Below are 55,513 nucleotides of genomic sequence, written 5' to 3'. Positions count from 1 at the left end.
CAGGCGCTGACCCAGGTGGCGCAGCGCAGTGATACGCAAACGGGCGCAGCACCGCGCTTGGCAGGGCTGGGCCTGCGCACCAGCATGCGCAACCAGCTGCCCTGCCAGGTGCTGGCACTGCAGCGCGCCGGGCGCGCCATGCAAGTGCGCCTGGGCCTGAGCGACGGCACCACGCTGCTGTCTCACATCACGCGTGAAAGTGCCGAGCTGCTGGGCTTGGCGGTGGGCAGCGAGGTGCTGGCGCTGGCCAAGGCCACGGCGGTGGCCGTGGTGGCCGCACCCGCCAAGGCAGCGACCTTGCCCAACCAACTGCATGGCACGGTGGCACGGCTAGCGCGCTCTACCGCGGGGGACGAAGTGGTGCTGACGCTGGCCTGCGGCCTGCAGATGGTGGGCTTTGCCGCAGTAGGCCTGCAGCTCAAGGTAGGCCAGGCCGCCGTGGTGGTGTTTGACGATGCGGCCGTGGTGCTAGCCGTGGGCGGCTAGGCAAGACTGCTATTGTTTCAGGAGCTGCTCGCGCATGTTCCACGGGGGCTAGAGCCCTATTTTTCTTAAATTTTGGCTTCAACAGGCGATGCTGCTGATGCGGTTCAGGCTGTTGTGTTGGCGCCGACGTCAGATTGACCCAGGCTGCCGATATTCGGTGACCCAGCGTGAGGTCTCTGGAATTGTTGCAGGGCGAGGGATGGCGGCTTGCCATGGTGGGTCAGTCCAAAGTTGGTACGTGGGTCAAAACTGCGTCGGCGCTAACACGCCTGGCCAGGCTGCGGCCAAACGGGCACCGGCCAAGCGCGGCCCAGCTCCGAAGTGGCAGCAGCAGATGGAGCAGATTGCCACCCTGCCGCGTGCCAAGCAGCAAGTGGTGATGCAGATGCTTGACGGTCTGTTGGCCGCCGAGGCGCACTGAATGGCCGCGCCATTGCAGCCGCTGATTCAAAGCCGCATCCTGTCTTTGCGTAACCAGCGGGTCATGCTGGACGCCGATCTGGCCCAGCTCTACGGTGTAGAGACGCGGGCCGTGGTGCAGGCGGTCAAGCGCAATGCTGGGCGGTTTCCGGCCGATTTCATGTTCCAGCTCGATGCCGATGAGTGGGGTTCTTTGAGATCACAAACTGTGATCTCAAACGCGGCCGGTGTGGGCGTGGGCCGTGGTGGTCGGCGCACCGCGCCCTACGCCTTCACCGAGCAAGGGGTAGCCATGTTGTCCTCGGTGCTCAGCAGTGAGCGCGCCGTGGCGGTCAATATCGAGATCATGCGTACCTTTGTGCGCGTGCGCGAGTTGGCCACCACGCACCAGGACCTGGCCAAGCGGCTGGCCGAACTGGAGTTGAAGACCGAAGGGCTGGAGCTGACCCATGATGCCTTTAGCCGCAATACGCGCAATCAACTCAAGCAGGTGTTTGAAGCGATGCGTGAGCTGATGACACCACCGGAGCCGCCCAAGCGGCCCATTGGGTTTGTGACGCAGGAAGACAAGAAGGACAAGCCCACCAGTTCCAAGGCAAAGGCTACTGGCAAGAAGGCGTAGCACGCAACCGTTCAGCGGCTAAAAGAAGAAGCCACCCGTACCCCACAGCTTTAGCAGCTGGCAGGGGTGGCGGGTGGCTTTTTTTGTTTTATAGGTTCAACGGGTCTCGGGGCGAAGCCCTGAGTGGTCTGCGACGGGCGCGCAGCGACCTAGCAATCCAGACCATGGATGTGCGCCGTCAGGCACACATCTAGCATCCTGTCCTTGTGCATCGCATCGGGTTTGCCGCAAATTTGCGATGGATTTGCGACAAGTTTGCGATGAGCCTGTGGTGGACCTATGGCCAAACATCCATGGATTGGCGGGCAAGCCATGGCCAAGGTGCGGTAGTTCGTGGGTTGATTTGGGGTGGTTCTAGGGCGCACCACCCTGCAGCTAAAAAAGAAGCCACCCGGACCCACAGCCTTAGCTGGCTGGGGTACTGGGTGGCTTCTTTGCCTTGATTACGAGAGAAACAGGCCGCTAGCCCTTGTGGAACGTGCGCGAGTAGCTACTTATTTTGCAGCAAGAAGATTTACCCCAGTTTCTCACCACAACTTTTGCAGTTTGCTTCACTAAAGCTAGCAATGATTTCAGCTGCCGAGGAACCCGTTGGTGGAGCCAAGGCAGCGCCACATTTATGGCATTTGATGCTCTTCAATCTCCAGCTCCAAAAAAATATGTTGCCAAAGAACCCAATCAAGAACAATTCGTTTGCATAAAGACTCAATAGTGCAAATGCAAAACCAGTGGCTATAAAAGCGATTAACGCCATTCTGTATGTTTGAAGTGGTTTCATGAGCTACCTTTAACGACGCTTGCTAAGAACACGATCGAACAATCGCCCAAGAGCTTCACTGAGACTCCAGGCACCTGTATCGGAATAGGTCAGAGAACCACCAAGCTTTGAGCCGGCGCCGAACGTCATACCGAGCAAATTTCTATCGTCGTCTGTCATAGCCGTGCCACAAATCAAAGGGGCGGCGACGTTTAGGTTTTTTGTCACGCCGCGAATGGTGTTCACGTCACCTTTGACAACTCCTACTTGAGCAGATGCACCAGGGGACTGAGCCCCAATGGACATGCCGCCTTGCCAGTAAATGCCGACATCTAATCGCCCGTTGTATGCACTGATGTATGCCCCTACATTGCCTTCACCGCCAATTCCAGGGACATACGAACCGCCCCCTTGAACGACGATGCTCGCAAGCCCCATTGGATCAATCGCACCCAACGGGTTAGCCCCCACATATCCAAACTTTGACCATCCCCCACCCAATCCAGTCGGGTCGGGCTGCACGTACCCGCCCCTGATTCTCGCGTCATAACTCCGGAAGTAGTTGTAGCTGAGATTGCTCTCAGTATCAAAGTACTGATATGTTTTTCCCGACACGAATGCACCGTAAACACAGGCATTTTTCCTAGGCCTGGTGCGGGTTTGGCAGCGTTTTCTCTGGAGGGTTTGCACGGGTGGGGAGGAATTTTCCTAGAGGCCCACTCTGCCCCACACACATGCGAACGCACAGGCGCGCACGCGGACGTAGCGATGGTTTTCTACCTGCGCTTCGCCTCGGCCTGTAACGCTAATGCAGCTTCACGCTCATCTTCACTGATGTACTTAGATTTAGCCGCAACTGATAGGTACTGCATCGCGCGTTTAGCACTGGAACGCTGAGCGAAATATATTTTTCCAAGTTCATACGCGGCAGAACCATCGCCCAACGCATACGCCTTTTCAAACCAAAACTTCGACCGTCGTAGGTTTCCTGCATCACGAAACCACACACCCAGATTGAGATACCCGGCAAGATTGCCTCGCAATGCAGCGCGTCTATACCAAGCATATGCACTGGATGAATCCTTTGTAACGCCTATCCCATGGTCAAGGAAATAGCCAACACTGTTGAATGCGTCCACCTCACCATTGCCTGCTGCGGCCAAAAAAAGTTGAAATGCACGTTTTTTTTTGCCCGCATCCCAAGCTCGATTCGCCTCATCAAATAGGTTCGTTTGCTGGTTCTTAACAATCGTCATAGCCGCTCCTTTCAACGTACAGGCCAGTCAGCCGGTTTCTTCTTTTCAACAGTTTTACCCGTTTGATGATCTTTGCAAATGATCTTGTTGGGGTCGGTTGGATGGTCCCTGCAGTGCTTGTAAGGGTTGTTCGTTCCCGCCCCCGAGGTGCCGCCTGTCGCACCGCGTTCTCCTCGACTACGGTTTTCCATACACCAATCGATAATTTTGTCTACCCACTCATCAGGCAACAACTTTGGCCAAACGAATGTGGAATCTCCTTGTGGAGGGAGCCCAGGTTCAATGGATGGTGATGGCATGGACTGACAAACAAATACCAAGCCTACCCATTTACAACTAGTGTCATACAAACCTATCGGATCAATCGCACCCAACGGGTTAGCTCCCACATATCCAAACCGCGACCACCCTCCATTGAGTCCTATCAAATCCGGCTGGTCGTAGCGCCCCTGTGCAGCCCTGTACGACCGCCAGTAGTTGTAGCTCAGATTCGATTCCGAATCAAAGTATTGCCCCGGAAATCTCAGATTCATGGTCACTGCCGGCGGTGTCCCCTTCAACAGGTTGATGGTCTTGCCGTTGACCACCTTGGGGCTTGATTTCAATGGGCCCGAGGGCTTGTTGTCGCCAAACGCGCTGTAGGCCCATTGCCACACGATCTTAGCCCCATCGTCCACCACATAGCGAGGGGTTCCCAGGTGGTCGGTGTGTACGCCGTAGAACCTGTCGTTTTGGTACAGGCCCACCAATTCGGCAGCGCCGGTCTCTGTGGGTAGCCACAGGTATTCGGTGCGTCCAGGGCTGTTGCTGCTGCCGTTGCCGTATTCCCCCAGCAGGTTGTAGCTCTGCAGTCCGGCCTGTCCTGTGGCTGTCGAAGGGTCTGCATAAACATAGCTCTGACCCAAGGTGGCATCGGCCTGGGCCTGGGCGAACATCCACGCAAAGTTCTGCTGCAGCCACGCCACAAAGCCACTGCCCAGCGTGGTGGCACTGGGTGCTGTCTGGGCGATCTGGGGTTCGCTCTTGAAGACGCGCTGGCCCAGGGCGTTGTGCAGGTAGATGACTTTGCTGGCTTCGTCCCCTTGGCCTATTTGCACTTGGCTTAGCCGGTTGGCTGCGTCGTAGCTGAAGGTGCGCAGGCCGTCGCTGCTCAGGTTGCCTGCGGCGTCGAGTTGGTAGTTGACGGTGCTGGCGCTGCTGGAGCTGGTGGCGGTGCCGCTGTTGGGTGTTCTCTGCAGGACGCTGTTTTGGGTGAAGCCCAGCAGGCGGTTGCTTTGGGCATCGACCTGGGGGGCTTGGGTGACGGTTTGGGTGTAGCTGGTGGTTAACGTGTCGGTTTGTCCGAAGTCGCCATCAATGTCACTGTCGCTGCTGCTCAGTTTGACGCTGCTCAGGCGGTTGCTGTTTTTGTCATAGGTGAAGCTTTGTGTGGCTTTGTCACGGGCGAAGCTGGTGAGGCGGTCGCGGTTGTCATACCCGGCACTCCAGGCGAGCAAGGCGTAGCTGGGTGTCGCCGGTACCGCGGGTTGGGTGCCGTTGGCGGGCACTGCGTCTTGCACAGCGGCCAGCACTTGGTGCACCCCGGTGACGCGGGAAGCAGCGTCGTACAGGTACACGGTGAACCCGCTGCTAGTCATCCGGCCAAGGATGTCAAAGCTTCGTGATGTCTTGTCGCAACCGGCTTGGCCGCCGATGCAGTTCCATTCCCAATATTTCGGTTGGTTCAAGGCGGTGTACTGCAAGCCAGTGATCCATGGAATCACCGGGGTGTTGGTACCAGGCCTTTGCACATCCACCTGCACGATGCGGCCCACGTTGCTGCCCGTGCCCAGGCGGTAGAAGACTTTGAGGCCACTGGGGTAGCTCACCTGGGCCAGGGTGCCTCCGGGGTGGTAGGCGTAGGCGGTGGTAAAGGTGCTGGGGTTGGCCGGGTTGTCGTTGACGGTCTGGGTCTTGCTCAGTAGGCGGCTGAGCAGGTCGTACTGGTAGCTGGTGCTGCCGCTGGGATCGGTGATCTGGGCCAGATTGCCGGCTGGGGTGTAGGCCAGGGTCTGGGTCTTTCCATCACTCAGGGTGATGGTGGTGGGGCGGCCCAGGGCGTCGCGCTGGTAGCTGGTGGTTTTACCCAGGGCGTCGGTTTTACTGGTGATGTTGCCGGCGGCGTCTCGGGTGTAGTTTTGCGTTCCGCTGTCCGGGCTGGTTTCCGACAGGACTTCGCCCCAGGCGTTTCTTTGGTAGCTGGTGGTGATGCCTTTGGGGTCTTTGGCACTGGCAAGTTCGCCCAGTGCGGTCCAGGCCGTGCTGGTGCTGCTGTTGTCGGGCAGGGTGGAGGACACCGGGCGGCGCAGTGCGTCCAGGGTCTGGGTGGTGGTGTGGCTTAAGGGGTCGGTCTGGCTGGTGGCCTCTGCGTTGGCATCAAAGCCGAATTGGGTGCTTTGGCCCAGGGCGTTGGCGATGCTGCTTACGCGATTCAGGCTGTTGATGGTGCGGCTGGTGGCCCAGGCGATGCTGCCGCCTGCGTCTTTGAGTTCTTCTCGGACCCTGTTGCCCATGCCGTCCAGGGTGTAGCTGGTGCGGTTGCCACGGTTGTCGCTGGCAGCGCTCAGGCGCTGGGCGGCGTCGTAGGTGTAGCTGATGGCATAGCCATTGGGCAGGGTGACGCTGGCGATTTGACCGGCTGCGGTGTAGGTGTAGGCCGTGGACTCCATCGTGCCGGTGGCGCCACCCGCGCTGACTTGGGTGAGGCGGCCGCGCAGGTCGTAGGTGTAGCTGGTGACCAGGTTGGTTCCGTTTGCACCGGGCTCTGTTTGGCTGGCCAGGCGGCCTGCGGTGTCATAGGTGTAGCTGGTGGCTTGGCCCAGGGGGTTGGTGGCGCTGGTGCGTTGGCCTTGGGGGTTGTAGGCAAAGCTCCAGACTTTGCCCAAGGGGTCGGTTTGGGTGGCGACCAGGTTGTTGGCGGCACCACCCGTTGTCAGATAGGTCCAGGCCCAGGTACGGGCTTGGCCATTGCTGGCGCCACCGGTGGTGTCGGTGGTGGTTTCGCTCAAGGGGTTGCCTACTGTGTCGTAGCTGGTGGCGGTGGTGCGTCCGGGCTCGGTCACCAACACGGGCAGGCGCAGGGTGGCGTGCCATTGGGTGTTGGTGGTGATGGCCTCGGGGCGGCCTGCGGCTTGGGTGGTGCTTAAGGGGAGGCGGCGGGTGCTGTCCCAGGTGTACATGGTGAGTACGCCTGCGAAGTCGGTCTCGCTGTCGATGAGGCCGCTGGCGTTTTGCACACGGCTGGCGGCGTCTGCGCCTCCACTTCCGCTGGGTTTGTCGGCACCGGTGACGGTGAGTTTGCCCAGGGTGGTGCCGTAGCTGTAGTTGCGGGTGGTGCCCAGGGGGTCGGTGATTTGGGCGCTGGTCCAGGCGGTGGTGGCTGGGTAGGCAACCTTGTAGTAGTCGGCACCTCCGGCATACCCACTCTCGACCGCCCTGCCCTGCGCGTCATAAACGACGGTGGCCAGACGGATACCGCGTTCGTCAACGATGCCGGTCACAGACTGGGGCCAGCGGGTGTCTTCGTACAGATAGGTCTTGGACACATTGCCGGGGTAGCCCACGGTGATCAGGCGTGCGCTGCTATCAAAGCTGTAGCTGACCACTTGGCCGTCGGGCATGGTGGCGCTGGTCAGTTGGCCGGCGGCGTTGTAGGCGAAGTTGATGCTGCGGCCAAAGGCGTTGGTGACGCTGCCGAGTTGGCCGGCGCCATTGCCAGACGCGATGTAGCTGTAGGTGGTGGTCCAGCCGTTGCGTTCGGTCTTGGTGAGGAGCTTGCCGGCTGCGTCGAATTGCCAGCGGCTGTCGTCTTCTGCCAGTTTGAGGAGGTAGCCGGATACCGGGCTGGTGGTGGGGGTCAGGGTGCTGGTGCCAGTAGCCGCAGTCCAGGTGCTGGTGGAGGCGTTCCAGGTGAAGGCACTGGTGTTGCCATTGCCTTGGATGAGGGTGGCTGATGTGTTGGCGAGCACCTGCAGGGCGTCGTTGTGGTTGTGGGCCCAGCTTCTACCCAGGCCGGGGTTGGCTACAAAGCCCGCAGCGCCTGAGACGGACCAGCGGCTGCGGTAGCTGCGATTCAGGCTGAGGGCGTGGGGGCCGGTGTCGGTGTAGTCGCTGTGCGAGAAGGTTTCTTCGCCGGTGGCGGGGATGATGGGTTTGGCGGTGCACATCCCGGCTGGCGCTTCTTGGCCCACAGCCGTTTCTGCTTGCGCGGGGGTACTCACACACGCACTGCCTGACTGGGTATAGCCAGAGTTACAGGCGCACGTAGAGCCAGTTAATGCGGCATTGGAGGGGCAGGAATACTCTGGCTGAACTGGCTCAACAGTGCGCCCATCATGGGTAAGCCCTCCTGAAGTAGACCCATTGGAACTGACTACGTACACGACACAGCCATTGCCGTCGTTGATCATGGTCGAGTAAGAGTTTTGAGGAAAAGCCGCACTCATGGCGGCAATAGCGGACGTGCAAGCGGGGCCCCTATCAGCCGCCCACGCCCCCCAGACGTTGAAAGAGTTATCGCCGAACCGATGCTCAGCACAAGGCGCAGCAGTACATGCGGTAGGGTTGGTTAAGGTGGCGGGAAACGACGCGTAAGAAGTGGCAGGCACCCACACGGCAAACAGCATCAGGGCCGCGAAAACAAATCGGCGAATCATGGCCAAAACAGGATCAACCCGTCCAGAAAGAGAGACAACAACACGATTCATTCCCAGAGCCCACCCAAAAATTCAAAAACAACAAACTCATCTCTGCGGCAGCCGCCGCTTTGGGCACGGAGCATAAGGCCCTACGGTCGGAGGGGCCATCCCCCGTACGGGTGAATTTGCGCTGTTGTGGTGTTTGGCCGACAGTCAAAAGAAATTAGTAGCGCTCTTCTTTTGATAGCTGCTCGCGCAATAGGTACGGGGGCTAGAGGCAGATTTAATTCGAATCCGCCTCTCACTATTCCCAAGACACATCAAGAAGCCAGCTCCAGCGGCTTGCTGCGCCAAATCTTGTCTGCGTACTCCCCAATCGTCCGGTCCGATGAAAACGGGCCCATGGCTGCCACATCGACCTGCTCTTGGGCGGCGATGTCAAACGTGGCCCGCGCCGCCAGACCCACTATGAAAAAAGGAGCTGCTCCCGCATATTCCACGCGGGCTACAGCTCCTTTTAATGCCTAAACGCGGGCTCAGGCGGCTAACGCAGGCTTCTTCGCAAAGTGCTTGGCCACGCGCGGCAGCACCAGCACCGCCAGCACGATGATCAGCAGGATCAGCGACACGGGGCGCTGCAAGAAGATCAGGGCACTGCCCTCACCGATCGACATCGCGTTGCGCAGCTGGGCCTCGGCCAAGGGGCCCAGGATCATGCCCACGATGACGGGTGCGGTGGGGAAGCTGAAGCGACGCATCACCAAGCCCAACACGCCAATGCCGTACAGCAGGAACAGGTCAAACGCGCTTTGGCGCATGCCGTAGGTACCCACCGTGGCAAAGATCAGGATGCCGGCATAGAGCTGGGCCTTGGGCACCTTGAGCAGCTTGACCCACAGGCCCACCAGCGGCAGGTTCAACACCAGCAACATGACGTTGCCGATGTAGAGCGAGGCAATCAGTGCCCACACCAGCGCCGACGAGCTGCTGAACAACTGCGGGCCGGGCTGGATGCCGTAGTTTTGGAACGCCCCCAGCAGAATGGCCGTGGTGTTGGACACCGGAATGCCCAGCGTCAGCAGCGGGATCAGCGCGGTGGTTACCGTGGCGTTGTTGGCCGCCTCGGGGCCGGCCACGCCTTCGATAGCGCCCTTGCTACCGAACTCGGCCTGGTTCTCGCCTTTGGCCAGTTTCTTCTCGGTGGCGTAGCTCAAGAAGGTCGGGATCTCGGTACCGCCCGCGGGGATACAGCCAAACGGCGCCCCGATGGCCGTGCCACGCAACCAGGCCGGGATGGAGCGCTTCCAGTCGCTCTTGGTCATGGTGACGCGGCTCATCTTGTTCTCGGACTCGACCACCTTGCCTTCAAACAGCACGGCGTGCAGGGCCTCGGACACTGCAAACAGACCCACGGCCACCAACACGATTTCCACACCGTCCAGCAGCTCCGGCACATTGCCCGTGTAGCGCGCCTGACCCGTGATCTGGTCCATACCAATCAGGCCGGCCGCCAGGCCCACAAACAAGGCCGTCAGCCCGCGCACCGTGCTCTGGCCCAGCACTGCGCTCACCGTGGTGAAGGCCAGCAGCATCAGGCAAAAGTACTCTGGGGGGCCCAACTTGACCGCGTACTCCGCCACCACAGGCGCAAACAGCGTGACCACGATGGTGGCAATGGTGCCGGCCACAAACGAGCCGATGGCCGAGGTGGCCAGGGCCGCACCAGCGCGGCCGCTCTTGGCCATCTTGTTGCCCTCCATGGCCGTGACCATGCTGGCGGTCTCACCGGGCGTGTTCAGCAGGATGGAGGTGGTGGAGCCACCGTACATCGCGCCGTAGTAAATACCGGCGAAGAAGATCATCGAGGCGGTTGCGTCCACCTTGGTGGTGATGGGCAGCAACATGGCCACCGCGGTGGCCGGGCCAATGCCAGGCAGCACGCCCACAGCCGTGCCGAGTGCGCAGCCCACAAAGGCCCACAGCAGGTTCACCGGCGTACCCGCCGTGATGAAGCCCTGTAAAAGTTGGTTCCAGATATCCATCACAGCCATCCACTTTGAGTCAAGCCTGGCAAGTTAATGGCCAGGAACTTGGTAAACATCCAGTACACCGGGGCGGAGATCAGCAGCCCCACCACAGCGTCCAGCAGCCAGGGCCGCAGGCCACTGCCCGCCTTGCCCTGCGCCTGGCGCATGCCGCGCGACGCCAGCACAAAGCACAGCGCACAGCTGAAGACGAACCCGATGGTGGTGATCAGGGCCGCGTTAATCAGCAGCCCTGCCGACATCCAGACAAAGCCCATCCAGTAGGGTGGCTCGTCTCCGTCGGCGTCATCCATGTCGCGAAAGCCGCCCGTGGCGGCCTCCCAGACCAGAAAGCCGCCGCATACGAGCAGCGCTACCGACACCAGCCAGGGCAAAAAGTCGGGCCCGATACCGGCATAGCCGGCCTCCGAGGGGATGATCCAGGCGCCCACGGCCAGCCCAACGGCCAGCACCAGCACGCCCGCCCCCACCAGCATCTGCTGGCGCAGTTGGGTGGTTTGCAGCATCAGACCATTCCCGACAGGTGCATGATGCCGCGCAGGCTGGCGAATTCGTTGTCCACAAAGTCGTCAAAGGCCTTGCCGGTCAGCAGTGCGGGGGTCCAGCCGTTTTTCTCCAGCGACTCGGCCCAGGACTTGGACTTGGTGGCCTTCACCACCAGCTCGGTCAGCTCGGCACGTTGCTCAGGAGTGATGCCAGGCGCACCATAGACCGCACGCCAGTTGCCCAGCACCACGTCAAAGCCCTGCTCCTTCATGGTGGGCACATTGATGCCAGGCAGGCGTTTTTCCGATGTCACGCCAATCGCGCGCATCTTGCCGGCGGTGATGTACTCGGCAAATTCGCTGTAGCCGCTGCCGCCCACGGTGACGTTGCCGCCCAGAATGGCCGCAGTGGCTTCGCCACCGCCACGGAAGGCAACGTAGTTGACCTTCTTGGGGTCCACACCCACTTTGGTGGCCAGCATGGAAGCGCAGATGTGCTCAGTAGAGCCGCGCGAGCCACCGCCCCATTTCACGCTGCCGGGGTCTTTTTGCATCTGGGCGACCACGTCCTTCATGGTCTTCAGGGGGGAATCGGCTGGCACTACAAACACGTTGTACTCGCTGGTGATGCGGGCAATGGGTGTGGCCTTGTCCAGGGACACGGCGGGCTTGCCGGTGATGATGCCGCCCACCATCACCGCGCCGGTGATCATGATGGAGTTCACATCTCCCTTGCTGGCGTTGACAAACTGGGCCAGGCCGATCACGCCGGCGGCACCGCCCTTGTTCTCGTACTGCACGGTGTCGGCCACCTTGGCGTCGATCATGGCCTTGCCCAGGGCACGACCGGTTCCGTCCCAGCCACCACCGGGGTTGGCCGGAATCATCATTTTCAGATTGGCGGCCGCACGGGCGGTCAGGGGCAAGGCACCGGCAGCGGCCAGCACGGCCATGGATTTGAGGAAAGTATCGCGACGCATGGGAAGTCTCCTTTGTGTAATAACAGCACCTATGATGCGTGGCGAGCCTGTCAAACGGCTGTCCTTTTTTCTAGGTAAAAACCCCAGTTTCCGCCCGCCACCCCGCTGTCCTGCCATGCATTTGCTGCTGATTGAAGACGACGCTGCCCTGCACACCACACTCCAGCGCAGCCTGGTGCGTGCCCGGCTGCGGGTGGATGTGTGCAGCGATGGCGCGCAGGCCCTGGCCGCCTGGCAAACGCTGGAGCCTGACGTGGTGGTGCTGGACCTGAGCCTGCCGGGGCGCGACGGCCTGGACGTGCTCAAGGATGCGCGTGCGGCCGGCCTCAAGACGCCGGTACTCATATTGACCGCCCGCGGCACCGTGGGCGACAAGGTGCTGGGCCTGAACGCCGGCGCCGACGATTACCTGCCCAAACCCTTTGACCTGGATGAACTCGAAGCCCGCGTGCGCGCCCTGCACCGCCGCCATGGCGGTGCCATAGCAGCCGGGGGCGACGCCCAGGTGGGCAGCCTGCGACTGGACCGCGCCAGCGGCGCGATCTACCACCGCCATGAGGTGCTGGACCTGACCCCGCGCGAGCTGGCTCTGATGTCCGCCCTGATGGCCCGCCCCGGACACGCCGTGCCCAAGGAACGTCTGTTTGAAGTGGTGTTTCCAGGCGAAGCCGATGTGCAGTTTGAGGCGATTGAGGTGGTGGTCTACCGACTGCGCAAAAAGCTCAGTGCTACAGGCGTGCAACTCGTTACGCTGCGCGGCCTGGGCTACCTGCTGAAAGTGGCCGCCTGAGATGACAGGCCCCGCGACCAGCCTGTCGCTGCGCCGAAGCCTGCTGCTGGGCCTTTTGCTACCCATCCTGCTGTTCGTGGTGGTGGACACCATCAGCCTGTACCGCCAGGCACTGGGCGCCGTCAACACTGCGTACGACCGCACGCTGCTGGCATCGGCCAAGGCCATTGGCGAGCTGCTGGACATTGAAGGCGAAGGCAGCCAGGCCCGCCTGCGAGCGCTGGTGCCCTACTCCGCGCTGGAGGCCTTTGAAGCCGACAACCGCAGCCGCATGGTCTACCGCGTGTCCGACGCCAAGGGCGCTTGGGTGGACGGCGATGCCGACCTCGCCGCCTGGCGCGGCACCCTGCCCAACCAGGGGCCGTATGCGGCGCTGGTGGACTTTTACGACGACAGCTTCCGCGGCGACGCAGTGCGCGTGGCCGTGCTGCTGCAACCCGTGGCCAGCGGGCGCGAGCGCACCATGGCCATGGTGCAGGTGGCCGAAACCCTGGAGCTGCGCCGCACGCTGGCGCGGCAGATCCTGGTCGACACGCTGCAACGCCAGGCCATTCTGATCACCGTGATCACCGCGGTGGTGCTGATCGTGGTGCAGCGGGTCACACGCCCCGTGCGGCGCCTGAGCAGCAACCTGCAGCAGCGCTCGGAAGATGACCTGACGCTGCTGGAGGCGTCTGACCTGCCACGTGAGATTCGCCCACTGACCGACGCGACCAACCAAGTCATGCAACGCCTGCAGCACCTGCTGGACCATCAAAAGCGCTTTGTCCGCGACGCTGCGCACCAGCTGCGCACCCCGCTGGCGGTGCTCAAGGTGCAGGTGCAATCCGCCCTGCGGGGCGATGTAGGCCAGACCGAGGCCTTGCAGGAAATCCAGGTCACCGTGGACCGCGCCACCCAGCTGGCCAACCAGATGCTGTCGCTGGCCAAGGTGGAACAGGTCAAACAGCAGCAGGACTTTGCGCCTATGGACTGGTCGGACGCGGTGCGCGCCGTGGCGCTGGACGTGGCGCCCCTGATTGCCGAGAAAGACCTGGACTTTGACATCCACACCGTGCCCTGCCGGGTGCATGCCCACGAATGGATGCTGCGGGAAATGGCGCGCAACCTGCTGCACAACGCGGTGCGCCTGACGCCCCAGGGCGGCCGCCTGAGCGTGCAGATGGCGCTGACCGATGGAATGGCCGAGCTCACCATCCACGACAGCGGCCCCGGTATCTCGGACGAGCTGCGCATGCGGCTGTTCCAGCCCTTTGCGGCGGGTCACGCCCATTCGGGCTCGGGCCTGGGCCTGACCATCACGCGTGAAATGGTCCAAGCCCTGGGCGGCAGCATTCAGTTGGTTAACCGCTATGAGCAGGGGCAGATCACCGGGCTGGACGCCAGCGTGCGCCTGCCGCTGTACCGCCCCACGCCATTACACTGACGCTCACACCATGGAATCCATCCGCATCGACAAGTGGCTTTGGGCCGCCCGCTTCTTCAAAACCCGCTCGCTGGCCACCGATGAGGTCAACAAAGGCCATGTGCAGATGGCGCAGCATGACGTCAAACCCTCCAAGGAAATCCGGGCGGGTGACGTGGTGACCATCTGGCAGGCCAAGATCCCCCGCACCGTGGTGGTCAAGGGCGTGAGCGAGCAACGCGGCCCAGCCCCCGTGGCGCAGCAGTTGTACGAAGAAACGCCTGACAGCGTGACCAAGCGCATCGAGATGGCGGAGCGCAACCGCCTGGCCGCCGAACCGGCCCATGCCATCGAGCACGGCCGCCCCACCAAAAAGGACCGGCGCGAGCTGCAAAAGGGCTGGGATTCGCGCTGGAGCGCCTCCATAGACTCCTGACCCTACAGCGTCGCCAGCGGGTGGATTGCGGCGATAATTGCGTTCCGCCGAACCTGGCTTGGCCCAGCGTGCCGGCAGCACACACCATGAAAGCTGTTTTTCCATGACCGCCCTCTCCCCCGTCCCCATTTCCCCGGTTGAAGACATCGTCGCCGACATGCGCGCGGGTCGCATGGTGATCCTGGTGGACGAAGAGGACCGCGAAAACGAGGGCGATCTGGTCCTAGCGGCCGACCATGTGACGGCCGATGCCATTAACTTCATGGCCAAGTTTGGCCGTGGCCTGATCTGCCTGACCCTGACCCGCGAACGCTGCGAGCTGCTCAAGCTGCCCCCCATGGCCACGCGCAATGGCACCAAGCACAGCACCGCATTCACCGTGTCCATTGAAGCCGCCGAGGGCGTGACCACCGGCATCTCTGCCGCCGACCGCGCCCGCACCGTGCAGGCCGCCGTGGCCAAGGGTGCGGTGGCCAACGACCTGGTGCAGCCCGGCCACATCTTTCCGCTGCAGGCGGTGGACGGCGGCGTGCTCATGCGTGCGGGCCACACCGAAGCCGGTTGCGACCTGTCTGCCATGGCTGGCTGCACACCTGCCGCCGTGATCTGCGAGATCATGAAGGATGACGGCACCATGGCCCGCCTGCCAGACCTGCAGCTGTTTGCCGCCGAACATGGACTGAAGATCGGCACCATTGCCGACCTCATTGAACACCGCAGCCGCAACGAATCGCTGATCGAAAAGCTGGGCGTGCGCCCCATGCAAACCGCTTATGGTGAGTTCACCGCCCACGCCTTCCGCGACACCACGGGCCAGGGTGTGCACCTGGCGCTGGTCAAGGGCAGTTGGGACGCCGATACCGTGGTGCCGGCCCGTGTGCACGAGCCACTGTCGGTGCTGGATGCATTGGAAATCAACCGCTCCATGCACAGCTGGAGCCTGGACACCGCGCTGGCCCACATCGCCAAGGAAGGCAAGGGCGTGCTGGTGCTGCTGAACTGCGGCGAGACCGGCGAACAACTGCTGGCCCAGTTTGAAGGCACGGCCCGCGCATCGCAAGCGCCCGAGCGCGGCCGCATCGACCTGCGCACCTACGGCATCGGTGCGCAGATCCTGCTGCAATGCGGTGTGCACAAGGTACAACTGATGGGCAGCCCCCGCCGCATGCCCAGCGTGACGGGCTACGGCCTGGAAATCGTCGGCTATATCTGTAAATAAGGAAGACTCCACTATGTTTGGCGCAGACAAAGGCACCACTGCCGAAGACCGTTTGAACGGCAAAAAACTCTCCATCGGCATCGTGCAGGCACGTTTCAACGCCAGCGTGACCGATGCACTGGCGGCAGCCTGCAAGGCCGAGCTGGTCGCACTAGGCGTATCGGACAAAGACATTGACCACGTGACCGTACCCGGCGCGCTGGAAGTGCCCGTGGCCCTGCAGGCCCTGGCCGAAAAAGGCAAGTACGACGCGCTCATCGCACTGGGCTGCATCATCCGCGGCGAGACCTACCACTTTGAGCTGGTGGCCAACGAATCCGGCGCGGCCGTAACCCGACTGGCGCTGGACTACCAACTGCCCATCGCCAACGCGATTTTGACCACCGAAGACATGCCCCAAGCCATTGCCCGCCAAGATGAAAAAGGCCGCGATGCAGCCCGCGTGGCGGTCGAAATGGCGAACCTGCTGGAAAGCATTTAATGAGCGACACCCCCTCCTCCTCCACGGCCAAGCGCCCTCCCCGCCAGTCCCGCACCGGGCTGACGGCCACCGGCGCCCGCAAGGCCGCCGGCAAATCCAACCGCACCCGTGCGCGCGAATTTGCGCTGCAAGGCCTCTACCAAAGCCTGGTGGGCCGCAACACGGTGGAGGAGATTGATCCGTTCACGCGTGATCTGGCCGGCTTCAGCAAGGCCGACGCCGCCCACTTTGACGCGCTGCTGCACGGCTGCGTGGAGCAAGCCGAACAACTCGATGCACTGATTGTTCCGCTGCTGGACCGCCCCCTGGCCGAAATTTCGCCGGTGGAGCGCGCTGTACTGTGGATCGGTGTGTACGAATTCCAGCACTGCCTGGACGTGCCATGGCGCGTGGTACTGAATGAGTGCGTGGAGCTGGCTAAGGAATTTGGTGGCACCGACGGCCACAAGTACGTGAACGGCGTGCTCAACGGCCTGGCACCCAGCCTGCGGGCGTTGGAAGTAGAAGCCGACAAGGGCAAGAAATCTCGCAAGGCCTAGTGGGCACCACCACACCCATGCAGATATCGTCCCGCGCAAAAAACATTGAGCCGTTTTATGTGATGGAGGTGGCCAAGGCCGCTTCGGCCCTGGCCGCCCAGGTGGCGCACACCGATGCACCCATGGTGTTCCTCAACATCGGCGAACCCGACTTCACGGCCCCGCCGCTGGTGCAAGAGGCCGCACAGCGCGCGGTCCACAGCGGCCACTCCCAATACACCGCTGCCACCGGCCTGCCGCAGCTGCGTGAACGCATCAGCGCCTGGTACGCCAGCCGTTTTGGCGTGCAAGTGCCGGCCAGCCGCATTGTGGTCACCGCCGGCGCGTCTGCGGCGCTGCACTTGGCCTGTTTGGCGTTGATCGAGTCGGGCGACGAAATTCTGATGCCTGACCCCAGCTACCCCTGCAACCGCCACTTTGTGAGTGCGGCCGAGGGCAAAGCGGTCTTGATCCCCACCACCGCCGAGGAACGCTTCCAACTCAGCGCCGCCAAGGTGGAGGCGGCCTGGGGCCCGCGCACGCGCGGCGTGCTGCTGGCGTCGCCCTCCAACCCCACGGGTACCTCCATCCACCCGGATGAGCTGCGCCGCATCCACCAGGTGGTGCAGGCACGCGGCGGTGTTACGTTGGTGGACGAAATTTACCTGGCGCTAAGCCATGACGCGCAGTTCGGCCAGACAGCCCTGGCGCTGGACGACAACATCATCAGCATCAACAGCTTCAGCAAGTACTTCAACATGACCGGCTGGCGCCTGGGCTGGATGGTGGTGCCCGAAGCACTGGTGAGCGTGGTGGAGCGCCTGGCGCAAAACCTCTTCATCTGCCCCAGCACCATTGCGCAGCATGCCGCACTGGCCTGCTTCGAAGACGCCAGCCTGGCGCTGTACGAGCAGCGCCGCGCCGAGTTCAAAGTGCGGCGCGACTACTTCATCCCCCAGCTCAATGCGCTGGGGCTGACGGTACCAGTCATGCCCGATGGTGCGTTCTACGCCTGGGCGGATTGCTCGGAACTTTGCCGCAAGCTGGGGATCAAGGACAGCTGGGACTTTGCCTTTGAAGTGATGAACCGCGCCCATGTGGCCATCACCCCGGGGCGGGATTTCGGCACGGCGCAGACGGCCCAGTTTGTGCGCTTCTCGACCGCCAGTTCGATGCAACAATTGGAAACAGCGATTGCCCGCATCCGTGCGATGCTCTGACCCTTCACGCCGCGACCACTGATGAACCAAGACCTCTCCATCCTCCATTTGGTACTCAACGCCAGCATCGTGGTGCAAGCCGTCATGCTGCTACTGATGCTGGTGTCCATCACCAGCTGGGCCGCCATCTTCCGCAAGTTGTTTGCGCTGAACCGGGTGAAGGCCCAGAACGAAGCCTTTGAGCGCGACTTCTGGTCCGGCTCCAGCCTGAATGACCTGTTCACCACCGCCAGCAAAAATGCCGCGAACGGCGGCCCGATGGAGCGAATTTTTGCCAGCGGCATGCGCGAGTTCCAGAAACTGCGCGAACGCCGCATCACCGACGTGGGCACGCTGATGGACGGCGCCCGCCGCGCGATGCGCGCCAGCTTCCAGCGCGAGATGGACGAGGTGGAAAGCAACCTGTCCTTCCTCGCCTCCGTGGGTTCCGTCTCTCCGTATGTGGGCTTGTTTGGCACTGTGTGGGGCATCATGCATGCCTTCACCGGCTTGGCATCTCTGCAGCAAGTCACGCTGTCCACCGTGGCCCCCGGCATTGCCGAGGCGTTGGTGGCCACGGCCATTGGCCTGTTTGCGGCCATCCCCGCGGTGGTGGCGTACAACCGCTTTGCGCGCGACCTGGACCGCATCTCCATCCACCAGGAAACCTTCATCGAAGAGTTTTCTAACATCCTGCAGCGCAACGTCAGCGCCCAGGGCACCGCCCCCCGCTAACCCACGCCCAGGAGCACATCCCCATGCCCGCTGTAGCCGGTCGCGGCCGAGGCCGCCGCACCATCAACGAGATCAACATGGTGCCCTTCATCGACGTGATGCTGGTGCTGCTGATCATCTTCATGGTGACCGCCCCGCTGATCACGCCCAGCATGATTGACCTGCCCAGCGTGGGCAAGGCGTCGCGCCAGCCGGACCAGATCATTCAGATCGTCATTGGCAAGAACGACGGGCTGGAAATGAAGGTCAAAGAGCAGACTACCCCCCTGGTACTCAAGGACCTGGCCGCCGCCGTGAAGCGCGCCCAAGGTGCCAAAGACAGCGTGGCCGCCGCTGGCTCCGCCGTGGTCATCAGTGCCGACAAGACCGTAAAGTACGAGAGCGTGGTCCAGGTGATGGACACGCTGCAACGCGCGGGCATCCAGCGCGTGGGCCTGTCGGTGCAACTGGCCAACTAACGCAAGGCCCATGCAGCCCAGCCGCCAACATCTGGAATTTGCACCTCCGCACACGCCGGGTATGCTGCGCGCGTTCGCGCTAGCCATTCTGGCCCACATGGTGCTGGTGTTCATTCTGGCCGTGGGCGTGGCGTGGAAACGTGAAACCCCGCCCGCCACGGTAGAAGCCGAGCTGTGGGCCAACATTCCCGTAGAGGCCGCGCCACCACCACCCGAACCCCAGGCGGACCCGGATCCGGAACCCGCGCCCCCCCTGCCCGTGCCGCCAACACCCCGCACCGCGCCACCACCTGACGCACCCAGCCAGGCCGACATTGCCCTGGCCAAGGAAAAGGCGCGCGTGCAGAAAGAGAAGGAACAGCAGAAGCTGGAACTGGACCGCAAGCTGCAGGAGAAGCAGCAAAAGGAAAAGTTGGAAAAGGACAAACTGGAGAAAGACAAACTCCAGAAGGCCAAGGACGCGAAAGAGAAAGACGCCAAGGACAAACTGGCGCGCGACAAGGCCGAGAAAGAGAAGGCGGACAAAGCCAAGACCGCAGACGCCGCCAAGCAGAAGGCCGCCCAGGCCAAGGCGGAAGCACAGAAGCTGGAAGACCTGCGCCAGCAAAACCTCAAGCGCATGGCGGGGCTGGCTGGTAGTGGCGATGCCAATGCGGCGGGATCGGCGGCCAAGAGCGCAGGGCCATCTGCAAACTACTCTGGTCGAATCAAGGCCAAGATCAAGCCCAACATCACTTACATCGAAACTATTGTGGGCAACCCGACTGCCGAGGTCGAGGTCCGCACCTCCCCAGACGGCACCATTCTGAGCCGTCGCATCGTCAAAGGCAGTGGTAATAAATCCTGGGATGACGCAGCCCTTAACGCGATTGACAAGACCGGTGTGCTTCCGCGGGATGAAGATGGGCGAGTGCCATCACCCATGATCATCATCATGTCTCCGCAGACGATGATCGGAAACTAGGCTGCTAGCGGCCTGCTACAGTTTCAATAGCTGCCCGCGCATATTCCACGCGGGCTAGCAGCCAATTTCACTCTCAATCGTAGGCAATCACTGCCTTACCCTGGAACGCCTGGGCCCGCCAGCCCGCCAGCGCGGCGTCGCTGGGGAAGAACTTGGCGGCCTCGCCCAAATGCAGTTCGGCCAGCGAGCCGGGAATGTCTTCGCCATCGGCAGCCGCGCATTGCACCTGCAGGCGCACGGCCAGGCCGCGCACCAGCTCACCCTGCTCTGACATTTCGCGTTCGGCCGGAAACTCGCGCAGCATGGCCGGCACATCGGGTGCACGCTGCTGGCCATCCAGCTGCACGGCCACGCGCAAGTACTTGCCAAAGCGGCAGCGTGCCTGCTCCAGGCTCCAGACCTGCTGCACCACAAAGCGCGCCGCAAAGCCATTGCGCCCCTGCTGCAAACGGCCGCTGACGATAACCAGGGTGTCATCCTGCAACAGGCTGCGGTAGGTGGTCAGCATGGCTTCGTCGGCCGTGGCCTCGATAGCAGCAGACTTGTCGTCCAGCGAAAAGATGCCCACCTTGCCGCGGTTGCCGTTGATGACCCGAAAGCCGCTGATGATGCCGGCCAGGATCTGCGGTTCGCGGGTTTCCAGCACCTCCTCAATCGGCCGCTTGGCAAAGCGACGCACCTCCAAAGCCATCTCGTCAAACAGGTGACCAGAGAGGTAAAAACCCACCGCTGCTTTTTCCTGCGTCAGCTGCTCGCGCACGCCCCAGGGCATCACCTCCACCAGGTCGGGCTCTTGGGTGCTCGACCCATGGTCGTCTTCGCCACCCATATCGAACAGGCCGTGTTGGTTGGCATTGGCTGCGCTGGCGGCGGCAAAGTCAAAGGCGCGGTCAATGCTTTCCACCAAGGATGCGCGGTTGAGTTGCAGCGTGTCAAAGGCGCCGGCTTTGATGAGGGCTTCCACGCAGCGCTTGTTCAGGCGGCTGCGGTCCACGCGGCGTGCAAAGTCAAACAGGCTCTTGAACGGGCCGGACTCTTCGGTGGGGCCGCGGCCTTCGCGCGCCGCCACAATGGCTTCAATCGCCTGCTGACCCGTGCCCTTGATGGCGCCCAGGCCATAGCGAATTTCCTTGTTCGAGATGGGCTCGAAACGGTGAAAACCGCGGTTGATGTTGGGCGGCTCAAAGCTCAGGCCCATCTTCTCGGCGTCTTCGAACAGCACCTTGAGCTTGTCGGTGTCGTCCATTTCCACCGTCATGTTGGCGCAGAAGAACTCGGCCGTGTAGTGCACCTTGATCCAGGCCGTGTGGTAGGCCAGCAGCGAGTAGGCAGCGGCGTGCGACTTGTTGAAGCCGTAGCCCGCGAACTTCTCCATCAAGTCGAAGACCTCGTCGGCCTTCTCTTCGCTGATGTCGTTCTTCGCGGCACCGGCACGGAAGATGGTGCGGTGCTCGGCCATCTCCTCGGCCTTCTTCTTGCCCATGGCGCGGCGCAGCATGTCGGCGCCGCCCAGCGAGTAGCCGCCCAGGATCTGCGCGGTCTGCATCACCTGTTCCTGGTAGACCATGATGCCGTAGGTCTCGCTCAGCATCTCGGCCACCAGCGGGTGCGGGTACTCAATCACCTCTTTGCCGTGCTTGCGCGCCACAAAGCTGGGGATCAGGTCCATGGGGCCGGGACGGTACAGCGCGTTCAGCGCAATCAGGTCTTCCAGGCGGCTGGGCTTGGCGTCCACCAGCATGCGCTGCATGCCCACGCTTTCAAACTGGAACACGGCCTCGGTCTTGCCCTCGCTGAACAGGCGGTACACCCGCGCATCGTCCAGTGGCAGGTTCTCGTAGGCAAACTTCTCCTGGCCCGCGTGGCGCTTCATGATGAACTCGCGCGCGATCTCCAGAATCGTCAGCGTGGCCAGGCCCAAGAAGTCGAACTTCACCAGGCCAATGGCCTCCACGTCGTCCTTGTCGTACTGGCTCACGGCCGAGTCGCTACCGGGCTGCTGGTAGAGCGGGCAGAAGTCGGTCAGCTTGCCCGGCGCAATCAGCACACCCCCAGCGTGCATGCCGATGTTGCGGGTCATGCCTTCGAGCTTGCGCGCCATCTCCAGCAGCGTCTTGACGTCTTCTTCCTTAGCCTCGCGTTCGGCCAAAATGGGTTCCGCCTCGCTGGCGTAGATGTACTTGTCGCTCTTCTTGCCGTCGGTAGGAGGCAGTTGCAGCGTGACGTTGGTGCCCGGCTTGTTGGGGATGAGCTTGCTGATGCCGTCGCAAAACGTATAGGGCATATCCAGCACGCGGCCCACGTCGCGGATCACGCCACGCGCTGCCATGGTGCCGAAGGTGGCGATCTGGCTCACGGCGTCCTTGCCGTACTTGGCCTTCACATAGTCGATCACCAGGTTGCGGTTGGTCTGGCAAAAGTCGATGTCAAAGTCGGGCATGGAAACCCGCTCGGGGTTCAAGAAGCGCTCAAACAGCAAGTTGTACTGCAGCGGGTCCAGGTCGGTAATCTTGAGTGCGTACGCCACCAGAGACCCCGCGCCAGAACCCCGGCCAGGCCCCACCGGGCAGCCGTTGTTTTTGGCCCAGTTGATGAAGTCCCCCACGATCAAAAAGTAGCCGGGGAAGCCCATCTTCAGGATGGTGCCGATCTCAAACTCCAGGCGCGCCACATAGCGCGGCATCTCGGCCTCGCGCTTGGCCGCATCGGGGTACAGATGCGCCATGCGGTCCTTGAGCCCCTCAAACGATGCGTAGCGAAAATACTCCTCGGGCGTCATGCGCTCGCCGTTGACCAGGGGCGTCGGGAATTCGGGCAAGTAGTTTTTGCCAAGCACCAGCGTCAGGCTGCAACGCTTGGCAATCTCCACGGTGTTGGCAATGGCCGAGGGAATATCGGCAAACAACGCCTCCATCTGCGCCGCGCTCTTGAAGTACTGCTCGCGTGTGAATCGGCGCACCCGCTTGGGGTTGCTGAGGATCTCGCCATCAGCAATGCAGACGCGCGCCTCGTGGGCTTCAAAGTCGTCGGGCTCGGTGAACTGGATGGGGTGGGTCGCCACCACGGGCAGCATCATGCGCGCGGCCAGTTGCACGGCAGCCACCACATGGGTCTCATCGTCCGTGCGGCCCGCGCGCTGCAGCTCCAGGTAAAAGCGGTGTGGGAACAGGCTGGCCAGTTGCATGGCGGCCTCGTAGGCGCGGGCCGTGTCACCCTGCACCAACGCCTGGCCCACCGGACCGGCCTGCGCACCGGCCAGGCAAATCAGCCCTTCATGCAACTCCTTGAGCCAAGCCATCTTCACCACGGCCTGGTTCTTCACCACGTTCTGGGTAAAGGCGCGCGCGATCAGCTCCGAGATATTGAGGTAGCCCTGCTTGTTCTGCACCAGCAAAATGATGCGCGACACCGCGGCGGGGTCGGTCCCCAGGCCTTCCAGAATGACCTCGGCCCCGATCAGCGGCTTCACCCCCTTGCCACGCGCGCCCTTGTAAAACTTGATGGCACCGAACAGGTTGTTCAGGTCGGTGATGGCCAGGGCCGGCTGGTTGTCCTTGGCGGCCACCTTGACCACATCGTCGATGCGGTTGGTGGAGTCGACAACGGAAAACTCAGTGTGGAGGCGCAAGTGGATAAACATGGCTTCATTGTAGTTTTGGCGACGTACCCCCAGGGCGTGCGGGGGCCGGTTGCACCCATAATGCGGAACAGGAGACCTCAAATAAATGCGGACCGGAGCCGTTGTTTTCTGTTATCGGAGTTTGTGAATGGCCGCACCCCTTTTCAGGCCCCATGGATCCGCGCAGGTGGAATTGGACGGCGCCATCCTCTCCGTGCATATGCGCGGCCACTGGAACGCGGAAATGCGCAGCCAGACGGCCCAGGCCATGATGGAGCATGCGTCCACGCTGAATGCCGCCGGCCCCTGGGCCATCATCAATTTTCTGCACGATACGCTGGTCTACAGCGAAGAAATTTATACCAGCACGCGCCAGGCCTATTCTTCGCGTTCGCCAGAATCCAAGCTTGCAGCTATTGCCTTTGTGGTGGGGCCGGAAGTGGAAGGCGCCAACCTGATGCGCCCCAAACTGGAAAACTTGCTGGATGGCATCATCACCTCGCGCGTATTCACCGACCCGGCGGATGCCCGGCAGTGGCTGCTGGCTCAGTTGCAAGGCGACTGAACCCACCGCCGCACGCGGCATGGGCGGACAAACTTAAAATCAGGGGGTGAACACCATCCTGAACATCTCTAGCTACAAGTTTGTTTCCATCACCGATGCGCCCGCGTTGCGTGAAGTGCTGCTGGCGCGGGCCACGGCGCTCAAACTCAAGGGCACCATCCTGCTGGCCGAAGAAGGCATCAACCTGTTCCTGGCCGGCCCAGCCGACGACGTGCGCGGCTTTGTGACCCAGTTGCACTCCGATGCCCGCTTTGCCGACATCGCGCCCAAAGAAAGCTGGTCGGACACGCAACCGTTCAAGAAGATGCTGGTAAAGGTCAAGGGCGAGATCATCCGCATGAACCACCCGGCCATCCAGCCCGCCCAAGGCCGTGCACCGGCTGTGGCGCCCGCCACCGTGAAACGATGGCTGGACCAGGGCCATGACGACAACGGTCGCCCTGTCGTGACGCTGGACACCCGCAACGACTTTGAGGTGGACGAAGGCACCTTCGATGGCGCCATCGACTGGCGCATCACCAAGTTCACCGAGTTCCCCGACGCCCTGCGCAGCCACCTGGACGAGCTCAGAGGCAAGACCGTGGTGAGCTTTTGCACCGGCGGCATCCGCTGTGAAAAGGCCGCCATTCTGATGCGCGAAGAAGGGCTGGAGCACGTCTACCAACTGGAGGGCGGCATCCTCAAGTACTTCGAGGAAACCGATGGCAGCCACTACCACGGCGGCTGCTTTGTGTTTGACGAGCGCCGTGCGCTGGGTGCGGACCTGCAGACCGTGGGCCTGGCAGACAGCGCGCCCTGACCCTGCAAATACTTTTTACGGCCGATTGGCCACGAGCACTTCACCCAGCTTGCCGTTGAACAACGCGGGATCCTCGATCTGCGGGATGTGACCCACGCCCGACAGCATCAACAATTGAGACCCCGGCACCAGCTTGGCAATCGCTTCGGCTTGTGCTGGCGGCGTGATGGTGTCCAGCGCCCCCCAAACCAACGTCAGCGGCATCGCAAGCTGGCGGTAGCCCAGGGGTCGTTCACTCGCAAACGCGCCGTGCTCGGCGCCGAACTGCATAGCCCAGTCCCCCAGTGACGCGCTGAACCCCTTCAAAACAAAGGGTTCGCGATAGATAGCCGTCCGTTCTGGCGTGACCACTTCCTTACGCGCTACAAATTGTCGCAGCCAGAATTCGCTGAATAGTGGCTGGGTGCCGACGGTCGCGATGAACGCTGTGCGCAAAGGCCGCACACCCAACAGGGTACCGACGATGCCAGGTTCGGCCAACGGCGCAGGCTGCTCCTGCATACCGACCGCCGCATCCAAGAGAATCAGATGGCGGAAACGGTCGGGGTACAGCATGGCGGCCTCGGCGGCGGGCCCTCCGCCATACGAATGCCCCAACAAGGTCACGGGCCCGCGCCCCAGCGTGTCGACCAAGGCAGCGATGCGCCGCGCCTGAGCTGTGCGGCTGTAGTCACGTGAGGCAGGCCGCGTGCTAAAGCCGAACGGTGGCAGGTCGACCGCGATAACGCGGTAACCAGCGTGTGCCATGGCTTGCACATTCTGGTCCCAGGTGCCGCTCCAGGCGCCAGTGCCATGCGTCAGCACCAGGGGTGGCGCTTGCGGATCACCAAACTCCTGCACATACAGGTCGACATCTGCGGCATGCAGCCAGCGACCGCTCGCCGGTGCACCTTGTTTGGGATCTCGGTCCTCAACCCACCAGGCCCGCCCCCACGACAGCAACAGCACCCCGGCGACTACCAGGACCAAGATCGCCACCACCCGCAGCAAACGAACTTGCAGCGGGCCGCGGCGTTTCTGCGTACTGGAGCGCTGCGCTTCAGTAATCGAAGACATGCTCGACCTGCAGTTTCGCGCCCTTCCACTGCCGCAGCGACTGCGCCAGCGCATTCACCGGAACGGCCAGAAGCACGCGTTGCACGCCAGGCCGCGTGAGGATGGGTTGAACCAGTAGCTGCGAAAGCGATGCATCTGGCTTCCAGGTATCAGGCGCCAGCACGCTCACCAGGATGAAGGAGTCGTTGCCAGCAATCTCCGCAAAGTCCACGCCCTGGTCCGCTAATGCCTGGGAATACACCGTGAAGGCCTCATAGCGCGGCACCGTGACCAGCGCGGCGCCATCGGGTAACTCGGACACCAGCTGGAGATCCGGCAAGGCACCGTCGGACTTCGGCGCGGGCTTGGCCACCACAGCCGTCACCATCAGCGGCGCGTCGTAGATCGACTTCGTGCCCATCTTGATCAGCTTGGCGTAGCCCTGCTTGACGAGGTACTCGGACGTCAGCGCAAAGCGGCGTTCCCACTTGCGAAGCATGTCCGGCCCGCTGGCAGGCACGTCCCGCCACAGGCCGTTGAGCGCCTTGCCGAAGTCATACTCGTACCAGGGCAGTACCCGGATGAACTTCACATAGTCCTGCGCCACCGTCGCCGCGTACGCATCTTCCGGCGTGGGCTTGTTGGCGATGGAGGCGGAGAGCCGGCCAACCAATTGCTCGTAGGCCGATTTGATGGCGTACTCCACCGTGGTGCTGGTGCCAATCACCATGATCATCAGGTGGTAGCCGGGGTTGAGGTCTAAGCCTCGCCGCTGTGTCTCGTCAAACACCGCTTTGTAGCTCTGCCAGAACTGGCCGATATGGCCGTAGTAAGGGAAACGGCTGGGCTCGTTGGCGGCGATGAACTCTCCGTACTCGTGCGGGCTGAACACCAGGAACCATTCCGGGTAGGTCAGCAGCGTCTGCTCCACGCCGCGCACATGCTCTGGCCCGGCGACGGGTCTGCTGGGTGCGGCCACCGCGGTAACCAAGCAGCCGCAAGCCACAAGCAGGGCCAGTGAACGCCACAGGCTCTTGAAGACTGTCATGTGGTCAGCCCCCGGTTTTGGTGAAGGCCAGTAGCACGTTGTCCGAGGGATCGTGCGCCTGCAGCTCGCGCTGGCCGCGGTCGGTCAAGCCACGCTCGCCCAGGTAGGCCACCCACTGCGCGATAGGGCGGAAGAAGCGCAGCTCACGCTGGTTGGTTTCCCAGGTTTCATTGAGACCCGCATTGAAGACGGTGTGCACCAGCGACACAAAGGTGAACATTTCAGGCGTGGTCACGTCGTGGTCACGCAAAATGAAGGTGCCACCCGGGCGCAGCACGCGAACGATAGAGCGCACGAACGCATCCAGCTTGTCCAGCGGGCAGTGGTGTAGGCCGATGTAGCAGGTCACCAGGTCCATACTCGCATCGGGGATATCGGCAGATAGTGGGCCGTAGTCCAACAGCACGAATTTGCCGATCTTGGCCAAGCCACCGCGTTCGGCGATGTCCACCGGTGAGTTCGTAGCTTCAAACTCATTGACCAGGAACAGCGGGCCAGTCACCGTAATGCGCTTGCGCAGCTCACTGATGTAGCGGCCGGTAGAGCCAATCTCGGTATAGCCGTCGATGCGCCGCGCGCTGCCCAGCAGGCGCAATGTTTGGTCTGCCATCTCACGTTTCTGCTTGAACAACGAGGGCAGCGCGAGCCGCAGGTCGGCCAGGAAGGGCTTGATCTTGGGCAACTCCCGTTGCACGCGGCGGTAGATGGCCTCGTCATCGCCCAGCTCCTGCGATGTCTGCTTGATCAGCGTGTGGAAACGGTCCTCCGGATAAAGCCGGTAGATGTTCTGCAGGAACTTGTAGAAGCCGTCGTGCCAGTGCGTTTTGGTGAACACGGCCTGGAATTCGGATGCGGGCTTGGTATCGATCATGGCTGGGCCTCGAGGGTGGGAGCGTAATACTTGTCCCAGAGCACATTGCGGAAGCGGAAGTTGGGGTCGAGCCGGCGTTTGAGCGCGAACAGTTCTGCAGCACGCGGATAGGCGGCATGGAACTGCGCGTCTGTGGCGTGCGGCTGGTAAGGCAGGTAGTAGGCGCCACCGCAGGCAATGGCAGCGTCGATCAGTTCGCGCGTCCACACAGCCACGCGGTTGATGGCGCTGTCGCGTGTGCGCTGCTTGTAATACAGCACGAAGGCGAAGGTCTCGCCACGTGCCCAAGCCAGCAGGGTGCCCGGATCTTTTTGCGCGTGCCGCACTGAGACGTTCAGCGCATTGACACGGTGGCGCTGCAAGATCTCGGCCATCTTGGGCACGAATTCATCGAAACGCTCCACGGGAATGAAATACTCCTGCAGCACGTAGGTGGTGTGCTTGCGTGACGCAGGCTCCAGCTCGGCCACGTCGTAACCGGCCTCGAAATTGCGCCAGTGCACCTTGCGAAAAAGGTACAGCAACGGGTCAATCAGGTACTCGCGCCGCCACTTGCCCAACGGTGTTTCGGTTACTGCCCACACAAAGTAGCGGTTGACGGGGTAGTTTTCGCCGCCTTGTTGCAGACGGCGTGGCTCGGTGGTGGCCTCGTCGGTACGCGCCCAGGTCACCGATCGCACCTTGCGGTAGTGCGGTGGATACAGGTCGGCGTTATGAAAGACGGCATCCTGGAAATAGCGCACCTTGGACTTGAAGTGGCCGATGTACTCGGCCGCACTCATCTTGCGGGCCAGCCGCTTGACCTTCACGTTGTCCGCCAAGCTTAGCTCCGCCTCCACGATCACCGCGACGGCGTTGTAGCCGCCGATGACAGCATAGAACAGCTCGGCGTTGGACTCGGGCGACGCGTCCTCCATGCTGCCATCGGCCAGCACGACCTTGATGGCCCGGACCGACATCACCACCGCGCCCAGGCCCATGTAGCGCCCGTGGCAGTTCACACTGAGCGCACCGCCCACGGTGAAGTTGGCGTAGGTTTGCATGATCTTCACGGCCAGGCCATGGGGATCGACGAAGCGCTGGATGTCACACCAGCGAATGCCTGCCTGCACGCGGATTACCTTTTCGGCCGGGTAAAACGCAACCACTTGGTTGAGTTCACGCATATCCAGGTGCAGGGTGTTGGGGCTGGCGGTCTGCCCTCCCATGCTGAAGTGCCCCCCGCCCACCGAGATGGCGCCGTCCGTGCGGCGCACGGCCTCGACGACCTCCCCCACACTGCGCGGTTTGCTGATGGCCCAGACCGCCACAGGGTTCAGGCCGGTGACATCGTTCACGATCAAGCTGTTGTCTTGCATAGCACCCTTCATCGCACAACAAGGTAATCGCCACGGGCTTGCAGCGGGTCGGGGCCCCAGCGGTTGTCCTGGGCAATGCCGCTGCGCAGAGCCAATTGCCAGAGCAGCCAAAGCGCACCGGCCACCGGGATCAGTACGGCCAGCAGCCACCAGCCGTGGTAGTTGCGGTCATGCAGTCGCCGGATGCACAGCATCACCAAGGCGATCAGGATCACGCCGTTGACAAACCACACCACGACGCCCGTGGCCAGCGGCCCGAGCAAGGCAGACAGCGCGTACAGCACGCCCCAAAGGGCGACCGCCTGCAACCAGAACTGCCCGCGGGGCGCCCGCCCGCCCGGGCCAAAGAATCGAGCCAACGTCATACGCTTCCTCGTTGAAAAAGCCCTTCCACCGTACCGCGCAGCCCAGCGGGGCTCAGGCCCGCCGACGCGATGGCCGGCCCCACATTCAGCCCGACCCGGCTGAACATGCCACGGCGGAACGGCCGCACCATGGCGCCGCCCTTCTCCACCCGGCTGAAAAACGAACCCCAGAGGTTGGTCAACGCCATGGGTACCACCTGCACGGGCACACCAGCGGCATCCGTGCGCTCCAGAATCTTCATGATGCCGCCCTTGAACTCCTGCAGCGTGCCGTCGCGGGTGATGCCGCCTTCGGGGAAGATGCAGACCATGTCACCTTCGCCAAGCACCTTGGCGGCAGTTGCAAACGCGGCTTCATAGGCTTCGGAGTCTTGCGCGCGTGGGGCAATCGGAATGGCCTTGGCCAGCTTGAACAACCAGCCCAGCACTGGCACCTTGAAAATCTGGTGGTCCATCAGGAAGTAGATGGGCCGTGGGCTGGCCGCCATCAGCAGCACCGCGTCGATAAAGCTCACGTGGTTGCACACCAGAATGGCCGCACCGGTGCTGGGAATGTTGTCATCTCCCTGCACCTTGAAGCGGTAGATGAAGCGCGAGGCCACCCAGGCCACAAAGCGCAGCAAGTACTCGGGCACCAGCAGGAAGATGTAGGCGGCCACCACCGCATTGGCCAGACCGGTGAACAAAAATATCTGCGGGATGGTGAAACCGTTTTTCAGCAGTGCACCGGCAATCACCGAGCTGGCAATCATGAACAGTGCATTGAGGATGTTGTTGGCCGCAATGATGCGGGCGCGGTGCGTGGGCTGGCTGCGCATCTGGATCAGCGCATACATGGGCACGCTGTACAGGCCAGCAAACAGGCTGAGCAGCATCAGATCCATCAGCACGCGCCAGTTCGCACCGACATCAAGAAAAGCGCCCACGCCCATCGCCTCGCCAGCGGGCAAGCCGCGGGTAGCAAAGTACAGGTCGATGGAGAACACGCTCATGCCAATGGCGCCCAGCGGCACCAGGCCAATTTCCACATGGCGACGGCTCAGGATTTCACACAGCAATGAGCCGATGCCGATACCGATGGAGAACACCACCAGCAACAGGGAAGCCACATGCTCATCGCCATGCAGCACCTCCTTGGCCAGGCTGGGGAATTGGCTCAAAAACACCGCACCAAAGAACCACATCCAGCTGATGCCCAGCAGCGAGCGAAACACCACCACGTTCTCGTTGGCGAGCTTGAGGTTGCGCCAGGTCTCGGTCACCGGGTTCCAGTTGATCTTGAGCTGGGGATCGGTCGCGGGCGAGTCAGGAATCCAGTGCGAGACCAGGCGCCCCACCAGGGCCATGCCCACACAGGCAAAGCCTACGTGGTGTGCGCCGATCTCGGGCACGGCAATGATGAGCCCGCCCGCCACATTGCCCAGCAGGATGGCCACAAAGGTGCCCATTTCCACCATGCCGTTGCCGCCGGTCAGCTCCCGCTCGCTCAGCACCTGGGGCAGGTAGGCAAACTTGACTGGGCCAAACAATGTGGAGTGCACACCCATGAGGAAGGTACACAGCAACAACACCGGAATCTGGGCACTAAAAAAACCCCAGGCCGCCAGCGCCATGATGAAGATCTCCAGCCGCTTCACAAAAATGATGAGGATGCGCTTGTCGTACTTATCGGCCAGCTGGCCACTGGTGGCAGAAAACAGCAGAAAGGGCAGGATGAAGAGCGCGCCGATGACCAGACCGGCCATGGCCGGCGGCAGCCAGGCCACCTGCAACTGGTAGGTCACCATCACGGTGAAGGCGAACTTGAATAGATTGTCGTTGGCAGCGCCGGAAAACTGGGTCCAGAAAAAAGGCGCAAACCGGCGCTGTGACAGCAGCGCAAACTGATTCGGATGCTCGTTGTGACTCATCGGGTCTCCTGAGGTCTGTGGGTCATCGTGCTGGTTGGACGGCTTGGGGCATTACCCAGCCGTTCTTCTTTTGGGCGCCATTGTGCATGACGGCGAGCACCGGCCAGGCAGCCAGCGCTGCAGCCACGTGTTTGAGGCTGTGGCCCGATATCCAGCCCTGCGTAGCCGTGAACACGGTGTGGTCGCCCAGCTCCAGCACTTTGGCCAAGGCATACCAGCCGATCACCGCCCACAAAGGCAGACCCCAGCTCTTTGCCAGCGTGGGGCGCATAGCCATTGCAACCACCAACAGCATGCCGCCGCCCTGCAGCACGGACCAGGGCAACAGGTTGCCCGTGTGCCACCACACTGCCACGCTCAGCGGACCCAGCAGCAACACGACCAGCGCCACGGTCCAGCCCATGCGCACGCTCACCCGGTCGGCCACCGCCGCACCCAGCAGGCCTGCAAAGGCCAGCACCATGCCCGCGCGGTCCACGGCCAAGCCTGCGTTGTCGGGCTGCCAGTGGTAGTAGCCCGAGCACAGTGCGGTAAACACCAGCCCGACAAAGAACAACGCCAGGAGCGGTGCACGTACATCTCCCTGCAGCGTGCCGTCTTGCGTGCTGCGTTGCGACCAAAAGCAATGCAAGCCCAGCAGCCCCGCCAGCGCGAATGGCAGGTTGGACAGTACGTCCAGCGCGTGCGGCACGCCCAGCCAGGCACGCTGGTCGGCAAACGCGTGGTAATGGGTGTACTGCGCGACGAAGGGGCCGAATACGGCCACCGCCAAGGCTGCCAACAGGGCTCCGGCCAAGGTCGTTTCACTGCGGGTCAACAGGTGCACGGGGTTTCTCTCAGAAGTTCAGGTGAGCCGCAGTGTGTGGAAGATCCTGTGGCATGCACCTCAAAACTGCTCTCGTACTGCAAGGCGCCACAAAAAGTATCAATAATCGATACCCATGAGCACCACCGCCGACCTTGTGACCGCCCTGAAGAAGGAACTCAAATCCGCCCAGATGACCTACGCGGACCTGGCCGTTGCGCTGGATATGGCCGAGTCCAGTGTCAAGCGCATGCTGGCCAAGGGGGACATGCCGCTGTCGCGGATCGACACCATCTGCCACGCGCTGAGGCTGGACTTTGCCGACCTAGCACGGCGCGTGGCGGATAACCAGCCGTTGCTGGCCCAGCTAAGCCAGGCGCAGGAGAGCGCGGTGGTGGCGGACAAGAAGCTGCTGCTGGTCGCGATCTGCGTGCTCAGCCAATGGACACTGGAGCAGATCACCAGCAGCTACCGGCTGACCGAAGCGGAGTGCATCCAAACGCTGGCGCAGCTGGACCGCATTGGCATCATCGAGCTGCGCCCGCTGAACCGCTACCGGCTGAAGCTGGCCAAAACCTTTCGCTGGCGCCCGCACGGACCGGTGATGACCTATTTCCGCGAGCACGCGCTGCTGGACTATTTCTCGGGTGGTTTTGACGACGCCGGCGAAGGCCTGTTGATGGTGCACGGGTCGGTGAGCCGCAGCCTGGCACCCGCCTTTCTGGAACGCCTGCAGCGTGTGGCACAAGACTTTGCCCAGCAGCACTTGGCCGACCAGAAAGTGCCGGACCCCGAACGCGAGGGCTATACCCTACTGCTGGCCATGCGGCGCTGGGAGTTTGAAGCGTTCACCAATTTTCGCCGTTGATGCGATGAACGCGCACAAAAAAGCCCCAATGCCAAGGCATTGGGGCTGATAGTGAAGCGGGCGATTAGCCGCGCAGCTTGGCAGTCACTTCCGCCACGCGTTGGCCGTAGGCCTTGCCAGTGTCCAGGTCACCCTGGGGAATGTCTTCCGCAGGGCTGGTGGGGCCAACTTGGGCCATCAGGCCAGAGTTGGAACCGATGCGGTTGATGGTGCCGTCGTTCATGGAGGGCTGGCCCACCCAGATCATGCCTTGCTGCATGGCCAAGGTGATGAAGTACTGGATGGTGGACAGCTTGTCGCCACTGGGGCTGGCCGAGCAGGTGAAGCCGCCTGCCACTTTGTCTTTCCAGGCGCTGGTGAACCACTTTTTGCTGGTGGCATCGGCAAATTTCTTGAACTGCCAAGAGGCCATGCCCATGTACGTAGGAGAACCAAAAATCACGGCATCCGCTGCGTCCAACGTGGCCCATTGGGCGTCGGTCAGATTGCCGTCGGCGTCGATCGCCACGAGTTCCGCGCCCGCGCCCTCTGCCACGAACTGCGCCACGCGCTGGGTGTGACCGTAACCCGAATGAAATACCACTGCTACTTTTGCCATTCAAAAACTCCTGATTAAAAAGGAAAGACACAAGCCCGCAGCATGCGGGCCAAAGGGGGAAATATCAGCTGCCGCGCTTGGCGTCCAGGCTCAGCTTGCCGGGGCCAAAGGCCACCAGGGCCAGCAGCCCGCCGGCAATGGCGATGTTCTTCATGAACATGATCTGGGTCATCATCACCTGGTCAGCAGGCACAGACCAGTAGGGATGGAAGAACACGCCTGCAGCCAGGGTGAACACCGCCAGCACCAAGGCTGCGATGCGGGCCTGGAAGCCCAGCAGCAACGCAATGCCGCCGCCGGCTTCGGCCAGGATGGCCAGCACCGCGCCGACTGCCGGCAGTGGCAGGCCAACCGAGCCGATGTAGCCCACAGTGCCGGCAAAGCCTGCAATCTTGCTGATGCCAGCGGGCACAAACAGGGCAGCCAGCAAAATGCGCGCGGCCAGTGCCAGGGGGTTTTGGAATTTGTCAAACATGAGGATCTCCTTCGTTGGTTAAAAAACTAAAATCAGGCGTCCAGGTCAAACACCAAAACTTCGGCGTTGGCACCCTGGGCCAATGTAATGCGGCTTTCGCCCTCCAGCAGCGCCGCATCACCCGTGGTGAGTTTGGCACCGTTGACTTCTACCCCACCGCGCAGCACCTGCACATAGGCTTTGCGGGTGGGGTCCAGAGCCAGCTCGGCGCTCTCTGCGCCATCGAACAGGCCGCTGTACAGCTTGGCATCGGCATGGATCAGCACGCTGTTGTCCGCACCATCGGGCGACGCGACCAGCCGCAGCTTGCCCTGCTTTTCGGCTTGGTCAAAACTCTTTTGCTCATAGCTGGGCGGGATGCCACGCACATTGGGCTCAATCCAGATCTGGAAGAAGTGCGTGGTCTCGCCCTGGGCGTGGTTGAACTCGCTGTGCTGCACGCCGCTGCCGGCGCTCATGCGCTGCACATCACCAGGCGGAATGCCCTTGACGTTGCCCATGCTGTCCTTGTGCGCCAGGTTGCCCGACATCACGTAGCTGATGATTTCCATGTCGCGGTGGCCGTGGGTGCCAAAGCCGGTGCCGGGGGCAATGCGGTCTTCGTTGATGACGCGCAGGTTGCCCCAGCCCATGTGGGCGGGGTCGTAGTAGCCGGCGAACGAAAAGCTGTGGAAAGACTTCAACCAGCCGTGGTCGGCTTGGCCGCGGTCCTGGGATTTGCGTAAGGTCAACATAACGGTGTCCTTTCTCTGTGTGTCTTGCTAATGGGTTGAACTTTAGGCTTCGGCAGGCCCTTTTCCATCCATGCTGTTTGATGGCATCATTCAAACAAATTCAACTTAAAGGCATGTTTCATGCAAAACGCACGTGACTTCCTGACCCCAGATGCACTCTCGATGCTGCAGACCATTGCGGTGGCAGGCAGTTTTGCTGCCGCCGCGCGCGAGATGGGCATGGTGCCCAGCGCCCTGACCTACCGGGTGCGCCAGATTGAAGACGCGCTGGACGTGCTGCTGTACGACCGCAGCTCGCGCCAGGCCAAGCTCACCGAGGCTGGCGCCGAGCTGCTGCGCGAAGGCGCCCGCCTTCTCGAAGAGATTGATGCCGTGGCCAATCGCGTCAAACGCGTGGCCACCGGCTGGGAGCCGCAGCTCACCATCGCCATCGACACCGTGATCTCCAAGCCCACCATGATGGAACTGTGCGAGAGCTTTTTCAGCCAGTCCCCCCCCACGCGCATCCGCATCCGCGAAGAGACGCTGTCCGGCACGCTCGAAGCGCTGACCCGCGGCCAGGCTGATCTGGCCATTGGCGTGGGTGCCGACTCGGCACGCACCGCGGGCGTGCACAGCAAGCCGCTGGGCCACATCACCTTTGTATATGCCGTGGCCCCCCATCACCCGCTGGCCAGCGCCCCCGAGCCGCTGTCGGACGAAGTGATCCAGAAGCACCGCGCCGTGGCCGTGGCCGACTCCATCAGCCGGGGTTCGGGCCAGACCTTTGGTCTGCTCAGCGGGCAAGATGTATTCACCGTGCCCACCATGCACGCCAAGCTGGACGCACAGCTGCGCGGCCTGGGCGGCGGCAACCTGCCACGCTGCATGGCCGACAGCTACATCGACACCGGCCGCTTGGTCGTCAAACGCACCGAGCGCGCGCAGCGCCAGGTGCCACTGCACTACGCCTGGCGCCTGAGCAAAACCACCCAGCAGGGCAATGCCCTGCAGTGGTGGCTGAGCCAGCTGGAAAGTCCGGCCACACGCAACGCACTGCTGGAAGAACACCGCAACGCGTAAGCCGGCGGGGCCCGGCCAGCGTGTATAAAGAGACCACTACAACTATTGGAGATTGCGCCCATGACCACATCGCAACACATCGCTATCGTGGGCGCCGGCATGGCCGGTATCGCTTGCGCACGCACACTGGTGCAAGCAGGCCACCGGGTGACCGTGTTTGACAAGAGCCAGGGTTTGGGCGGACGCATGTCCACACGCAGCAGCGCATTTGGCACCTTTGACCATGGTGCGCAATATTTCACCGTGCGCGATGCGCGGTTCGAGCTGGCCCTGCAGACCACGCCCGGCCTGTGCCGCGCCTGGAGCGCCAACACCGTGCGCGTGCTGGACTCGCATGGCCGGGTGGCGGCTGCCGGCCTGCCAGCCCGTGAATCGCATTGGGTGCCCACCCCGGGCATGAATGCGCTGGTCAGCGCGTGGGCCAAGCCGCTCACCGTGGCCGGTAGCGTGGAGCTGCAAGCCAAGGTCACCGCCATCGAGCCCGACGCCCTGCACAAAAATCAGTGGCAGCTGCGCACCACCGGTGCCGACGACAGCAGCCATGTCTACAGCGGTTTTGACGCCGTGGTGTTGGCCATCCCCCACCCACAAGCCCAGGCCCTGCTGGCCACCACGCCCAAGGGCGAAACGCTGGCCAAAAAGACGGCCAAGGTGTCTGTCGCACCCTGCTGGACGCTGATGCTGGCCTTTCCCCAGGCCGTGCAGCCGGGGCTGACCACGCTGGGCCCGCAGTGGAACGCCGCGCGCAGCACACACCACCGCATTGCCTGGCTGGCGCGTGAATCCAGCAAGCCCGGCCGTGGCCGCGTGGAGCGCTGGACCGTGCAGGCCAGCGCCGCGTGGTCGCAGGAACATTTGCAGGACGACGCGCCCCGCGTGCAAGCCAAGCTGATCAAGGCCTTCTCCGAGATCACCGGCATCCGCGCCGAGCCGGCCCATGTGGATGTGCACCGCTGGATGTACGCAAAAACCGAAAAAGCCCTGGGCCAAAGCCATCTGTGGGACGCCAAGGCCGGCCTGGGCGTGTGTGGTGACTGGTGCATCGGGCACCGGGTGGAAGATGCCTTTGTCTCCGGCTTGGAGCTGGCACTCTCGATGGCGTGAGTCAGCGCGTGACCTACCGAGGGCGCTTTGCGCCCTCCCCCACGGGCCCGCTACATGCGGGCTCGCTTGTTGCTGCGCTGGCCAGTTGGTTGGACGCTCGGGCGCATGGGGGGCAGTGGCTGGTGCGCATCGAAGACGTGGATACGCCACGTTGTGTGCCAGGCGCTGACCAGACCATCCTGCAGCAGCTGGCCGCCTGCGGCCTGCACCCGGATGAGCCACCGGTATGGCAAAGCCAGCGCGGCACGTTGTACCAGCAGGCGCTGGACCCACTGGTAGCCGCCGGCCTGGCATACCCCTGTGCCTGCTCCCGCAAAGACATTGAACAAGCCCTGGCCATGCAAGGCAGCGGCAAGCCACGCCATGGTGAGCTGGTCTACCCCGGCACCTGCCGCCATGGCCTGCACGGCAAAGCGGGCCGCGCTTGGCGCATGCGGACCGGCCCGGTTCTGCACTGGACCGACCGCCGCCTGGGCCCGCAAAGCCAGGATGTGGCACATGAGGTAGGGGACTTTGTGCTCAAACGCGCCGATGGACTGTGGGCCTACCAGCTAGCCGTGGTGGTGGATGACGCGGCGCAGGGCATCAGCGATGTGGCGCGTGGCGAAGACCTGGCCGACAACACCGCGCGGCAGATTCTGCTGCAGCGCGCGCTGGGCCTGCCCACCCCGCGCTACCTGCACACCCCGCTGGTGCTGGGACCCAACGGCGAAAAACTCAGCAAACAAAACGGCGCCCAAGCACTGGACACCGCCACACCCCGGTCCGCCTTGCAGGCTCTGCACCACGCAGCCCGTGTGCTGGAACTCCCCCCGGTCTCGGCCTCTGCCAGCGCGGGGGATTGCCTGGCGCAATGGACCCAGGCTTGGCGTTCCGTCCAAGCCCCATGAGGGAATAGCTATAGCGGATGCGCAGCAGGCAGCCCGGTCGGGCCTGCCCGACGCGCGACCACGGCATCCGCCAGCGCCTGTAGCGCGGTCTGAATGGTGGTGGCCACTGCGGGCGTGGCCACCATGCCGTCTTCGTCCAGCCCCGCGCCCACCAACGGCAGCGTGATGGATGCCAGCTCCACAATCACCGCCGCCATGGTGGTCAGTACCTCGCGCAGCGCCGCATCGGCGTGGTGAGCGCGTGGCGAAGCGTTCAGCACCGCCACCTGCTTGTAGGCAAAGGGCTCAAAGCTCACCAGCCAGTCCAGCGCGTTCTTGATGGTGCCCGTCATGCCGTGCGCGTACTCGGGGCTGGCAATCAACAGCGCATCCGCCTGCGCCACGCGCGCGCGGAACTGTTGCACCGCCATAGGCGGATCGCCTTCCAGATCGGGGTTAAACAGCGGCAGCTCGCCCAGACCAGGGCACCACGGCACCTCCATCCCCACCGGCGCCAGCCGGGCTGCCGCACGCAGCAGCGCCGAGTTGATGGACACGGCCCGCAGGCTGCCCGACACCGCCAGGAAGCGCATTACCACTTGGGGAGAATGCGCTCGCCGGGCATCAGGTCGTACGGCGCCACCCATCCGGGCAGCGCCTTCATGCGCGCTACCCAGGCGCCCACATGCGGGTAGCGGGTGTGCAGGTCCAGTCCGTTTTCTTCCTCGGGGTAGAAGGCGTAGCCGCACATCGAAAAGTCTGCAATGGTGGGCGCGTCGCCCACCATGAACGGTGTCGTGGCGAGGTGTTTATTCACGATGTCATAGGCCACTTCCAGCCGCCCCTTGAGCCAGGCCATGACGGCCGGGTCCGGTGCTGCGGGGCCAAATGACTTGCTGAAGCGGTAGCTCGCGAAGTAGCTGGTGAACTTGTGGTTGTCGAACAGAATCCAGCGCAGCACCTCCAGCTTCTCCTCGGGCGTGGTACCGCCAAAGGCGCCGTGCTTGTCGGCCAGGTAGGTCAGGATGGCGCCGGACTGTGTGATGCGGCGTGCACCGTCCTCCAGGATGGGCGCCTCGCCCATCTCATTCGTGGACTCGCGCCAGGCCGGGTCGCGCGAGGCGCCGTTCATGAAGTCCAGAAACACGGGCTCGTAGGGCTGGCCCAACGCACGCAAAAAGAAAGCAACTTTGAAACTGTTGCCCGACTGGGCGAAGCAATGCAATTTGTACATGGGAGGGAGGTTTACCGGTTGAGGTTCAAGGGGTTTCTGGCGTACTCACAGAGAATGATTTTCCACTGAATGCTGGGGAGGCCGGGACGCTGTGGCTAGTGACCTTGTGCCAGGCCACCCACGACGCGTGCCGCTGCGTGGATCTCCGATTCATCGTAGCCCGCATACCCCAGCAACCAGCCCCTGCGCACCGACAGCATCGCGTAGCGCGACAGTGGCGCCAGCAGCACCCCGGCAGTAAGCGCCTGGCGGCTCAGGGTCTCGTCGTCGCTGCCCGGAGCGGACTCGTACAGCAGATGCATGCCCCGATCACTGGGCGCGAGCTGCAGGGCACCGCCGCTGTACTGGGCCAGTGCATCAATCAGCACCTGCTGACGCTCTTGGTACAGCTCGCGCATCTGGCGCAAGTGGCGCAGCAGGTGGCCTTCGGCAATAAAGCGTGCGAGCACCGCCTGGGTATCGCCGGGCGCATGCCGGTCAGTGATGGCGCGGGCCATGGCAAAGGCCTCCACCAACGCGGGCGGCACCACCACAAAGCCCAAGCGCAGCCCAGGGTGCAGTGTCTTGGAAAACGTGCCCACGTACAGCACCCGCTCTGACCCCGGCAGGCTGCACAACGCGGGCACCCGCTGGGCCGCGCTGCCGTACTGGAATTCGCCATCGTAGTCGTCCTCCACCACCCAGGCATCGTGCGTGCGCGCCCACAACAGCAGCGCTTGCCGCCGCGCCAGGTGCATGCACACGCCCGTAGGGAACTGGTGCGTGGGCGTGACCACGGCCATGCGCGCGCCGGGCCACTGCGCTGCGCCCTCGTCGATGCACATGCCCTGCGCATCCAGCGCCACGGGCCGCGCCACCACACCGTGGCCCAACAGGCTGGCACGGATGCCGGGGTAGCCCGGGTCTTCCACCAGCACCTCGTCGCCCACATCCAGCAGCAGCCGCGCGATGAGGTCGATGCCCTGCTGCGAGCCTGAGCACACCACCACCTGCGCCGCATCGCAGCGGATGCCGCGCGAGGCCCAGAGCCACAGCGCAATGGCCTGGCGCAGATCCGGGTCGCCGGCCGGGTCCAGGTACTGCGCGCGGGCGCTGCGCTGGCCAGGGCTGGCCCGGCGCGCCAGTCGGTCCCACAGTGCAAACGGAAACGTGTGCACCTCGGGTGCGCCGATGCGGAACGCCCGCGCTGCCACATGCGGCGGCCGCCAGCGCGCAGCCGTTTCGGCAATGAGCTGCCCGCGCCGCGAGAGCCCGCGCGGCGGCAGCGCCAGCCCGTGCGCGGGCGGTGCGCCTGCGGCCTGCGAGACATAGGTGCCGTCGCCCACGCGTGCTTCCACATAGCCTTCGGCCTGCAAGCGCTGCACGGCCCACAGCACGGTGTTGCGCGATACGCCCAGGCTGGCCGCATGCTCACGCGACGGCGGCAGGCGCGTGCCCGCGGGCAGGCGCCCCTGCTCGATGGCGCTGCGCAGTTGCTCGTACACCTGCTGGCGCAGCAGGCCGAGGCGTCCGTCCCTAGGGGCGGTGGTCTTCGGATTGGCTCTGGCAATTGGCATAAATTGGCCCCTTCGATATGGCTACACAGCCATAAACTGAAGAACCATTTTAGAAACCCGCAAGAAAGACACCCCATATGGCCGAGCACACCGCCACCATCACCTGGTCCCGTGGCAGCGACGACTTTCTGAACAAGCGCTACCACCGCGCGCACACCTGGCATTTCGATGGCGGCGCCGTGGTGGCCGCGTCGTCGTCACCCCATGTGGTGCCGTTGCCATATTCCGACGCGACTGCGGTGGACCCGGAGGAAGCCTATGTCGCAGCCCTGTCGAGCTGCCACATGTTGTGGTTCATGAACTTCGCCAGCCGCGCGGGCTTTCGGCTCGATAGCTACACCGACGCCGCCGTGGGCACCATGGCCAAAAACGAGCAGGGCCAGCTCGTCGTCACCCACGTGCAGCTGCGACCCGTCACGCGTTTCGATGCCGCGCACGCGCCGAGCAGCGAGGTGCTGGCCGACCTGCACCACCAGGCGCACGCGGCGTGCTTTCTGGCCAACTCAGTCAAGACGCAGATCGACTGCGCACCCGTGCTTAAAGTGGAGGAAAACTGACATGACCATTGCCAACCACCAGTTTCAAGTGACGGACCCGGCAGTACTGCATGGCTTGGTGAAGGCCCAGCCCCTGGCCACCCTGGTCGTATCGCACGAGGGCACGATGCACGTGAACCATGTGCCGCTGTACCTGGACCCCACGCGCGGCACGCTGGTGGGCCACATCGGGCGTGCCAATGGTGTCCTCCCACTGCTGCCGCAGACCGCCGTGGCGGTGTTCCACGGCCCGCAGGCCTATGTATCGCCCTCGTGGTATCCCTCCAAGGCCGTCGATGGCAAGGGGGTGCCCACTTGGAACTACGTCACCGTTCACGCGCACGGCAGTCTGCGCATGGTCGACGACTCTGCCCGGCTGCGCGAGATCCTGAACATGCTGACGGACGCGCATGAGGCGCACCGTCAGCAACCCTGGCGCGTGGAAGACTCGCCGCCAGACTACCTGGACAAAATGATGCGCGCCATCGTGGGCATCGAACTTGCGGTAGAGCGCTGGGAAGGCGTCTGGAAAATCAATCAAAACCGCTCCGCCTCAGACCGTGCAGGGGTGGTACAGGGCCTACTTGCCGAAGGCACGGCCCAGGCGCGGGCCATGGCGGAACTGGTTCAGTGACGCTTAGGTTTCGTCTACATAGCCGCGCTGGGCGGCCAGCGGTTGGTCCGCAAAGATCGCCATGGCAGTGCGCATGCGCCAGAAGCCAAATCGGCGGTAAAAAGGCTCTTTGCCAGGCACCGCGTACAGGATGATCTTCTTGTGCCCCCGCGACAACTCTACCAACCGCGCCACGATCTGCTGGCCCAGCCCCGTGCCCTGGTGGCTGGGAAGCAGTGCCACATCGCACAGGTAGGCGCAGTCCACGCCATCGGCCAGCACCCGCCCCACGCCCACCAGCGCCCCGCCGTCGTAGACAAAGCAACGGAACATGCTGTTGCCAAACGCCGTCTTCAAATCAGCGGGGTTCTTGTTCCCAAGCGGGGCGGCATGGTAGAGCGCTGCCAGCTCTTCCCAGTTGAAGTTGTCGATGGAATCAGACCAGACGAGTGACAAAGGTGGCTCCTATGGTTGGCGGGCGTAGCTGACGGTGAGGATTTCCCACTGGTGCCCATCGGGCTCGTTCCAGTAAATCATGCGCCCACCATAGGCAGTGCTGACCTGCCTATCCATGGGGCCACGCACCGTGCTGCGAAACGGAATACCCGCGGCCTTGATGCGTCCGAGGATGGCATCAAAGTCAGCGTCCCCCACGCGAAAGCAGAAATGGTAGATAGGAAAGTCTCCGTCGGTCTGGATGAAGTCCAGCGTCAACCCGTCGTTGACAAACACCGGCGAAAACGGCCCCACGCCCGTGGCGGACCAGGGTACATCCAGCAGTTCAGCCAGACGCCTGGCAGAGTTGACGGCGTCGTGCGAGGGCACGATGGTGTGGTCGAGTTCTATTGGCATGGCATGGTCCTGGCCGTTAACAAGAAGAAGCTACGCGATCATTACGCGTTGCGATCAACCTTCATACCAACCGGGTTGTCCCGCACTGATTGGCGCTTCGGTGACGCAGATTCCATGTCGGCACGGGACATTAACGATCCCACTTCAGATGCCGGATATACGACTGCAGGCGCTTCCCTCGCCAAAACATCGGTCAGTTTCTTGCGTTTGTGGGGGAGTCCATATAAGGGGTTAGGCGCCTGCGCGCGGTACCGACCAGGCATTGGCACCGGCCGATCGAGTTGGCTAGTGAACGGCTTTGCAGGCACCAAGGTGCATTGCGTGCCCATAGGTTGCGCTGCTAAAGCCAGGATTCCCCGCAATGTACTCGGCCCTCAGTGATTCGTACTGCTGACTCTTCCCCACAATTGCATCGCCAACGGCATAGTTGCTTGCGAGCAGCCTCTCCGTGCGGTCGATCCACTCTTGCATGGTCTCTCAAGGCTCTACCTCAAACACTTCGAAGGGATTGATTGGGTTCTGTTGCCTGTCGGCGGAGTGCTGACTGTTGTAGAAGACGACGGTGTAAACGCCATCCGCCAGAGCAAGCGCTTTGGCCTCGGTGACCGTCTTCTCTCTGTACCACTTCGCGGCTTCATCAGGCGATAGCGCCGGTGGCGGAGGAAGACTTGCGTGAGGGCGGCCGATGAACGACCGTAGTGCCGCCCATAGGTGCTTCACAAGAGCCTCAACGTTTGAGTTAGGCGACATGTTTACGAACAGTCCCAGCCCAGCAGGATGGCACCGCAGTGCAAGCATACGAATTTGTAAAACGACTGTGGCCCGCGAGGGCGATAGTCTTTGGTTGCTAGCAGCCAGTCTTCTTCGTCCAACCCAAACTCCTCTCGCCAGGCGGCTTTCGTGGTCTCGGTGGCGGTTACTACTTCCGCGACCGACGCGTCTCCGTGGAAAGCACACGCGTCGTTGCAATGGGCGTACCACTGCTCTTGCTGCCAGGAGCTAAAGGCGGGCGTGCGGAGGTTGATTTCTTCGATGATGTACTCTGCAAGGTTTGCCTTCCTCAACGGATGATCATCTGCGAAGCTCGCATCGAATTTGCGTGCAGCAGAACCATCTGAGATACACCAAGGGCACAGCAAGTCATGAAGATCATGCTCGCCGTAGACCGGGCCAACATAGATAAACCCGCGCTTCTTGTTGCAACAAGCACATTCGACCTCGCTTGGCTCAACGGCGCCACTGGCCAAGGGATTTGGGTGATACTGAAATGTAGGCAGGGATGTGTTCATGGCGCCTAACGAGGCTGTAAAAAAACCATCGCGGGCGTAGCGGCATCACGATTGCGGGGGTACTCGAACCCTTCCCTTACTTGAGATCGTGGCGTATACGCCGTTCTGATGCGTCGACTTTTGGTGTGATCCATAGGGAATTTCTCTGAAGAGGTTTTTTTACAACCTCAACGTTTGAATTCAGCGGGCACCAAAGGCGTCCGCTGTGATGAATGGCTAGAAGTCATTGCGTGAGCCCATACTTCTGACGCAAGTTTAGAAAGTGGTGCCCGAGAAGCTTTCTCTTTGCGACCTCAATGACGATCACCAAATATGCATCAGGTACATCGGTGCGGATAAGAACGTGCTGCCATGCATTCGAGCTATTCCGATAGACGTACGCGACATTCCAGTCTTGTGTGTCTCGCCCCGAAAATTCGCTGGACAGGACCGCTTCCGTGTACTCCCAAATGTCCACGATCTCTTCGGCGGACTTTGTGACGTCTTGCATTGGAGGAGAGAACGTTTCGAGGAACCGTTCTTCCGACAGTGGTCGGAGCTGGATTGCCATGACTTCTAACGAATGAAAGGGACTTCCCCGTCCCGAGCAAGCCACGACACTTGAGGGTTGCGGTTAACGGCAACTGAGTGCCACGATGGGAAGTGCAAACTTTTCATCAACTTGTCCGAGAGGGGAAATCATGGCAATCGTAACGGTTGGAATCGATCTGGCAAAGAACGTCTTTGCTGTGCATGGTGTTGATGCAACAGGCACCTTCCCTACAATGCAGGCCTGACTTCTTTCCTCGCCCACCATGACCTCCCCCGCTTCCGACCTCCCTGAATCTCCCGACACTGCCGCCACCCCAGTCGAACCAGCCAAGCCCTTCATGCGCACCATCAAGAGCTTTGTGAAGCGTGCGGGCCGCATGGGCAGCGGGCAGATCAAGGCGGTGGAGGAGTTGGGACCGAAATTTCTCTTTCCCTACCAGCCCTCTGCTATCGATTTCGAAGCAGCTTTCGCAGGTGCGGCGGTGGCTAGCGGCCCAAATGATGCCAAACTACCAGTGGTGCTGGAGATTGGCTTTGGCATGGGCGAGGCCACGGCCCAGATAGCGCTGACCCTGCCAGACACCAACTTTTTGTGCTGCGAAGTGCATGAGGCCGGTGTGGGCGCACTGCTCAAGCGCATTGGCGAAAACAACATCCCCAACATCCGCATCTGCAACCACGACGCGGTGGAGGTGATCGACCACATGCTGCCGCTGGGCAGCCTGGACGGTGTGCACATCTTCTTCCCTGACCCCTGGCACAAGACCAAGCACAACAAGCGCCGCCTGATCCAGAGCCCGCTGGTGGCCAAGCTGGCGGCGCGCCTCAAGCCCGGCGGCTACCTGCACGCCGCCACCGACTGGGAGCCTTATGCCCAGCAGATTCTGGAAGTGCTGAGCGCCGAGCCCAAGCTCAAAAACCGCGCGCTGGCTGCCAACCCCGAGCTGGCCGGCTACGCACCCAAGCCACACTACCGCCCGCTCACCAAGTTCGAGAACCGCGGCATCAAGCTGGGCCACGGCGTGTGGGACGTGGTGTTCGAGCGCATTTAACCCGGCTGGCATGGCGCACCCCCGCCCCAATGCCCCGCCCACGCGCAACGGGGTAGGCGCCAGCAGCGTGGTGTTGCCCGAGGGACCCTGGGCCACGGTGCTTGAGTTTCTGGTCCAGCGCTTCCCCGCCATCACGCACGCCCAATGGCTGCAACGCCTGCAAGATGGCGACGTGGTGGACGACCAGGGCCTGGTGCTGGCGCCGCACAGCCTCTACGCGCCCAAGCGCCGGCTCTACTACTACCGGGCGCTGGAGGCCGAGCCCCCCATTCCCTTTGACGAAGTGGTGCTGTGGCAGGACGCCCATCTGCTGGTGGTGGACAAGCCGCACTTCTTGCCCGTCATGCCCTCGGGCAAATACCTGCAGGAGACCGTGCTGGTGCGCCTGAAAAACCGGCTGGGCCTGCCCGACCTGACGCCCATCCACCGCATTGACCGCGACACCGCAGGGCTGGTGCTGTTCTCCATCAACCCCGCCACGCGCGACGCCTACCACGCGCTGTTTCGCGACCGGGTGGTGGCCAAGACCTACGAGTGCATTGCCCCCTGGAACGCGGCCCTGCCCTGGCCCATCCACCGCGAGAGCCGCATTGCCGTGTCGGCCCACTTCATGCAGCAAACCGAGGTAGACGGTCCCGTGAACGCCATCACCGACGTCACGCCGCTGGAGAACCACGGCGCCTGGGCCCGCTACCAGCTGCAGCCGCTAACCGGCCAGCGCCACCAGCTGCGTGTGCACATGGCAGCACTGGGCCTGCCCCTGCTGTTTGACGGCATGTACCCCACCCTCACCCCCGAAGACGCCACCGACTACGCCCGCCCGCTGCAGCTGCTGGCCCAGCGCATCGCCTTTACCGACCCGCTGAGCGGCGAGGCGCGCAGCTTTGCCAGCCAACGTACGCTGCTGCCATTAGAAAATATAGAAGAAATGGGCCTCTAGCCCACGTGGAATATGCGCGAGCAGCTCCTAAAACAATAGCAGATCTCAGCCATCGACGGCCAATCAACTCCCTTTGGCGGGCTTGGGCGCTTTCCCTTTCGCTTTTGCGTTCTTCAAGGCGTCTTCAATGGCCTGGGGGTCGCCGCTGCGCAGTTCCTGCGACAGGGCCCGTGCCGCCTCGGCCCGCTGCGCGGCATAGGCCTGCAAGGCTTCCAATGCCTTGGCCGAAGGCGCTGCACCACCCGGTGTGGCGGCGGCCAGCTCGTCAAAGCTGCGCTGGTAGCCCGCAGCCACTTCCGCATCGATGCGGCCCGCCAACTGCTCAAAGGACTGGCCGCTCTCCAGCAAGCTGCCCCAACGCTGGCTGATGCGCTGGTCTTCCTGCAAAAACTCGGCAATCGATTCGCGCGCCTTGAGCTCTTCCCCCAACAGGTAGGCGGGCGCCGGCAGCTTCCACACCAGCCCGGCCACGACCAGCACCAAGGTCAGGCCGGCGGCCCACTGCAGCCGTAGCGTGGATGGACTTTGCGCGGTCCACGGCCGCGCCAGCAGGCTACCGATCAGCGCGCCCGCTGCAAACCCACCCGCATGGGCCGCGTTGTTGATGCTGGGTATCACCTGCCCCAAGCCCAGCATCAGCCCAGAAAATGCCAGGGCGCCCCCAAACAGCCATTTGAATTCACCCGCCTCCACCTGTCGGCGCTCGCACCACAAGAAGGCAAGCAAGGCGCCATACAGGCTGAACACGGCGCCAGACGCACCGCCCGACACGGCCTGGTTGCCCTGCACCACCAGCGGCAGCAGGTTGCCCACAATGCCACTGCCCAGGTACAACAGCAGCAGGCGCCAAGGGCCCATCAGGCGCTCCACCAGGCGGCCGGCATCCCACAGCGCCCACATGTTGACCGCCAAGTGCACCACCCCTCGGTGCACAAACATGGCCGTGACCATGCGCCACCACTGCCCATCCTGCGTCGCCGGCCCAAAGTTGGCGCCCCAGGCCAATTGCACGTCGTTGGGCGAATGCCACCAACCCGCCCCCGCCAACACCATGGCCAGAAACACCAGCACGTTGACAGCCACCAGGGTGGTCACCATAGGCACCGTACGTGCAGGGCTGCGCATCAGGTCGGTCAGGGCCGGTGGACGGGCAGAGGCAGGCTTGGTCATCAATACGGGCCCATCATCGCCCAAACGGGGCCGCCAGCGGCTCGCCCACAAACACACCCTGGGCAGGCCAGGCCACACTGCGCCAATAGGCTTCCAGCGCACTGGCGCCCTGCGCGTAGTGCGCCAGCAGCAAGCCGGGGTGGGGAAACTTCTGCAGGTGATTGCAAGGCTCACTCACCGTGCCATAGCTGGCCGTGGCGCCGGCCTCCAGCCAGTCGAGCACACTCATCTGGCCCTGCGCCTGGAGCAGCTGCCCGCCAAACGACGTGAGGTGGTCCGCCAGCGCGCCCGGCAGCCAGGCGATGCGCGCCATGTGCTCCTCGCGCACACTGCCGGTTTGGTAGAGGATCACACGGGGCAAGGGTTCGACCTGGCTGCTGTCCACACGGTCAATCTGCAAACCCGCGGCAGGCACCACCGCAGCGGCGGGAAACAGGGGCGCACGTACATTGCGCGCCTTGTCCGGGGTGGATACAAACACGGCGTGGGCCAGTGGCACCCCGCGCTTGCCCAGTTGCTGGTCCGCGGCCAGGCCACGGTCTATCAGCGCCTTGGCACTCTCCACGCTGCGGGCCGCCAGCAGCATGGAAGGCCGCAGACCGTCTTCCGTCTGCGCGGAGGTGAGCGCCCGGTTGAACAGCGGCGAGGGCTTGCTGGGGGCGCAGGTGTTTTTGCAGACCTTGGGGTCAAAGCCCAGGGTGACGGCGGCGGTGATGCCATTGCACTCCACGGCATAGGGCTGGGCCCAGGCCAGCACCAAGGCACGGGCCTTGCCACCAAAGGCGGTCTTCAGTTGCGCTTGCAGCGGTTCGAACTCGGCCGCGCTGAGCACCGGCTTCACAGGCAGGTCCACAACCACCACCTGGCTAGCGTCCAGGCCCCGCTGGCGCGCGTAGTAGTCGCCTACCGCCACCGAATACGGGTCGGCCTGGTTGATCACCAGCCCCAGGTCGGCAGACACCAAGCGCTTGTGCGCCTGGCCCACCGCCTGTGCGCATACGCCGGCACCGATCAGCAGCAGTAACAGCGCGCAAAGCGCCTTACGGGGCCACCAACACAGCATCCAGCCACCCTCGCAAACTGTTGACAAAGGCCAGGCCTTGCGCACGCTGCAAGTCCTCCACCTGCACCACGGCCTCAGTCAAACGGCCGCTTTGCAGATGCACGGCCCGGCCAATGCCGGGCAACAGCCCGCTGGCTAGCGGCGGGGTGACCCAGCGGCCATCCAGCAGCACCGCGATGTTGCCGCGCGTGCACTCGGTCACCTCGCCCTGGGCGTTGAACAGCAGGGTGTCAAACACGCTGGCATCGGCAGGCGTGAAGGCATCGTAGTGGGCGCGGCGTGTGGTCTTGTGGCGCACGAATTCGCTGTGGGCCTCTGCCAAGGGTACGCTGGCCAATTGCAGACGCACGGGCTGCGGCGTGTCCGCCAGCGCAAACGCCTGGGCCTGGAAATGTCCGTTGGCCGGTAGCAGCAGGCGCACGCGATACACGCCTTTGGGATGCGTGGCGGCCAGGGTCTGCAGCGCCTGCTGGGCCCGGTATCGGTGCCACGGCGTGCCAAAGTGCTGGGCCGCACCGGCCAGGCGGTCCAGGTGCAAATCGACGTGGTGCAGCACACCATCGCGCAGCGCCAGCGTTTCCAGCAATTCAAACGGCTGGCTGGCGCGCTCCAGAAACATGCGCTTGCTGCGCCACTCCATCCACTCGCCCTCGGCCTGTGCGTCGAAAGTAATGCCGCTGCCAATGCCGCAGCGCGCGGTGTCGCCCTGCACGGTGACGGTACGGATTGCCACGTTGAAAGTAGCGTGGCCACCGGGCCGCACCACGCCTACGGCACCGCAGTACACACCACGCGACTCAGGCTCCAGAGTTTTGATCATGCGCATAGCTTGCACCTTGGGGGCACCGGTGATGGAGCCGCAAGGAAACAGCGCCGTGAACACATCCAGCAGCGTGGTGCCGGGGCGCGTCTTCGCTTCCACATCCGAGGTCATTTGCCACACGGTGGGCAGTGCCTCCAGGTGGAAGAGGCGCGGCACCTGCACGCTGTGCGGCTGCGCGATGCGCGAGAGGTCGTTGCGGATCAGGTCCACGATCATCACGTTCTCGGCCCGCTCTTTGGGGGTGTTGCGCAGCTGCGTGGCGTTGGCGGCGTCGTCCACGGGCGTGGCACCGCGCGCTGCAGTGCCCTTCATGGGGCGGCTGAGGATGCGCTCGCCATCCCAGTCAAAAAATAACTCCGGTGAAACCGACAGCACCTGCTCAGAGCCCGCGTTGATGAAAGCGCTGTACGCACGCGGCTGGGCACGGCGAAGTGCCGCAAAGTAGGCCAGCGGGCTCCCGGCAAACTGCGCTTGCAGTGGCGCGGTGTAGTTGACCTGGTACAGCTCGCCAGCCCCAATGGCACGGTGAATCTCGGCCATGTTGCGGTCAAACACGTCGCGCGCCACGCCAGCGTCCCACACGACCATGGGCTCTGCCGGGCTGTCTGCGGGGGCTCCGGCCAAAGGCTGGGTGTGCACGCCAAACCAGGCCAGCGGACCATCGGCTGCGTGCACCTGCAGCGCGGCATCAAAGGCAGGCGCCGCCTCGTAGCGCACATAGCCCACACACCAGTGGCCCTGGCGGCTCAGCGCGTCCACCTGGGCCAGCACCGCGGCCACCTCGTCCACCGCATGCGCCACCAGCACCTGATCGGGTTCACCAAACGCCAGCCGCAGGGGTTCTGCGCCGGGGTTGTTCGGATCTATGAAATCAATCAGGGCACGCGGATGGGGCATAGGCAGAGTTGGAGACGCTATTCAGGCCATTCAGGCCGCGATTTCCTTGGCGCTGATCTGGTACTTGAAGTCATCCGGTGCGTAAGAGTCCAGGCGGCCCGCCGCAATCTCGGCCGCGGGGTACATGAAAAAGCCGAGCTTGGGGCCCTTGGACTGGGGCAGCACCACGTCGTGCGCCACGTTGTAGGCCATCCAGTTGCCTTCCCAGCCGCCAAACAGGCCCTTGTTCACCGGGGCGACCAACGGGTTCTTGGCAGTCTTGATCCACTCAGGGCTTTCCTGGCGCATCACCTTGGCCACATCGGCCGGGTCCATGCCCACCCAGCCGTGGCCCTTGAGGTAGACCTCGGCGCGGCAGTGCTGCGCACCCTTGAGGCTGGCGGAGTTGCCGCCCAGCTCGCGGTAGCCAAAGGCGCTGGGCGCCACGCGCAAGCCGTACACATCGCGCGCAGGAATGCCCACGGCGCGGCACAGGCCCACAAACAGCGCGTTCAGGTCGGCGCACTTGCCGCCCAGGTTGTTGGTCTCCAGCATGGTCTTGATGTCGCCTTCGCCACAGCCGCGCACCTTGGGTTCGCGGTAGGTGTTGGTGACGATCCAGTCGAACAACATCTGCGCCTTCTCCACATCGGTCTTGGCGCCGCGCGTCGCTTCCACCGCAGTGGTGCGCACGATGCCGTCAGTGGGCAACAGGTCGGTGGGTTGGGTCCAGTATTTCAGCGTGGCAGCGTCTTCGGCGGCCGCCACCTTGCGGCTCCAGTCCTGCTTGCGGTTTTGCGTCTGAATACGGCTGGTCAGTTCCACATAGGGCTTGGCCTCGTTCTCGGAAAATTCCACATAGAGCATGCGTGCACCGGTGGTGTTGTCGTCTTCGATGCGAGCGGTGCCATTGCTGCTGTAACTGCTTTCCAGCGATTTTTGCCAGTCGCTATTGACCGACGGAATCGGCAACCACAGGCGCGTGCCGCCCTGGGGCTTGGCAATGTCCACCCGGGTGGTGACTTCAAAGGTGCGCCAGGCGCCCGGGATGGGGCTGAACTGGCGCTCAGCCGTGCTGGCCGATTGTGCAAAATTGATAGCAGGTAGCGCAGTACCGACAAGGGCTACAGCCGAATTGGCCATAAATTTTCGGCGAGAAGCTTTGGCGCTGTCCATAAGGACAGAAGAAGTGACGGGGGTCATACAGAGATCTCCGGGTGGATGGACAGGCGGCGCGTACGGCGTAACAGAAAGTACCCCGGGGTGGCGCAGCGCTGATTATCCCTGCTGCCTGTATATTCAGCCCTCCCCCGCGCTGAAGGTCCTCCCCGTTGTCTGACTTTTCCTCCCTGCCGCCTGCCAGCGCCGCCATGGCCCAGCACGCCCTGCACGCCTTTGAGCAAGTGGTGGGCAGCACGTCCGGCTTTCGCCGCCGCCCCGGCCAGCACCAGATGGCCGAGACCGTGGCCGCCACCCTGGCGCAGGCCGACATTGGCGAACACCCCAATCCGACCAAGGCCATCGCCGTCATCCAGGCCGGCACCGGCGTGGGCAAGAGTGCGGCCTATGCATCCACGGCCATCGCCATGGCGCTGGAGCGCAAAACCCGCGTGATCATCAGCACCGCCACCGTGGCGCTGCAAGAGCAGCTGATGACCAAGGACCTGCCGGCCCTGGCGCGCAGCATGGACCTGCCCTTTGCCTACGCACTGGCCAAGGGCCGCGGGCGCTACGTCTGCAAGGTGAAGCTGGAGCGCCTGGTGGGCAGTGGCGCAGCTGAGGACGACATGTTTGACGACGACCGGCCGCAGCCCAAGGTATCGGCCCTGTCGCAAGAGGCCATCGAAGAACGCCGCCAGTCGCTCTACGAGAGCATGGCCCACAAACTGGCCGTGGTGAGCTGGGACGGTGACCGCGACACCCTGCCCGACACACCCGACCCGCGCGACTGGTCGGCAGTAGCCGCTGAGCGTCACACCTGCACCGCGCGCCACTGCCCGCGCTACAAGGAGTGCAGCTACTACAACGCCCGCACCAAGCTGGCCGAGGCCAATGTCATCGTGGCCAACCACGACCTGGTGCTGGCCAGCCTGGGCATGAAAACCCTGCCCGACCTGGACAACTGCCTAGTAGTGTTTGACGAAGGCCACCACCTGCCCGCCGTGGCGCTGGACCAGTTCTCCAACGCCATGGACCTGTCCAACCTGCGTTGGCTGGACAAGCTGCCCAAGACCATGAACGAGGTCGCCGGCAAGCTGGCCCTGCATATCGGCGAAGACGTGCAAACCGTGACCAGTCAGCTCAAGGGTGCGCTGACCACGCTGGCACGCCTAGCCATGGACCTGGTGTGGGCCCACACCGGCCAGAACGCGCGCGGCGAAGGCAACGACGGCACCCTGCGCTTTGCCAATGGCGTGTTGCCCGATGCGCTGCATGAGCCAGTGACGCAGATCCATGCGCAGGCCAATGGCCTGTCCAAGGCGCTGGAGGCTCTGGGGGTGGATGTAAAAGCCATCGCCAAGGACGATCCTTCGCAAGCTGTGTTGTGCGCCCAACTCTATGCCCAGCTGGGCGGCCTGGCGCCCCGCCTGGGCAGCCTGGTAAGCACCGCGCAGCTGCTGCTGGAGCATGGCGAGCAACCCTTGGCCAAATGGCTGCAGGCCGAGAGCGAAAACGGCTACCTGACGATGACAGCGCACGCCTGCCCCATCGTGCCGGGTGACCTGCTGCGCCAGTTTTTGTGGAGCCAGGTGCGCGGCGCCATTGTCACCAGCGCATCGCTCACCAGTTGCGGCAGTTTTGACTACTTCCTCAAGGAAGCGGGCCTCTCCAACAAGGATTACGTGACCGCGCTGGAAGTGGCCAGCCCCTTCAACTACAGCGCCCAGGGCAGCCTGACCGTGGTGCACACCCAGGCCGACCCCAAGCAAGCCGACGCCTACACGGCGGAGATGGTGCGCGCGCTGATGGAGGACATTGAACAGGTGAAGCGCGGCGCGCTGGTGCTGTTTACCAGCCGCGTCCAGATGCGCGCCGCCACCGACGCCCTGCCCGGCCACTTGATGGACATGGTGCTGGTGCAGGGCACGCAGTCGCGCACACGCCTGCTAGCCGCACACACCGAGCGCGTGGAAGGCGGCATGCCCTCGGTGCTGTTTGGCCTGCAGAGCTTTGGCGAAGGCCTGGACCTGCCTGGCGCGCTGTGCGAAACGGTGTTCATTGCCAAGCTGCCCTTCGCGCCGCCCAGCGACCCAGTGGATGAAGCGCGCGCCGAGTGGCTGCGCAGCGTGGGGCGTGATCCGTTCAACGAGCTGGTGATTCCCGCCACTGGCGTGAAGCTGCTGCAGTGGACCGGCCGCGCCATCCGCACCGAAGAAGACCGCGCGCAGGTGATTTGCTATGACAAGCGGCTGACGCAAACCGCTTATGGCAAGCGCATGTTGGCGGGACTACCGGCCTACAAATTGGGCGCGCGGCAGGCGGGCGTCAGCTAGCACGCTCCGCGCCGAAGTGCTCCAGCACAAAGTCCAAAAAACTACGGAGCTTGGGTGTCATACGCCGGTCCGGGGCGTAGAGCACATGGAAGGCGCGTGACGGCACGGGAAAGGCTTCCAAGACTGGCACCAGCATACCCGCCGCCAAATCGGCCTGCACCAGTTCCCACGACTGCATGAGCAGGCCCATGCCCGCGCGTGCAGCCATCAGCAGCGACTCCCCGTTATCGACCCGCAGCTTGCCCGCGATGGGCACGGTGATCGGCCCCTGCGGGCCTTCGAAGGTCCAACGCGCATGCAGGTCGCTGTGGGAGAAGCCCAGGCATTCGTGTTGCGTCAGGTCTTGAGGATGGGTGATGGCCGGACGACTAGCCAGATAGACAGGCGCGGCGGTCAGGCATAGCCGGTATGGCGACAGCGCGCGGGCAATGAGGCCGCTGTCCGCCAACTCGCCTACCCGAAACACGATATCGAAGCCCTCGTCGATCAGGTCCACGTAGCGGTTGGACAGTGCCATGTCGATGGTCACATCGGGGTACCTGCGCAAGTAATCAGGCAGGCGTTGCGACAGGGCATGGATGCCAAACGTGACCGGGGCGTTGACGCGCAATCGCCCGCGGGGCGTGGCCCCGCTGATGGCCGCTACGCCTTCGGCCGCCTCCACTTCCGCCAGGATGATCTTCACCCGCTCGTAAAAAGCGGCGCCCGCTTCCGTCAGGTGCTGTCGGCGCGTGGTGCGCTGTAGCAGGCGCACGCCCAGGTGCTGCTCCAGCGTTTGCACATGCTTGCCCACCAGCTGGGACGACATGCGCAAGGCATCCCCGGCGGCGGAAAACGATCCCGCCTCCACGGCCTTGGCAAAAACACCCATGCTTAAAAAGCGATCCATTACAAACAATTCATTTCAAGTAATGACTATTTTTCACCATTTATCTAAATTCATTTCAATTCTACAGTTCAGGCTCCACTTCACAAGGAGCTACACATGAAAGTTGCAATCATCGGAACAGGGAATATGGCCACCGGCCTGGCATCGGCATGGGCCACAGCAGGGCACACCGTCAGCATTGGGGCCCGCGACCCGGCCAAGGCCGCCGCGTTGGCAGACAAGGTCGGGCACGGGGCCGTCGGCGGTGGCGTGGCTGCGGCTGCCCAACTGGCAGACATCGTGGTGCTGGCCGTGCCCTATGGAGCCGCCGCAGACGCAATCCAACAGGCGGGCGGTCTGGCAGGCAAGGTGGTGGTGGACATCATCAACCCCATCAGCGCCGACTACAAAGAGTTGGTGGTGGGCCACACCACGTCGGCCGCCGAAGAAATCCAGAAGCTGGCGCCCCAGGCCCATGTGGTGAAGGCCTTCAACACCATCTTTGCCGGTCTGTTGGCACCCGACGCGCGCAAGGGCAAGACCCTGCAGGTGTTTGTGGCTGGTAACAACGCAGCGGCCAATGCCACAGTGTCTGAGCT

56 protein-coding genes (2 of these 56 only partly in view) are annotated in these 55,513 nt (G+C 63.0%); 25 read left to right on the top strand and 31 right to left on the bottom strand.

The window, feature by feature from the left end:
* From AC1DZ5_RS06690 to AC1DZ5_RS06680, 3 genes are all read left to right on the top strand, one after another.
* Window positions 1–486, top strand: partial view of a TOBE domain-containing protein gene (locus AC1DZ5_RS06690; RefSeq protein ID WP_477887351.1) — the 3' portion only. Its footprint begins 300 nt before the window's first position; 486 of the gene's 786 nt are visible here — the last part of the coding sequence; its start codon lies beyond the left edge, outside the window; its stop codon occupies window positions 484–486.
* A gap of 238 nt (window positions 487–724) precedes the next feature.
* Window positions 725–907 (top strand): hypothetical protein, encoded by a 183-nt coding sequence (locus AC1DZ5_RS06685; protein WP_477887349.1) that lies wholly within the window; start codon window positions 725–727, stop codon window positions 905–907.
* Window positions 908–1,528, top strand: coding sequence for an ORF6N domain-containing protein (locus AC1DZ5_RS06680; RefSeq protein WP_477887347.1), 621 nt, complete (start codon window positions 908–910; stop codon window positions 1,526–1,528).
* Between the two features lie 514 nt (window positions 1,529–2,042).
* Here the strand turns inward: AC1DZ5_RS06680 and AC1DZ5_RS06675 are convergent.
* The 8 genes from AC1DZ5_RS06675 to AC1DZ5_RS06640 form a co-directional block, all read right to left on the bottom strand.
* A complete protein-coding gene (locus AC1DZ5_RS06675) occupies window positions 2,043–2,306 on the bottom strand; it encodes a hypothetical protein (RefSeq protein ID WP_477887345.1) in 264 nt (87 codons plus the stop codon).
* A gap of 9 nt (window positions 2,307–2,315) precedes the next feature.
* A complete protein-coding gene (locus AC1DZ5_RS06670; RefSeq protein ID WP_477887343.1) occupies window positions 2,316–2,975 on the bottom strand; it encodes an RHS repeat-associated core domain-containing protein in 660 nt (219 codons plus the stop codon).
* An 86-nt stretch (window positions 2,976–3,061) separates the two neighbouring features.
* A complete protein-coding gene (locus AC1DZ5_RS06665) occupies window positions 3,062–3,541 on the bottom strand; it encodes a tetratricopeptide repeat protein (protein ID WP_477887341.1) in 480 nt (159 codons plus the stop codon).
* 11 nt (window positions 3,542–3,552) lie between these two features.
* On the bottom strand, window positions 3,553–7,800 hold the full coding sequence (locus tag AC1DZ5_RS06660; RefSeq protein WP_477887339.1) for an RHS repeat-associated core domain-containing protein: 4,248 nt from the start codon (window positions 7,798–7,800) through the stop codon (window positions 3,553–3,555).
* Window positions 7,801–8,537: 737 nt separating this feature from the next.
* Entirely contained in the window at window positions 8,538–8,717 is a 180-nt protein-coding gene (locus AC1DZ5_RS06655; RefSeq protein ID WP_477887337.1) for a hypothetical protein, read from the bottom strand.
* Window positions 8,718–8,753: 36 nt separating this feature from the next.
* Window positions 8,754–10,259: a tripartite tricarboxylate transporter permease gene (locus AC1DZ5_RS06650; protein WP_477887335.1), complete on the bottom strand. Its 1,506-nt coding sequence runs from the start codon at window positions 10,257–10,259 to the stop codon at window positions 8,754–8,756.
* Window positions 10,259–10,768, bottom strand: a complete 510-nt coding sequence (locus tag AC1DZ5_RS06645; protein ID WP_477887333.1) for a tripartite tricarboxylate transporter TctB family protein — start codon at window positions 10,766–10,768, stop codon at window positions 10,259–10,261. The genes AC1DZ5_RS06650 and AC1DZ5_RS06645 overlap by 1 nt, the downstream gene beginning before the upstream one ends.
* Window positions 10,768–11,727, bottom strand: coding sequence for a Bug family tripartite tricarboxylate transporter substrate binding protein (locus AC1DZ5_RS06640; protein ID WP_477887331.1), 960 nt, complete (start codon window positions 11,725–11,727; stop codon window positions 10,768–10,770). Before AC1DZ5_RS06640 ends, AC1DZ5_RS06645 begins: the two co-directional genes overlap by 1 nt.
* A 115-nt stretch (window positions 11,728–11,842) precedes the next feature.
* Here AC1DZ5_RS06640 and AC1DZ5_RS06635 point away from each other — a divergent pair, with 115 nt between their 5' ends.
* The 10 genes from AC1DZ5_RS06635 to tolA all read left to right on the top strand — a co-directional run bounded on the left by AC1DZ5_RS06635 (window position 11,843) and on the right by tolA (window position 19,932).
* On the top strand, window positions 11,843–12,517 hold the full coding sequence (locus AC1DZ5_RS06635; RefSeq protein ID WP_310338520.1) for a response regulator transcription factor: 675 nt from the start codon (window positions 11,843–11,845) through the stop codon (window positions 12,515–12,517).
* A 1-nt stretch (window position 12,518) separates the two neighbouring features.
* Complete coding sequence (locus tag AC1DZ5_RS06630) at window positions 12,519–13,943, top strand: sensor histidine kinase (protein WP_477887328.1); 1,425 nt, start codon at window positions 12,519–12,521, stop codon at window positions 13,941–13,943.
* Window positions 13,944–13,953: 10 nt separating this feature from the next.
* Window positions 13,954–14,358 (top strand): RNA-binding S4 domain-containing protein, encoded by a 405-nt coding sequence (locus tag AC1DZ5_RS06625; RefSeq protein WP_477887326.1) that lies wholly within the window; start codon window positions 13,954–13,956, stop codon window positions 14,356–14,358.
* Window positions 14,359–14,461: 103 nt separating this feature from the next.
* A complete protein-coding gene (gene ribBA, locus AC1DZ5_RS06620) occupies window positions 14,462–15,577 on the top strand; it encodes a bifunctional 3,4-dihydroxy-2-butanone-4-phosphate synthase/GTP cyclohydrolase II (RefSeq protein WP_477887324.1) in 1,116 nt (371 codons plus the stop codon).
* Window positions 15,578–15,590: 13 nt separating this feature from the next.
* Window positions 15,591–16,058 carry a 6,7-dimethyl-8-ribityllumazine synthase gene (gene ribH, locus AC1DZ5_RS06615; protein WP_477887322.1) on the top strand — a complete coding sequence of 156 codons (468 nt, stop codon included), beginning with the start codon at window positions 15,591–15,593 and terminating at the stop codon, window positions 16,056–16,058.
* Window positions 16,058–16,597, top strand: a complete 540-nt coding sequence (gene nusB / locus AC1DZ5_RS06610) for a transcription antitermination factor NusB (protein ID WP_477887320.1) — start codon at window positions 16,058–16,060, stop codon at window positions 16,595–16,597. Before ribH ends, nusB begins: the two co-directional genes overlap by 1 nt.
* 17 nt (window positions 16,598–16,614) lie before the next feature.
* Window positions 16,615–17,796, top strand: coding sequence for a pyridoxal phosphate-dependent aminotransferase (locus AC1DZ5_RS06605; protein WP_477887318.1), 1,182 nt, complete (start codon window positions 16,615–16,617; stop codon window positions 17,794–17,796).
* 18 nt (window positions 17,797–17,814) lie between these two features.
* Window positions 17,815–18,510: a protein TolQ gene (tolQ, locus tag AC1DZ5_RS06600; RefSeq protein WP_477887731.1), complete on the top strand. Its 696-nt coding sequence runs from the start codon at window positions 17,815–17,817 to the stop codon at window positions 18,508–18,510.
* A 23-nt stretch (window positions 18,511–18,533) separates the two neighbouring features.
* Window positions 18,534–18,968, top strand: a complete 435-nt coding sequence (locus tag AC1DZ5_RS06595) for an ExbD/TolR family protein (protein WP_477887316.1) — start codon at window positions 18,534–18,536, stop codon at window positions 18,966–18,968.
* A gap of 61 nt (window positions 18,969–19,029) precedes the next feature.
* Window positions 19,030–19,932, top strand: a complete 903-nt coding sequence (gene tolA / locus AC1DZ5_RS06590; RefSeq protein WP_477887314.1) for a cell envelope integrity protein TolA — start codon at window positions 19,030–19,032, stop codon at window positions 19,930–19,932.
* A gap of 73 nt (window positions 19,933–20,005) precedes the next feature.
* Here tolA and dnaE read toward each other — a convergent pair whose 3' ends face one another.
* On the bottom strand, window positions 20,006–23,572 hold the full coding sequence (dnaE, locus tag AC1DZ5_RS06585) for a DNA polymerase III subunit alpha (RefSeq protein ID WP_477887312.1): 3,567 nt from the start codon (window positions 23,570–23,572) through the stop codon (window positions 20,006–20,008).
* A 127-nt stretch (window positions 23,573–23,699) separates the two neighbouring features.
* On the opposite strand from dnaE, the gene AC1DZ5_RS06580 reads away from it, so the two are divergent.
* On the top strand, window positions 23,700–24,116 hold the full coding sequence (locus AC1DZ5_RS06580; protein ID WP_477887310.1) for a hypothetical protein: 417 nt from the start codon (window positions 23,700–23,702) through the stop codon (window positions 24,114–24,116).
* A gap of 46 nt (window positions 24,117–24,162) precedes the next feature.
* Entirely contained in the window at window positions 24,163–24,915 is a 753-nt protein-coding gene (locus AC1DZ5_RS06575; protein ID WP_477887308.1) for a sulfurtransferase, read from the top strand.
* 15 nt (window positions 24,916–24,930) lie between these two features.
* Here the strand turns inward: AC1DZ5_RS06575 and AC1DZ5_RS06570 are convergent, their stop codons facing one another.
* The 7 genes from AC1DZ5_RS06570 to AC1DZ5_RS06540 are packed head-to-tail and all read right to left on the bottom strand — an operon-like array spanning window position 24,931 to window position 32,328.
* The gene (locus AC1DZ5_RS06570) at window positions 24,931–25,971 is read right to left on the bottom strand and encodes an alpha/beta fold hydrolase (protein WP_477887306.1); all 1,041 of its coding nucleotides are present in this window, start codon (window positions 25,969–25,971) and stop codon (window positions 24,931–24,933) included.
* On the bottom strand, window positions 25,955–26,998 hold the full coding sequence (locus tag AC1DZ5_RS06565) for a hypothetical protein (protein ID WP_477887304.1): 1,044 nt from the start codon (window positions 26,996–26,998) through the stop codon (window positions 25,955–25,957). Before AC1DZ5_RS06565 ends, AC1DZ5_RS06570 begins: the two co-directional genes overlap by 17 nt.
* A gap of 4 nt (window positions 26,999–27,002) precedes the next feature.
* Window positions 27,003–27,869, bottom strand: coding sequence for a class I SAM-dependent methyltransferase (locus AC1DZ5_RS06560; RefSeq protein WP_477887302.1), 867 nt, complete (start codon window positions 27,867–27,869; stop codon window positions 27,003–27,005).
* A complete protein-coding gene (locus tag AC1DZ5_RS06555; RefSeq protein WP_477887300.1) occupies window positions 27,866–29,227 on the bottom strand; it encodes an FAD-binding oxidoreductase in 1,362 nt (453 codons plus the stop codon). Before AC1DZ5_RS06555 ends, AC1DZ5_RS06560 begins: the two co-directional genes overlap by 4 nt.
* A gap of 8 nt (window positions 29,228–29,235) precedes the next feature.
* Complete coding sequence (locus AC1DZ5_RS06550; RefSeq protein WP_477887298.1) at window positions 29,236–29,592, bottom strand: DUF805 domain-containing protein; 357 nt, start codon at window positions 29,590–29,592, stop codon at window positions 29,236–29,238.
* Window positions 29,589–31,502 carry an MFS transporter gene (locus tag AC1DZ5_RS06545; protein ID WP_477887296.1) on the bottom strand — a complete coding sequence of 638 codons (1,914 nt, stop codon included), beginning with the start codon at window positions 31,500–31,502 and terminating at the stop codon, window positions 29,589–29,591. The genes AC1DZ5_RS06550 and AC1DZ5_RS06545 overlap by 4 nt, the downstream gene beginning before the upstream one ends.
* Before the next feature lie 22 nt (window positions 31,503–31,524).
* Window positions 31,525–32,328 carry a hypothetical protein gene (locus AC1DZ5_RS06540; protein ID WP_477887294.1) on the bottom strand — a complete coding sequence of 268 codons (804 nt, stop codon included), beginning with the start codon at window positions 32,326–32,328 and terminating at the stop codon, window positions 31,525–31,527.
* A gap of 115 nt (window positions 32,329–32,443) precedes the next feature.
* Here AC1DZ5_RS06540 and AC1DZ5_RS06535 point away from each other — a divergent pair, with 115 nt between their 5' ends.
* Window positions 32,444–33,175, top strand: a complete 732-nt coding sequence (locus tag AC1DZ5_RS06535) for a helix-turn-helix domain-containing protein (protein WP_477887292.1) — start codon at window positions 32,444–32,446, stop codon at window positions 33,173–33,175.
* 64 nt (window positions 33,176–33,239) lie between these two features.
* Here AC1DZ5_RS06535 and AC1DZ5_RS06530 read toward each other — a convergent pair whose 3' ends face one another.
* From AC1DZ5_RS06530 to AC1DZ5_RS06520, 3 genes are all read right to left on the bottom strand, one after another.
* Entirely contained in the window at window positions 33,240–33,773 is a 534-nt protein-coding gene (locus AC1DZ5_RS06530; RefSeq protein ID WP_477887290.1) for a flavodoxin family protein, read from the bottom strand.
* Between the two features lie 64 nt (window positions 33,774–33,837).
* The gene (locus AC1DZ5_RS06525; RefSeq protein WP_477887288.1) at window positions 33,838–34,248 is read right to left on the bottom strand and encodes a DoxX family protein; all 411 of its coding nucleotides are present in this window, start codon (window positions 34,246–34,248) and stop codon (window positions 33,838–33,840) included.
* A gap of 32 nt (window positions 34,249–34,280) precedes the next feature.
* Window positions 34,281–34,982 (bottom strand): pirin family protein, encoded by a 702-nt coding sequence (locus tag AC1DZ5_RS06520; protein WP_310338474.1) that lies wholly within the window; start codon window positions 34,980–34,982, stop codon window positions 34,281–34,283.
* Window positions 34,983–35,102: 120 nt separating this feature from the next.
* On the opposite strand from AC1DZ5_RS06520, the gene AC1DZ5_RS06515 reads away from it, so the two are divergent.
* Genes AC1DZ5_RS06515 through gluQRS form a run of 3 tightly spaced genes read left to right on the top strand, consistent with a single transcriptional unit; the run spans window position 35,103 to window position 38,038 of the window.
* Window positions 35,103–36,044 (top strand): LysR family transcriptional regulator, encoded by a 942-nt coding sequence (locus AC1DZ5_RS06515; protein WP_477887285.1) that lies wholly within the window; start codon window positions 35,103–35,105, stop codon window positions 36,042–36,044.
* 60 nt (window positions 36,045–36,104) lie between these two features.
* Window positions 36,105–37,148: an NAD(P)/FAD-dependent oxidoreductase gene (locus tag AC1DZ5_RS06510; RefSeq protein WP_477887283.1), complete on the top strand. Its 1,044-nt coding sequence runs from the start codon at window positions 36,105–36,107 to the stop codon at window positions 37,146–37,148.
* An 8-nt stretch (window positions 37,149–37,156) separates the two neighbouring features.
* Window positions 37,157–38,038 (top strand): tRNA glutamyl-Q(34) synthetase GluQRS, encoded by an 882-nt coding sequence (gluQRS, locus tag AC1DZ5_RS06505; protein ID WP_477887281.1) that lies wholly within the window; start codon window positions 37,157–37,159, stop codon window positions 38,036–38,038.
* An 8-nt stretch (window positions 38,039–38,046) separates the two neighbouring features.
* Here the strand turns inward: gluQRS and AC1DZ5_RS06500 are convergent, their stop codons facing one another.
* The 3 genes from AC1DZ5_RS06500 to pdxR all read right to left on the bottom strand — a co-directional run bounded on the left by AC1DZ5_RS06500 (window position 38,047) and on the right by pdxR (window position 40,807).
* Window positions 38,047–38,610 (bottom strand): NADPH-dependent FMN reductase, encoded by a 564-nt coding sequence (locus AC1DZ5_RS06500; RefSeq protein ID WP_477887279.1) that lies wholly within the window; start codon window positions 38,608–38,610, stop codon window positions 38,047–38,049.
* Window positions 38,610–39,251, bottom strand: coding sequence for a glutathione S-transferase family protein (locus AC1DZ5_RS06495; RefSeq protein WP_477887277.1), 642 nt, complete (start codon window positions 39,249–39,251; stop codon window positions 38,610–38,612). Before AC1DZ5_RS06495 ends, AC1DZ5_RS06500 begins: the two co-directional genes overlap by 1 nt.
* A gap of 95 nt (window positions 39,252–39,346) precedes the next feature.
* Window positions 39,347–40,807 (bottom strand): MocR-like pyridoxine biosynthesis transcription factor PdxR, encoded by a 1,461-nt coding sequence (gene pdxR / locus AC1DZ5_RS06490; protein WP_477887275.1) that lies wholly within the window; start codon window positions 40,805–40,807, stop codon window positions 39,347–39,349.
* A 77-nt stretch (window positions 40,808–40,884) separates the two neighbouring features.
* Here pdxR and AC1DZ5_RS06485 point away from each other — a divergent pair, with 77 nt between their 5' ends.
* Both AC1DZ5_RS06485 and AC1DZ5_RS06480 read left to right on the top strand, forming a co-directional pair.
* Entirely contained in the window at window positions 40,885–41,364 is a 480-nt protein-coding gene (locus tag AC1DZ5_RS06485) for an OsmC family protein (protein WP_477887273.1), read from the top strand.
* Between the two features lies 1 nt (window position 41,365).
* Window positions 41,366–41,977, top strand: a complete 612-nt coding sequence (locus AC1DZ5_RS06480) for an FMN-binding negative transcriptional regulator (protein WP_477887271.1) — start codon at window positions 41,366–41,368, stop codon at window positions 41,975–41,977.
* 3 nt (window positions 41,978–41,980) lie between these two features.
* Here AC1DZ5_RS06480 and AC1DZ5_RS06475 read toward each other — a convergent pair whose 3' ends face one another.
* The 4 genes from AC1DZ5_RS06475 to AC1DZ5_RS06460 all read right to left on the bottom strand — a co-directional run bounded on the left by AC1DZ5_RS06475 (window position 41,981) and on the right by AC1DZ5_RS06460 (window position 44,647).
* A complete protein-coding gene (locus AC1DZ5_RS06475; RefSeq protein ID WP_477887269.1) occupies window positions 41,981–42,412 on the bottom strand; it encodes a GNAT family N-acetyltransferase in 432 nt (143 codons plus the stop codon).
* A 9-nt stretch (window positions 42,413–42,421) separates the two neighbouring features.
* The gene (locus AC1DZ5_RS06470) at window positions 42,422–42,808 is read right to left on the bottom strand and encodes a VOC family protein (protein ID WP_477887267.1); all 387 of its coding nucleotides are present in this window, start codon (window positions 42,806–42,808) and stop codon (window positions 42,422–42,424) included.
* A 752-nt stretch (window positions 42,809–43,560) separates the two neighbouring features.
* Window positions 43,561–44,097: a CbrC family protein gene (locus tag AC1DZ5_RS06465; protein WP_477887265.1), complete on the bottom strand. Its 537-nt coding sequence runs from the start codon at window positions 44,095–44,097 to the stop codon at window positions 43,561–43,563.
* 223 nt (window positions 44,098–44,320) lie between these two features.
* Window positions 44,321–44,647, bottom strand: a complete 327-nt coding sequence (locus tag AC1DZ5_RS06460; RefSeq protein ID WP_477887263.1) for a hypothetical protein — start codon at window positions 44,645–44,647, stop codon at window positions 44,321–44,323.
* A gap of 244 nt (window positions 44,648–44,891) precedes the next feature.
* On the opposite strand from AC1DZ5_RS06460, the gene trmB reads away from it, so the two are divergent.
* Window positions 44,892–45,680, top strand: coding sequence for a tRNA (guanosine(46)-N7)-methyltransferase TrmB (gene trmB / locus AC1DZ5_RS06455; RefSeq protein ID WP_477887261.1), 789 nt, complete (start codon window positions 44,892–44,894; stop codon window positions 45,678–45,680).
* Window positions 45,681–45,690: 10 nt separating this feature from the next.
* Window positions 45,691–46,620 carry a pseudouridine synthase gene (locus AC1DZ5_RS06450; protein WP_477887259.1) on the top strand — a complete coding sequence of 310 codons (930 nt, stop codon included), beginning with the start codon at window positions 45,691–45,693 and terminating at the stop codon, window positions 46,618–46,620.
* Window positions 46,621–46,683: 63 nt separating this feature from the next.
* Here the strand turns inward: AC1DZ5_RS06450 and AC1DZ5_RS06445 are convergent, their stop codons facing one another.
* The 4 genes from AC1DZ5_RS06445 to AC1DZ5_RS06430 are packed head-to-tail and all read right to left on the bottom strand — an operon-like array spanning window position 46,684 to window position 51,695.
* Complete coding sequence (locus AC1DZ5_RS06445) at window positions 46,684–47,790, bottom strand: rhomboid family intramembrane serine protease (RefSeq protein ID WP_477887257.1); 1,107 nt, start codon at window positions 47,788–47,790, stop codon at window positions 46,684–46,686.
* Between the two features lie 13 nt (window positions 47,791–47,803).
* Window positions 47,804–48,853, bottom strand: a complete 1,050-nt coding sequence (locus AC1DZ5_RS06440; protein ID WP_477887255.1) for a TIGR03790 family protein — start codon at window positions 48,851–48,853, stop codon at window positions 47,804–47,806.
* Complete coding sequence (gene pabB / locus AC1DZ5_RS06435; RefSeq protein WP_477887253.1) at window positions 48,831–50,573, bottom strand: aminodeoxychorismate synthase component I; 1,743 nt, start codon at window positions 50,571–50,573, stop codon at window positions 48,831–48,833. Before pabB ends, AC1DZ5_RS06440 begins: the two co-directional genes overlap by 23 nt.
* A gap of 30 nt (window positions 50,574–50,603) precedes the next feature.
* Window positions 50,604–51,695 carry a transglutaminase-like domain-containing protein gene (locus tag AC1DZ5_RS06430; RefSeq protein WP_477887251.1) on the bottom strand — a complete coding sequence of 364 codons (1,092 nt, stop codon included), beginning with the start codon at window positions 51,693–51,695 and terminating at the stop codon, window positions 50,604–50,606.
* Window positions 51,696–51,883: 188 nt separating this feature from the next.
* Between AC1DZ5_RS06430 and dinG the strand changes: the two genes are divergently transcribed.
* A complete protein-coding gene (dinG, locus tag AC1DZ5_RS06425; protein ID WP_477887249.1) occupies window positions 51,884–54,046 on the top strand; it encodes an ATP-dependent DNA helicase DinG in 2,163 nt (720 codons plus the stop codon).
* Here dinG and AC1DZ5_RS06420 read toward each other — a convergent pair.
* Window positions 54,039–54,935 (bottom strand): LysR family transcriptional regulator, encoded by an 897-nt coding sequence (locus tag AC1DZ5_RS06420; protein ID WP_477887247.1) that lies wholly within the window; start codon window positions 54,933–54,935, stop codon window positions 54,039–54,041. The two genes, dinG and AC1DZ5_RS06420, sit on opposite strands and share 8 nt — an antisense overlap.
* Window positions 54,936–55,031: 96 nt before the next feature.
* On the opposite strand from AC1DZ5_RS06420, the gene AC1DZ5_RS06415 reads away from it, so the two are divergent.
* Window positions 55,032–55,513, top strand: partial view of an NADPH-dependent F420 reductase gene (locus tag AC1DZ5_RS06415; protein WP_477887245.1) — the 5' portion only. The gene runs 145 nt beyond the window's last position; 482 of the gene's 627 nt are visible here — the first part of the coding sequence; the start codon lies at window positions 55,032–55,034; the stop codon falls past the right edge of the window.

It is taken from the genome of Rhodoferax sp. P1_F3 (assembly GCF_056405715.1).
The sequence above is the reverse complement of the archived record's forward strand: the minus strand, read 5'-3'. Positions and strand labels throughout refer to the sequence as shown.

Bases quoted from the DNA above. Each gene is read 5' to 3' on its own strand.
- AC1DZ5_RS06680 (WP_477887347.1), top strand. From the start codon at position 908: ATGGCCGCGCCATTGCAGCCGCTGATTCAAAGCCGCATCCTGTCTTTG.
- AC1DZ5_RS06675 (WP_477887345.1), bottom strand. From the start codon at position 2,306: ATGAAACCACTTCAAACATACAGAATGGCGTTAATCGCTTTTATAGCC.
- AC1DZ5_RS06665 (WP_477887341.1), bottom strand. From the start codon at position 3,541: ATGACGATTGTTAAGAACCAGCAAACGAACCTATTTGATGAGGCGAAT.
- AC1DZ5_RS06650 (WP_477887335.1), bottom strand. From the start codon at position 10,259: ATGGATATCTGGAACCAACTTTTACAGGGCTTCATCACGGCGGGTACG.
- AC1DZ5_RS06645 (WP_477887333.1), bottom strand. From the start codon at position 10,768: ATGCTGCAAACCACCCAACTGCGCCAGCAGATGCTGGTGGGGGCGGGC.
- AC1DZ5_RS06640 (WP_477887331.1), bottom strand. From the start codon at position 11,727: ATGCGTCGCGATACTTTCCTCAAATCCATGGCCGTGCTGGCCGCTGCC.
- AC1DZ5_RS06635 (WP_310338520.1), top strand. From the start codon at position 11,843: ATGCATTTGCTGCTGATTGAAGACGACGCTGCCCTGCACACCACACTC.
- AC1DZ5_RS06630 (WP_477887328.1), top strand. From the start codon at position 12,519: ATGACAGGCCCCGCGACCAGCCTGTCGCTGCGCCGAAGCCTGCTGCTG.
- AC1DZ5_RS06625 (WP_477887326.1), top strand. From the start codon at position 13,954: ATGGAATCCATCCGCATCGACAAGTGGCTTTGGGCCGCCCGCTTCTTC.
- ribBA (WP_477887324.1), top strand. From the start codon at position 14,462: ATGACCGCCCTCTCCCCCGTCCCCATTTCCCCGGTTGAAGACATCGTC.
- ribH (WP_477887322.1), top strand. From the start codon at position 15,591: ATGTTTGGCGCAGACAAAGGCACCACTGCCGAAGACCGTTTGAACGGC.
- nusB (WP_477887320.1), top strand. From the start codon at position 16,058: ATGAGCGACACCCCCTCCTCCTCCACGGCCAAGCGCCCTCCCCGCCAG.
- AC1DZ5_RS06605 (WP_477887318.1), top strand. From the start codon at position 16,615: ATGCAGATATCGTCCCGCGCAAAAAACATTGAGCCGTTTTATGTGATG.
- AC1DZ5_RS06595 (WP_477887316.1), top strand. From the start codon at position 18,534: ATGCCCGCTGTAGCCGGTCGCGGCCGAGGCCGCCGCACCATCAACGAG.
- tolA (WP_477887314.1), top strand. From the start codon at position 19,030: ATGCTGCGCGCGTTCGCGCTAGCCATTCTGGCCCACATGGTGCTGGTG.
- dnaE (WP_477887312.1), bottom strand. From the start codon at position 23,572: ATGTTTATCCACTTGCGCCTCCACACTGAGTTTTCCGTTGTCGACTCC.
- AC1DZ5_RS06580 (WP_477887310.1), top strand. From the start codon at position 23,700: ATGGCCGCACCCCTTTTCAGGCCCCATGGATCCGCGCAGGTGGAATTG.
- AC1DZ5_RS06570 (WP_477887306.1), bottom strand. From the start codon at position 25,971: ATGTCTTCGATTACTGAAGCGCAGCGCTCCAGTACGCAGAAACGCCGC.
- AC1DZ5_RS06565 (WP_477887304.1), bottom strand. From the start codon at position 26,998: ATGACAGTCTTCAAGAGCCTGTGGCGTTCACTGGCCCTGCTTGTGGCT.
- AC1DZ5_RS06560 (WP_477887302.1), bottom strand. From the start codon at position 27,869: ATGATCGATACCAAGCCCGCATCCGAATTCCAGGCCGTGTTCACCAAA.
- AC1DZ5_RS06555 (WP_477887300.1), bottom strand. From the start codon at position 29,227: ATGCAAGACAACAGCTTGATCGTGAACGATGTCACCGGCCTGAACCCT.
- AC1DZ5_RS06550 (WP_477887298.1), bottom strand. From the start codon at position 29,592: ATGACGTTGGCTCGATTCTTTGGCCCGGGCGGGCGGGCGCCCCGCGGG.
- AC1DZ5_RS06545 (WP_477887296.1), bottom strand. From the start codon at position 31,502: ATGAGTCACAACGAGCATCCGAATCAGTTTGCGCTGCTGTCACAGCGC.
- AC1DZ5_RS06535 (WP_477887292.1), top strand. From the start codon at position 32,444: ATGAGCACCACCGCCGACCTTGTGACCGCCCTGAAGAAGGAACTCAAA.
- AC1DZ5_RS06530 (WP_477887290.1), bottom strand. From the start codon at position 33,773: ATGGCAAAAGTAGCAGTGGTATTTCATTCGGGTTACGGTCACACCCAG.
- AC1DZ5_RS06525 (WP_477887288.1), bottom strand. From the start codon at position 34,248: ATGTTTGACAAATTCCAAAACCCCCTGGCACTGGCCGCGCGCATTTTG.
- AC1DZ5_RS06520 (WP_310338474.1), bottom strand. From the start codon at position 34,982: ATGTTGACCTTACGCAAATCCCAGGACCGCGGCCAAGCCGACCACGGC.
- AC1DZ5_RS06515 (WP_477887285.1), top strand. From the start codon at position 35,103: ATGCAAAACGCACGTGACTTCCTGACCCCAGATGCACTCTCGATGCTG.
- AC1DZ5_RS06510 (WP_477887283.1), top strand. From the start codon at position 36,105: ATGACCACATCGCAACACATCGCTATCGTGGGCGCCGGCATGGCCGGT.
- AC1DZ5_RS06500 (WP_477887279.1), bottom strand. From the start codon at position 38,610: ATGCGCTTCCTGGCGGTGTCGGGCAGCCTGCGGGCCGTGTCCATCAAC.
- AC1DZ5_RS06495 (WP_477887277.1), bottom strand. From the start codon at position 39,251: ATGTACAAATTGCATTGCTTCGCCCAGTCGGGCAACAGTTTCAAAGTT.
- pdxR (WP_477887275.1), bottom strand. From the start codon at position 40,807: ATGCCAATTGCCAGAGCCAATCCGAAGACCACCGCCCCTAGGGACGGA.
- AC1DZ5_RS06485 (WP_477887273.1), top strand. From the start codon at position 40,885: ATGGCCGAGCACACCGCCACCATCACCTGGTCCCGTGGCAGCGACGAC.
- AC1DZ5_RS06480 (WP_477887271.1), top strand. From the start codon at position 41,366: ATGACCATTGCCAACCACCAGTTTCAAGTGACGGACCCGGCAGTACTG.
- AC1DZ5_RS06470 (WP_477887267.1), bottom strand. From the start codon at position 42,808: ATGCCAATAGAACTCGACCACACCATCGTGCCCTCGCACGACGCCGTC.
- AC1DZ5_RS06465 (WP_477887265.1), bottom strand. From the start codon at position 44,097: ATGAACACATCCCTGCCTACATTTCAGTATCACCCAAATCCCTTGGCC.
- AC1DZ5_RS06460 (WP_477887263.1), bottom strand. From the start codon at position 44,647: ATGGCAATCCAGCTCCGACCACTGTCGGAAGAACGGTTCCTCGAAACG.
- trmB (WP_477887261.1), top strand. From the start codon at position 44,892: ATGACCTCCCCCGCTTCCGACCTCCCTGAATCTCCCGACACTGCCGCC.
- AC1DZ5_RS06450 (WP_477887259.1), top strand. From the start codon at position 45,691: ATGGCGCACCCCCGCCCCAATGCCCCGCCCACGCGCAACGGGGTAGGC.
- AC1DZ5_RS06445 (WP_477887257.1), bottom strand. From the start codon at position 47,790: ATGACCAAGCCTGCCTCTGCCCGTCCACCGGCCCTGACCGACCTGATG.
- AC1DZ5_RS06440 (WP_477887255.1), bottom strand. From the start codon at position 48,853: ATGCTGTGTTGGTGGCCCCGTAAGGCGCTTTGCGCGCTGTTACTGCTG.
- pabB (WP_477887253.1), bottom strand. From the start codon at position 50,573: ATGCCCCATCCGCGTGCCCTGATTGATTTCATAGATCCGAACAACCCC.
- AC1DZ5_RS06430 (WP_477887251.1), bottom strand. From the start codon at position 51,695: ATGGCCAATTCGGCTGTAGCCCTTGTCGGTACTGCGCTACCTGCTATC.
- AC1DZ5_RS06420 (WP_477887247.1), bottom strand. From the start codon at position 54,935: ATGGATCGCTTTTTAAGCATGGGTGTTTTTGCCAAGGCCGTGGAGGCG.